Annotated in this window: 56 protein-coding genes and 1 other annotated feature (1 of these 57 running past the window's edge); of the genes, 49 read left to right on the top strand and 7 right to left on the bottom strand. The window is 37.5% G+C overall.

Features of this window, described 5'->3' with window-relative positions:
- The 4 genes from JOD82_RS08460 to JOD82_RS08445 form a co-directional block, all read left to right on the top strand.
- Window positions 1-1104 carry the 3' portion of a DNA cytosine methyltransferase gene (locus JOD82_RS08460; RefSeq protein ID WP_245248937.1) on the top strand. It extends 144 nt beyond the left edge of the window, so the window shows 1104 of its 1248 coding nt (coding positions 145-1248); its start codon lies off the left edge, out of view; its stop codon occupies window positions 1102-1104.
- A 159-nt stretch (window positions 1105-1263) separates the two neighbouring features.
- Entirely contained in the window at window positions 1264-3621 is a 2358-nt protein-coding gene (locus tag JOD82_RS08455) for a ribonucleoside-diphosphate reductase subunit alpha (protein WP_209949111.1), read from the top strand.
- Between the two features lie 74 nt (window positions 3622-3695).
- On the top strand, window positions 3696-4724 hold the full coding sequence (locus JOD82_RS08450; protein WP_209948214.1) for a ribonucleotide-diphosphate reductase subunit beta: 1029 nt from the start codon (window positions 3696-3698) through the stop codon (window positions 4722-4724).
- 402 nt (window positions 4725-5126) lie between these two features.
- Entirely contained in the window at window positions 5127-5645 is a 519-nt protein-coding gene (locus JOD82_RS08445) for a hypothetical protein (RefSeq protein WP_209948212.1), read from the top strand.
- A 113-nt stretch (window positions 5646-5758) separates the two neighbouring features.
- Here the strand turns inward: JOD82_RS08445 and JOD82_RS08440 are convergent, their stop codons facing one another.
- Entirely contained in the window at window positions 5759-6151 is a 393-nt protein-coding gene (locus JOD82_RS08440; RefSeq protein ID WP_209948210.1) for a winged helix-turn-helix domain-containing protein, read from the bottom strand.
- Between the two features lie 439 nt (window positions 6152-6590).
- On the opposite strand from JOD82_RS08440, the gene JOD82_RS08435 reads away from it, so the two are divergent.
- From JOD82_RS08435 to JOD82_RS08405, 7 genes are all read left to right on the top strand, one after another.
- On the top strand, window positions 6591-7577 hold the full coding sequence (locus JOD82_RS08435; RefSeq protein WP_209948208.1) for a DNA cytosine methyltransferase: 987 nt from the start codon (window positions 6591-6593) through the stop codon (window positions 7575-7577).
- Window positions 7578-7913: 336 nt separating this feature from the next.
- On the top strand, window positions 7914-9719 hold the full coding sequence (locus JOD82_RS08430; RefSeq protein ID WP_209948207.1) for a DUF4046 domain-containing protein: 1806 nt from the start codon (window positions 7914-7916) through the stop codon (window positions 9717-9719).
- Window positions 9720-10058: 339 nt separating this feature from the next.
- Entirely contained in the window at window positions 10059-10601 is a 543-nt protein-coding gene (locus JOD82_RS08425; RefSeq protein ID WP_209948205.1) for a helix-turn-helix domain-containing protein, read from the top strand.
- A gap of 16 nt (window positions 10602-10617) precedes the next feature.
- Complete coding sequence (locus JOD82_RS08420; protein ID WP_209948203.1) at window positions 10618-13143, top strand: metallophosphoesterase; 2526 nt, start codon at window positions 10618-10620, stop codon at window positions 13141-13143.
- Between the two features lie 20 nt (window positions 13144-13163).
- Window positions 13164-13454, top strand: a complete 291-nt coding sequence (locus JOD82_RS08415) for a hypothetical protein (RefSeq protein WP_209948201.1) — start codon at window positions 13164-13166, stop codon at window positions 13452-13454.
- Window positions 13455-13511: 57 nt separating this feature from the next.
- Window positions 13512-14159 (top strand): OLD family protein, encoded by a 648-nt coding sequence (locus JOD82_RS08410; protein ID WP_209948199.1) that lies wholly within the window; start codon window positions 13512-13514, stop codon window positions 14157-14159.
- Window positions 14160-14341: 182 nt separating this feature from the next.
- Window positions 14342-16195 carry an ATP-binding protein gene (locus JOD82_RS08405; RefSeq protein ID WP_209948197.1) on the top strand — a complete coding sequence of 618 codons (1854 nt, stop codon included), beginning with the start codon at window positions 14342-14344 and terminating at the stop codon, window positions 16193-16195.
- A gap of 170 nt (window positions 16196-16365) precedes the next feature.
- Here the strand turns inward: JOD82_RS08405 and JOD82_RS08400 are convergent, their stop codons facing one another.
- Window positions 16366-16656, bottom strand: a complete 291-nt coding sequence (locus JOD82_RS08400) for a hypothetical protein (RefSeq protein WP_209948196.1) — start codon at window positions 16654-16656, stop codon at window positions 16366-16368.
- Between the two features lie 198 nt (window positions 16657-16854).
- On the opposite strand from JOD82_RS08400, the gene JOD82_RS08395 reads away from it, so the two are divergent.
- From JOD82_RS08395 to JOD82_RS08335, 13 genes are all read left to right on the top strand, one after another.
- On the top strand, window positions 16855-17871 hold the full coding sequence (locus tag JOD82_RS08395; RefSeq protein WP_209948194.1) for a TadE/TadG family type IV pilus assembly protein: 1017 nt from the start codon (window positions 16855-16857) through the stop codon (window positions 17869-17871).
- Between the two features lie 15 nt (window positions 17872-17886).
- Window positions 17887-18468, top strand: coding sequence for a prepilin peptidase (locus tag JOD82_RS08390; RefSeq protein ID WP_209948192.1), 582 nt, complete (start codon window positions 17887-17889; stop codon window positions 18466-18468).
- 144 nt (window positions 18469-18612) lie between these two features.
- Window positions 18613-18822 carry a hypothetical protein gene (locus JOD82_RS08385; protein WP_013385882.1) on the top strand — a complete coding sequence of 70 codons (210 nt, stop codon included), beginning with the start codon at window positions 18613-18615 and terminating at the stop codon, window positions 18820-18822.
- Between the two features lie 114 nt (window positions 18823-18936).
- Entirely contained in the window at window positions 18937-19122 is a 186-nt protein-coding gene (locus JOD82_RS08380; RefSeq protein ID WP_209948190.1) for a hypothetical protein, read from the top strand.
- Between the two features lie 82 nt (window positions 19123-19204).
- Complete coding sequence (locus JOD82_RS08375) at window positions 19205-19390, top strand: hypothetical protein (RefSeq protein ID WP_209948189.1); 186 nt, start codon at window positions 19205-19207, stop codon at window positions 19388-19390.
- Window positions 19391-19576: 186 nt separating this feature from the next.
- Complete coding sequence (locus JOD82_RS08370; protein WP_209948187.1) at window positions 19577-20077, top strand: hypothetical protein; 501 nt, start codon at window positions 19577-19579, stop codon at window positions 20075-20077.
- A 104-nt stretch (window positions 20078-20181) separates the two neighbouring features.
- The gene (locus tag JOD82_RS08365) at window positions 20182-21057 is read left to right on the top strand and encodes a LysM peptidoglycan-binding domain-containing protein (protein ID WP_209948185.1); all 876 of its coding nucleotides are present in this window, start codon (window positions 20182-20184) and stop codon (window positions 21055-21057) included.
- Window positions 21058-21810 (top strand): AAA family ATPase, encoded by a 753-nt coding sequence (locus JOD82_RS08360; protein ID WP_209948183.1) that lies wholly within the window; start codon window positions 21058-21060, stop codon window positions 21808-21810. It begins immediately after the preceding gene.
- Between the two features lie 12 nt (window positions 21811-21822).
- A complete protein-coding gene (locus JOD82_RS08355; RefSeq protein ID WP_209948181.1) occupies window positions 21823-23427 on the top strand; it encodes an ATPase, T2SS/T4P/T4SS family in 1605 nt (534 codons plus the stop codon).
- Window positions 23428-23438: 11 nt separating this feature from the next.
- Entirely contained in the window at window positions 23439-24386 is a 948-nt protein-coding gene (locus JOD82_RS08350) for a pilus assembly protein TadB (RefSeq protein ID WP_209948179.1), read from the top strand.
- Between the two features lie 17 nt (window positions 24387-24403).
- Entirely contained in the window at window positions 24404-25342 is a 939-nt protein-coding gene (locus tag JOD82_RS08345; RefSeq protein ID WP_209948177.1) for a hypothetical protein, read from the top strand.
- Window positions 25343-25567: 225 nt separating this feature from the next.
- Complete coding sequence (locus JOD82_RS08340; protein WP_209948176.1) at window positions 25568-26068, top strand: hypothetical protein; 501 nt, start codon at window positions 25568-25570, stop codon at window positions 26066-26068.
- A gap of 20 nt (window positions 26069-26088) precedes the next feature.
- A complete protein-coding gene (locus JOD82_RS08335; RefSeq protein ID WP_209948174.1) occupies window positions 26089-26793 on the top strand; it encodes a hypothetical protein in 705 nt (234 codons plus the stop codon).
- A gap of 249 nt (window positions 26794-27042) precedes the next feature.
- Here JOD82_RS08335 and JOD82_RS08330 read toward each other — a convergent pair whose 3' ends face one another.
- Entirely contained in the window at window positions 27043-27489 is a 447-nt protein-coding gene (locus JOD82_RS08330; protein WP_209948173.1) for a hypothetical protein, read from the bottom strand.
- Between the two features lie 358 nt (window positions 27490-27847).
- Here JOD82_RS08330 and JOD82_RS08325 point away from each other — a divergent pair, with 358 nt between their 5' ends.
- The 11 genes from JOD82_RS08325 to JOD82_RS08275 all read left to right on the top strand — a co-directional run bounded on the left by JOD82_RS08325 (window position 27848) and on the right by JOD82_RS08275 (window position 36682).
- Complete coding sequence (locus JOD82_RS08325) at window positions 27848-28807, top strand: metal-dependent phosphohydrolase (RefSeq protein ID WP_209948171.1); 960 nt, start codon at window positions 27848-27850, stop codon at window positions 28805-28807.
- A gap of 77 nt (window positions 28808-28884) precedes the next feature.
- The gene (locus JOD82_RS08320) at window positions 28885-29988 is read left to right on the top strand and encodes a hypothetical protein (RefSeq protein WP_209948169.1); all 1104 of its coding nucleotides are present in this window, start codon (window positions 28885-28887) and stop codon (window positions 29986-29988) included.
- 485 nt (window positions 29989-30473) lie between these two features.
- Window positions 30474-31094: a hypothetical protein gene (locus tag JOD82_RS08315; RefSeq protein WP_209948167.1), complete on the top strand. Its 621-nt coding sequence runs from the start codon at window positions 30474-30476 to the stop codon at window positions 31092-31094.
- Window positions 31095-31104: 10 nt separating this feature from the next.
- Window positions 31105-31404 (top strand): hypothetical protein, encoded by a 300-nt coding sequence (locus tag JOD82_RS08310; RefSeq protein WP_209948165.1) that lies wholly within the window; start codon window positions 31105-31107, stop codon window positions 31402-31404.
- A complete protein-coding gene (locus tag JOD82_RS08305) occupies window positions 31401-32192 on the top strand; it encodes an NUDIX hydrolase (protein WP_312887670.1) in 792 nt (263 codons plus the stop codon). Before JOD82_RS08310 ends, JOD82_RS08305 begins: the two co-directional genes overlap by 4 nt.
- 329 nt (window positions 32193-32521) lie before the next feature.
- Window positions 32522-33184, top strand: a complete 663-nt coding sequence (locus JOD82_RS08300) for an SAM-dependent DNA methyltransferase (protein ID WP_209948163.1) — start codon at window positions 32522-32524, stop codon at window positions 33182-33184.
- Window positions 33185-33278: 94 nt separating this feature from the next.
- The gene (locus tag JOD82_RS08295; RefSeq protein WP_209948161.1) at window positions 33279-33911 is read left to right on the top strand and encodes a YfbR-like 5'-deoxynucleotidase; all 633 of its coding nucleotides are present in this window, start codon (window positions 33279-33281) and stop codon (window positions 33909-33911) included.
- A gap of 7 nt (window positions 33912-33918) precedes the next feature.
- Window positions 33919-34404 carry a 3'-5' exonuclease gene (locus tag JOD82_RS08290; RefSeq protein ID WP_209949107.1) on the top strand — a complete coding sequence of 162 codons (486 nt, stop codon included), beginning with the start codon at window positions 33919-33921 and terminating at the stop codon, window positions 34402-34404.
- Between the two features lie 177 nt (window positions 34405-34581).
- The gene (locus JOD82_RS08285; protein ID WP_209948159.1) at window positions 34582-35316 is read left to right on the top strand and encodes a hypothetical protein; all 735 of its coding nucleotides are present in this window, start codon (window positions 34582-34584) and stop codon (window positions 35314-35316) included.
- 18 nt (window positions 35317-35334) lie between these two features.
- Window positions 35335-35880, top strand: a complete 546-nt coding sequence (gene lepB / locus JOD82_RS08280) for a signal peptidase I (protein WP_209948157.1) — start codon at window positions 35335-35337, stop codon at window positions 35878-35880.
- Between the two features lie 106 nt (window positions 35881-35986).
- Entirely contained in the window at window positions 35987-36682 is a 696-nt protein-coding gene (locus tag JOD82_RS08275) for a hypothetical protein (protein ID WP_209948155.1), read from the top strand.
- 93 nt (window positions 36683-36775) lie between these two features.
- Here the strand turns inward: JOD82_RS08275 and ligA are convergent, their stop codons facing one another.
- Window positions 36776-38764: an NAD-dependent DNA ligase LigA gene (ligA, locus tag JOD82_RS08270; protein WP_209948153.1), complete on the bottom strand. Its 1989-nt coding sequence runs from the start codon at window positions 38762-38764 to the stop codon at window positions 36776-36778.
- Window positions 38765-38910: 146 nt separating this feature from the next.
- Here ligA and JOD82_RS08265 point away from each other — a divergent pair, with 146 nt between their 5' ends.
- From JOD82_RS08265 to JOD82_RS08245, 5 genes are all read left to right on the top strand, one after another.
- The gene (locus JOD82_RS08265) at window positions 38911-40431 is read left to right on the top strand and encodes an HD domain-containing protein (protein ID WP_209948151.1); all 1521 of its coding nucleotides are present in this window, start codon (window positions 38911-38913) and stop codon (window positions 40429-40431) included.
- Window positions 40432-40697: 266 nt separating this feature from the next.
- Window positions 40698-41690: a DUF7666 domain-containing protein gene (locus tag JOD82_RS08260; protein ID WP_209948149.1), complete on the top strand. Its 993-nt coding sequence runs from the start codon at window positions 40698-40700 to the stop codon at window positions 41688-41690.
- On the top strand, window positions 41587-42102 hold the full coding sequence (locus tag JOD82_RS08255; RefSeq protein ID WP_209948147.1) for a YdhT family protein: 516 nt from the start codon (window positions 41587-41589) through the stop codon (window positions 42100-42102). Before JOD82_RS08260 ends, JOD82_RS08255 begins: the two co-directional genes overlap by 104 nt.
- Window positions 42103-42138: 36 nt before the next feature.
- On the top strand, window positions 42139-43068 hold the full coding sequence (locus JOD82_RS08250; protein WP_209948145.1) for a 3'-5' exonuclease: 930 nt from the start codon (window positions 42139-42141) through the stop codon (window positions 43066-43068).
- Window positions 43065-43511 (top strand): hypothetical protein, encoded by a 447-nt coding sequence (locus tag JOD82_RS08245; protein ID WP_209948143.1) that lies wholly within the window; start codon window positions 43065-43067, stop codon window positions 43509-43511. Before JOD82_RS08250 ends, JOD82_RS08245 begins: the two co-directional genes overlap by 4 nt.
- A 506-nt stretch (window positions 43512-44017) precedes the next feature.
- On the opposite strand, the gene JOD82_RS08240 is transcribed toward JOD82_RS08245, so the two are convergent.
- Together JOD82_RS08240 and JOD82_RS08235 are read right to left on the bottom strand one after the other, a co-directional pair.
- A complete protein-coding gene (locus JOD82_RS08240; RefSeq protein ID WP_209948141.1) occupies window positions 44018-44353 on the bottom strand; it encodes a hypothetical protein in 336 nt (111 codons plus the stop codon).
- Between the two features lie 35 nt (window positions 44354-44388).
- Window positions 44389-45084, bottom strand: a complete 696-nt coding sequence (locus tag JOD82_RS08235) for a hypothetical protein (RefSeq protein ID WP_209948139.1) — start codon at window positions 45082-45084, stop codon at window positions 44389-44391.
- Between the two features lie 241 nt (window positions 45085-45325).
- Between JOD82_RS08235 and JOD82_RS08230 the strand changes: the two genes are divergently transcribed.
- The gene (locus JOD82_RS08230) at window positions 45326-46324 is read left to right on the top strand and encodes an endonuclease NucS domain-containing protein (RefSeq protein WP_209948137.1); all 999 of its coding nucleotides are present in this window, start codon (window positions 45326-45328) and stop codon (window positions 46322-46324) included.
- Between the two features lie 44 nt (window positions 46325-46368).
- On the opposite strand, the gene JOD82_RS08225 is transcribed toward JOD82_RS08230, so the two are convergent.
- Window positions 46369-46731 carry a type II toxin-antitoxin system PemK/MazF family toxin gene (locus tag JOD82_RS08225; protein ID WP_043886264.1) on the bottom strand — a complete coding sequence of 121 codons (363 nt, stop codon included), beginning with the start codon at window positions 46729-46731 and terminating at the stop codon, window positions 46369-46371.
- A gap of 407 nt (window positions 46732-47138) precedes the next feature.
- On the opposite strand from JOD82_RS08225, the gene JOD82_RS08220 reads away from it, so the two are divergent.
- From JOD82_RS08220 to JOD82_RS08185, 8 genes are all read left to right on the top strand, one after another.
- Entirely contained in the window at window positions 47139-47972 is an 834-nt protein-coding gene (locus tag JOD82_RS08220) for a hypothetical protein (RefSeq protein ID WP_209948135.1), read from the top strand.
- Window positions 47962-48546 carry a crossover junction endodeoxyribonuclease RuvC gene (locus tag JOD82_RS08215; RefSeq protein ID WP_209948133.1) on the top strand — a complete coding sequence of 195 codons (585 nt, stop codon included), beginning with the start codon at window positions 47962-47964 and terminating at the stop codon, window positions 48544-48546. Before JOD82_RS08220 ends, JOD82_RS08215 begins: the two co-directional genes overlap by 11 nt.
- A gap of 4 nt (window positions 48547-48550) precedes the next feature.
- Window positions 48551-49984 (top strand): hypothetical protein, encoded by a 1434-nt coding sequence (locus JOD82_RS08210; RefSeq protein WP_209948131.1) that lies wholly within the window; start codon window positions 48551-48553, stop codon window positions 49982-49984.
- 81 nt (window positions 49985-50065) lie between these two features.
- Window positions 50066-50857, top strand: coding sequence for a hypothetical protein (locus JOD82_RS08205; RefSeq protein ID WP_209948129.1), 792 nt, complete (start codon window positions 50066-50068; stop codon window positions 50855-50857).
- A gap of 352 nt (window positions 50858-51209) precedes the next feature.
- Window positions 51210-51734 carry a single-stranded DNA-binding protein gene (locus tag JOD82_RS08200; RefSeq protein ID WP_209948127.1) on the top strand — a complete coding sequence of 175 codons (525 nt, stop codon included), beginning with the start codon at window positions 51210-51212 and terminating at the stop codon, window positions 51732-51734.
- A gap of 78 nt (window positions 51735-51812) precedes the next feature.
- Window positions 51813-53273 (top strand): CHC2 zinc finger domain-containing protein, encoded by a 1461-nt coding sequence (locus tag JOD82_RS08195; RefSeq protein ID WP_209948125.1) that lies wholly within the window; start codon window positions 51813-51815, stop codon window positions 53271-53273.
- Window positions 53274-53383: 110 nt separating this feature from the next.
- Window positions 53384-55021 carry an AAA family ATPase gene (locus JOD82_RS08190; protein ID WP_209948123.1) on the top strand — a complete coding sequence of 546 codons (1638 nt, stop codon included), beginning with the start codon at window positions 53384-53386 and terminating at the stop codon, window positions 55019-55021.
- Between the two features lie 84 nt (window positions 55022-55105).
- A complete protein-coding gene (locus JOD82_RS08185) occupies window positions 55106-57193 on the top strand; it encodes a vWA domain-containing protein (RefSeq protein WP_209948121.1) in 2088 nt (695 codons plus the stop codon).
- A 101-nt stretch (window positions 57194-57294) separates the two neighbouring features.
- Window positions 57295-57541 (top strand) — a binding site (T-box leader).
- The last annotated feature ends 130 nt before the right edge of the window (window positions 57542-57671 follow it).

Genomic DNA, 57671 nt, shown 5'->3' with positions numbered 1-57671 from the left:
GTTGATATCCAGAAGTACGCCGTAGACACCTATAATCAAAATATAGGGAATCATGCTATTTGTGCAAATATTCGAAATCTAAATTCTAATGAGCTTCCAGACGCAGACGTAATATCGGGTGGCTTCCCCTGCCAGCCTTTTAGTTTTAGTGGAAATGGAGAAGGAGAAGCGGATAAAGATAAAGGAGATTTAGGGTACCATTTTTACCGCATTATCTGCGAAAAAAAACCGAAGGCTTTTATCATGGAGAATGTAAACGGAATTATTAGTAAAAAACACCTCTCCTTTTTTTTGAAGCTGATGAATTTGTTTATAGAAGCTGGATACGACGTGAGCTATCCAACCCAAAATGAAAACCCTACCGCTTTGAATTGTTGGGATTACGGTGTCCCGCAGCTACGCAAACGAGTTTTCGTCGTAGGGATCCGAAAAGACTTGGACAAACATTTTGAGTTTCCACCAACCGTGCCATTAGAAGAGAGGACTACCATTCGTGATGCTATAGGTGATTTGCCCTGTCCAGATGGAAAGAACAATCACCAAGGTTATGGAATACGTAAAGATGAAATTCCTTATGTAGACAAGGTTCCACCTGGTGGAAACTGGAGAGACTTGCCTTGCGAAGATCAAATCCAGTTTTTAGGGAAAGCCTATCATTCAGGTGGGGGGCGAACGGGGTTCCTTCGTAAAATATTGTTCGATCAACCTGCTTATACGATTACATCAACGATGAATGGAAAAAACAATGCTCAAATTATTGACAATCAAGATAAGTATTATATAGGTGGTTACTCCCCTCGATACAAAAGTCGAAATCGGCAAAAACAATGGCACGAGCCGTCTTTCACCATTGTTAGCCAAGCAAGGCAATTACCTCTTTATCCTGAGCCCCCGTATTATGATATTCGATTTATGGACAAGCTCGAAATTCCTCCTCCAAGACGTTTTACAGTTCGAGAGTGTTTACGACTTCAAACGGTACCAGATTGGTTTTCTTTTGGGGAAGATATTTCTTTAGCGCATCAATATGAAAGATGTAGCGGTATTCCATCTCTAATGGCTTATAAACTTGGGCTGACATTAGCAAAAATTTTAAATAGTTAAGTTTTTTTTACGCAACCGATCTCACATACTGAGATCGGTTTTGTCTACTTTCAAAACATGTAGTCAACGTAGTTAATTAAAATTCAACATAAATAGATTTGTAAATTATCTTTTGCTGAATAGAATATGAAACTCGAAATTTAGAAGGGGGCGATTCATATTCAGTATGTACTTAAACCAAACAACCGAAAATTAAAATTTGATCAAGAAAGACTAAAAGAATCGATTGATAGATACATGATTGACTTTCCACACTTAGATGGCAACCGGATGTATCGACTGGTACTTGCCAAGCTAAAGACGGAGGAAATAAATGCTGCGGATATTACCCGAACCATCTATATGACAGCCGTTGAGTTGATTTCCATTGAGGAACCCGATTGGACATATATAGCTTCCGCTGCTTATGTAAACAAGCTTTACAAAGAGGCAGCTCTTCATCGGGGTTATAAATCCTATCCAGCCAAACCTTACGGGTCGTTTTCTACGCTTATTAAGCAGTTAGTATGCAGAGGGATATACAAAAGAGAACTCATCGAGGAGTTTACGGAACAAGAACTATTAAAGCTTGAAGAAACAATCGATTACAAAAAAGATAAACTCTTTGATTACATCGGGATCGTGACTCTTCAGGAAAGATATTTAGCCTCTGACTATGACGGAAAAACCATGGAATTACCTCAAGAGCGTCTGATGTTGATTGCAATGGATTTAATGATTGACGCAGGAAAGATGCTTGATGAAAAAGGGAAACCAACCGACGACTTCTTACCTGGCGGACGGAAAGAACGACTTTCCTATATTCAAGAAGCTTATTGGGCGATGAGTCATTTATATATGACCACCGCTACGCCAACCCTGTCCAATGCAGGAAAAGCGAAAGGCGGACAGCTATCATCCTGTTTTATTGACACAGTCGACGATGACCTACGATCTATTTTTGACAGCAATACAGATGTTGCAAGATTGAGTAAGGTAGGTGGGGGCATTGGTGTATATGTCGGCAAGGTTCGTTCCCGTGGTGCAAAAATTAGGGGTTATGAACACAAATCGAGTGGACTGGTTCCTTGGATTCGCCAATTGAATAATACAGCAGTATCCGTAGACCAATTGGGTACTCGCAAAGGATCGATTGCTGTATATTTGGATGTTTGGCACAAAGATATACTTGCTTTTCTGGATTTGAAACTGAATAACGGAGATGAACGGATGAGGGCTCATGATATCTTTACAGGAGTTTGCATTCCAGATCTCTTTATGGAGCGGGTTGAACGTCGAGAAGAGTTTTATCTATTTGACCCACATGAAGTTCGTACTTTTATGGGTTGGTCATTAGAAGATTACTATGATGAGGAACCAGGGAATGGAACGTTTAGACAAAAATATCAAGAATGCGTAGATCATCCTTTACTCAGCCGTGTTGCATTACCTGCAATCGACATTATGAAAAGAATGATGAAAGCACAGCTTGAAACAGGAACGCCTTATATGTTCTATCGTGACACGGTAAACCGTGCCAACCCGAATAAGGCACATGGCATGATTTATTCAAGCAATCTGTGTGTTGAAATTATGCAAAACATGAGTGCAACAACGGTTGCCGAAGAAAAATTGGTTGAAATTGATGGTGAAAAAATGATTATGACCCTTAAAAGACCCGGAGATTTTGTGGTATGTAATTTGGCATCCATCAGTTTAGCCAGAGCGGTAAAAGAAGGGGTACTCGAACGTTTGATCCCTATTATGATTCGCATGCTGGACAATGTGATTGATTTGAACCAGATCGATGTATTGCAAGCAACGCACACGAATCAGAAATACCGTGCCATAGGACTTGGAACTTCAGGGTTGCATCACTTGCTCGCTTTGCTCGGGATCATGTGGGAATCCGAAGATGCGAATGAATACAACGATCATCTGTATGAATGGATTGCCTATTTAGCTATTAAAGCATCAATGCAGCTTGCGAAAGAAAAAGGGTCCTATCCGTTGTTCAAAGGGTCTGAATGGGAGACGGGCAAGTATTTTTCGGATCGTGATTATACGTCAGGAAAACGGAAAGGCAAGTTTGTGACTACCGAGCAATGGATAGAGCTTGCTGACCAGGTGAAAAAGCAGGGCATTCGAAATGGTTATCTGCTTGCCATAGCACCGACAGGATCGACATCCATCATTGCAGGTACAACGGCTTCCATTGATCCGATTTATAAATTGTTAACGTATCAAGAGAAAACGACCTATAAAATTGCAAATCCTGCCCCTGACTTGAATATGAGAACCCTTCAATATTACAGAAAAAATGCATTTTTGTTGGATCAACTTGCTTCAATTCGGATGAATGCAACGCGGCAGCGACATATTGACCAGTCCCAGTCCTTTAATTTGTATATTCGACCAGATATCAAAGCGAAAGATTTTCTTGCACTGCATCTACAAGCATGGAAGTCTGGTGTGAAAACAACTTATTATGTTCGAAGCCAAGCGTTAACCGTTGACGAATGTGATTCCTGTCAATAAGAATGTTGACTCCCCAAAAATGGAATTGGTTTGTAACATCAATTAAAAAAAACAGAAGGGAAGATAAAATAGATATGAAAAAACAAGAGATTTTTAATATTTTTGCTCAAAATAAATCCAATCGAATTATTGAAGGAGAAAGTTCAGGCATTTTAAATTGGGATGACATACGACTTCCTCAGATGTACAAGCTGTATCGTGTGCTCATCGGAAATCACTGGATTCCATCGGAGATTCCAATGAATGTAGATAAATCAGACTTTCCAATGCTCCCTACGAACACCCAAAACACGTTTAAGCGCATTATTGGGCTTCTGGCGGTCTTAGATTCCATGCAAACGATGTTTGTAGGGGATGTTAGAGAATACCTCACAGATTCGTCCCTGGAGGCTGTTGCGGCTATTATTGGTCAGCAGGAAGTCATTCACAATCAGTCGTATTCGTATGTGCTTTCTTCCCTTGTATCCTATACGGAACAATTAGAGATTTTTGAGTATTGGAAGAACGATCCGATTCTCTTGAAACGAAACTTATTCATTCGAGATGCATATCAAGCCTTTCGAGAGTCCCCCTCGCCAGAGACGTTTTTTAAAGCACTGGTAGCCGATATGGTTCTGGAGGGAATCTTCTTCTATGCTGCTTTCGCATTTTTTTACAATCTGGCACGAGATCAAAAAATGTTGGCAACCAGTCAGATGATTTCGTATATACAAAGGGATGAAAACCAACATTGTTACTTCTTTGCAGAGTTGTATAAGCAACTTCTGATTGACTTTCCTCAGTTAAACATTGAACAAAACAAAACCTTTGTATACAACTTCATGGATGAAGCAGTTCGACATGAGACAGAGTGGGCTGAGTATGTGCTTGATGGGATTGAAGGTATTGATTTAGATGAGTTTAGAGGGTATATTCGCCATATCGCAAACAATAGGCTAAGACTCATGGGCCTTCCCGCTGCGTATGAGGGCGTTTCTAATTCCATGCCGTGGATTCGTCCGTTCTCTGACGAAGCTCTTAATGACACGCTTACGGATCAATTCGAGGCGAAACCACGCACATATACTAAGGCATCACAGGATAACGACTGGGACGATCTGTAATACACTCCAATGGTACCTCAAATCGGTGATTTTTCCGTCTTTGACCCTCAAGGGGAAGCTAAATTGTTCCACGACGAATGTTCCACGGGGTTTTAATCCTCATTTAGAACAATTAATCCGAAAAAGAAGTAAGTTCAAAATCAGTATCAAAGTTTTAATCCTTGATACGAATAACTAATCCACAAAATAGATTGTGATGATCTCAGTAGATAAAAATAGGGGGAATTTCCCCCTATTTTTCTGTTGAGGAAGACAAAATGTTCCACGGAGAATGTTCCACGCGGATTTAATCCCCAAACTATATTGTTTAATCCTTATAATGAACAAGTGAATTGAGGCTTGTAATATTAATCCTTATATTATATGTTTATTTTATATTCGGATTAAGCAGGAGGTATCGATATGGATGATATCGTTAGCCAATATAAAAAAGGGCTTGAGCAACTTAAACAAACCAAGGACTTCTTAACACAGTTAGACCCTGTAGACTTTGAACTCAAGGCTTTTATTCATAACATTGATCAAAAGATTAATAAAACAGAACAAACGATTTTTAACTTTCAAAAAGTTCCGAGCCATCGCTGCGGACTCTGTGATCGTTCTTATGACGAAGAATATCCAATAGCCGTAGGAGATGTAAAAGTTTGTCCTTATTGTAGAGATATAAGCAATAAATTTAGAGCATCCAGTGAATTGGAGAAAGAATATAATCTATCTCCTGGTACGATTAAAAGGGATTGTCTATCGAAAGAAGGAAATGAGGCGAAACTACAAGCTTATTTGGATTGTGGCTTGGTTTATAAAACGGGAGCAGGGTATGTTGTACATAAAATTGTGATGACTCAGTATTATGAAGGTGAGTATAAACGAAGAAGAAAGCGAAGCGGTAAAGGAGAAAATGCGTCAACTGAAGAAATGTAGAAAAATTAGTTGACTTGTGTAACAAATGTTTGGTCTTCGATTTTCGCCGTATGAAGCAAGCTATTAAAATGTGCAATGGTGCAGAGTAGATTACCTGCACCCTACTCGCACAATTAGTTTTTGAAGCTGTTATTGATAAATCCCCATGCTTGCTGAATATCGGATAATTTCACTCCTAATGCTTCGCTTTGAGCTGTCAGATCTCGATAGCTGTCAACGTGGTTCTCTAAGAAAGCGATTAATTGAAATACTAATCCATAAGGGGTATGTTTGACATCTTCGCTTATGATCCGATATTGCCCTGGTCGTATTTTTTCAATTGCTCCATATTTAATAAGTCTTCGTAGGCGATAGGATACATTGGATTGGGAAATTCTAAGCTTTTTAGATAAGAGAGTTTGGGATATAGGGGTTATACCTAATTCATTTTTATACTCTCTTAAAATTTCAATTAATTCTAAGTCTGTTTCCATCATCTGTTTTGCTGATTTGATAAAATCGTTCATCGCAACCATCCTCTAATTTTTATATGGATTGATTATTTGAAATCTAAGTATGCTGCTAATTGTTGCAAAAATAGTGTACCATGTAATCATATTGGATTAGAATTTCGGAATAAATCTTAAACCCCCTATATACGGGAAAAATGCTCTTCAGTACCAACAGGGAAGAGTATTTCACTGTAACTTGAGAAAAATTAAAAAGTAGATTTAACCTCTCTTTTTTGGAGAGGTTTTTTATTTTTGGATTTGAAGGTGCTGAAAGGGTATTCCATTAAGAACGGGTTATGATTCAGAAAGCTGCAAACTAAAATTTACAGTATAAGTACCAGTAAACACTAATGCTTAAAAACGATCCATCTGCAACCTGATTATATAGCAAGGGTGGGGAGATTAAGCAAAAATGATGTAGCCGCAAGTTAAAAAACAAAGGGAGGTTTGGTAAATGATAAATATTCCCGTAACAGATCAAAAAAACACCCAACAAGAAAACTACAATGTAATGGTATTGTGTGGGGGCATTGGTGGAAGTACGTTGGGCTATGTTTCTGCGGGATTTACAGTTGTTAGGTCCATGGACAGCAGCTCTAAAAGTAATTTAGTTCATTGGATGAACTTCCCGAGTATAGCTACTCTAAATAAGCCCATTGAATCCATGTCTGAGTCTGATATCGTAGAGATCCAATCCAAAATCAAAGAGGACATTGATATCCTGGACGTATATCTTCCCAGAAAACAAATCAAGAACAAGTTTGATGGACAAAATACATTTTTAATGAATGTGCTACGTTTTACTTATCGACTGAAACCCAAAATTATTGTATTTCATACCGAAGGAAAATGGAATCACGGCAAGAATGTTTTATTTGCAAATGAACTGCTTGCATTAGTGAAGGGTATTGGCTATCAAGTACAAATGGAAACCTTGAAGGCTTCTAATTATCGAATTCCACAAGAGAAGCTATGGAGTTTTTGGATTGGGGTGCGAAAAGATATTGAAATTAAACCTGACTTTCCAGAAGTATGTGAAAAAACTGTATCGACCAAAGAAGCCATAGAGGATCTGCTTGAAACAACTTCTGATGTAGAGCCAAGCCGCTTTCGATTAGAAATTACAAAGAAATACTTTCCTCCTGGTTGTTCTCTGACTGATGTAAAAGAGGTTATACGACAACATGATCTTCCGCTGCATTCTGCTTATTACAAAAGAGATCGTTGGGAAGAACCTTACTATCGTTTGCCCAATTCAACAACACGCCCCTTTCATCCTCAAACAGATCGATTGTTATCAATACAAGAAGCCAAAAGGCTCCAGACATTTACCGACGATTACAAGTGCGTGGATTGGAAAGAAATTTGTTCTTCTGTACCTCCCTTACTCATTCAGCAAGTTGCTCATTGTTTGAAATCTAAAATATTAGACTACTTGTAAACTTGACAGGCAAAAGTTCTTGTCGAAAAATTGCCGTAAGAAAAATAAACCAATTGAGAATGATGATGTTCTAAATTCTCAAACGAAAGGAATCATCGACGAATAGGTTAATAACAAGCAAGTATCCTCATTTCCGAGCGATAGACCCTCCCTCTACTCAAATGTTTGTACTTCCTTCTCCTGTACGGGTTGAAAGAGATCAAGAAAGATTGTACGGATAAAATGTAACCAAGGGTGAGTATCGTTACAACCCAACCCATAAATTGTGTTAAAATAAGAAATCATAAATAAAAGTTGCTTCGATTTATGAGTTGTGTCAGGGGTGAATAAAAGCAAATGGAAACAGGGACTATTGTATCATTTAAAGAGGATCAAGATATCATCGATATGTATGATGCAGTCATTGAAGGGAAAATTGCAAGACTGCCTAAGGGTTTCTGGGGAAACCATGAAGAAGAGATCCAGCATCGTTTAAAGTTATGTCTTCGTTATGTCGTGCTGCAAAAATTGAAAATACATCCTCAAGAAATACTCTATGGAGAGACAACTTCGTTTTTAAAGAAATATAAACTTTTCAATATTGTATATCAACGCCAGACTAAAGGACTAAAAAAGCTTTTAAACGATATATTTCCCGAAATCGGCTATCAAGATGAAGATATTATAAGCATGTATAATGCAGTCATCGAGGGAGAATTACCTCAATTGCCTAATGGTTTTTGGGGAAACGATGAAGAAGAGGTACAGCACAGATTAAAGTTGTGTCTTCGTTATGTCGTATTGCAAAAATTGAAAATGAAACCTCATGACATACTCTTCAAAGTGAAGAGAATGTTTTTAGCCAAGTATAGTCTCTATCACGGTGTATATCACCGTCAGTCTAAAGGACTTACCGAACTTTTAAACGATACATTTCCTGAGATCGGCTATGTACTTCCTGGGATGGAATATCAAGATGAAGAGATTATAGACACGTATGATGCAGTGCTCGAAGGAAAATTAGCTCAATTGCCTCCATGTTTTTGGGGAAATCATGAAGAAGAGGTACAGCATCGGTTAAAGCTGTGTCTTCGCTATGTCGTGCTGCAAAAATTGAAAATACATCCTCAAGAAATACTTTTTGTAGTAAAAAAGCAGTTTTTCATGAAGTATATGCTTTTTTATGCACATAAACGGCAGTCTAAAGGAATTACAGAGCTTTTAAATGATACATTTCCTGAGATTGGATATACAGATGAAGATATTATAAACATATATGATGCAGCAACAGTAGGGAAATTAACTAAACTGCCAAGAAGTTTTTGGGGAGAAGATGAAGTTTTTCAGCATCGATTGAAATTGTGTTTTCGCTATATCGTGCTGCAAAAATTAAAAATGAAACCTCATGAAATACACTTGAGAGTGACAGATTCGTTTTTAAAGAAATATAAACTTTCTTACTGTGTATATCAACGTCAGTCCAAAGGACTGGAAGAGCTTTTAAACGATATATTTCCTGAGGTTGGATATACAGATGAACATATTATAAATAATATAATTCCTGAGGTTGAATATACCGATGAATCTATTATAAACATGTATGATGCAGCACTCAAAGGTGAATTAGTTAGATTACCTAAGGGTTTTTGGGGACACAATAAAGAAGATAACCTGCATCGATTAATGCTATGTCTTCGTTATGTCGTGTTGCAAAAATTAAAAATGAAACCTCATGAAATACTGTTAGAAGTGAAAAGACCATTTTTAATGAAATACAAACTTTATTATGCACATCAACGTCAGTCCAAAGGACTGAACGAGTTTCTCATCGAAGTATTTCCTGAGATCGGATATGAAGATGAAGTAATCATAAATATTTATGATGCAGCAGTCGAAGGGGAATTAGCTCAATTGCCTCATGGTTTTTGGGGAGATAAAGAAGTTTTGCAGCATCGGTTAAAATTGTGTCTTCGATATGTCGTGCTGCAAAAATTGAAAATAGCACCTCAAGAAATACTTTCAGAAGTAACAAAGCCTTTTTTAATAAAATATAAGCTCTATTATGGTGTATATCAACGTCAACGTCATTCTAAAAGACTTAAAGAGTTTTTGATCGGTATATTTCCTGAGATTAATAATAGTTGTAAAAAGGATAACGGGTAATTATTTCAACGATTACCGTGCTCCTCCCAATGATACTGTTATGCAAACTGGCTAAGATTACGTCCTGCAATTATTGGTATTGGATCGCCTATATGATCCACTAAAGAGTTGAGAAGTTGCCGCTTCTTGACTCTTTTTTTAGTGTACTTTAAAACATTTCAGTTTTTTAATAGCTCTTTAGCATGAAATGGCTAAACAATAAAATGAAGCACTACTATTCAAGGTAGTGCTTTTTTTATTCTAAAAATATTTTGCGTAAAAAATTGACACTATAGCGAATTAGATATAGACTATAGTCAATTAAATTATTAAAATGGACTGAAAAAAGGTGCTATAAAAATGGAGAAAAGTGTAGATAAAGTGCTAACAACGAAAGAGGCACACGAAATATACGGTGTAGCTGTCTGTACCATCCGACAATGGATGGATCAAAAACTGTTGTCAGAAGGGGACTACAGAAAGAGTGGGGGAACTTGGATCATGGATCATATGGCATTTCTCGATTTATTACGGAAGAAAAATTTACTTGAGAAAAAATTTGAAGTCGAAGGCAAAACAATTATTTTTCAGCATCGTGGCCTGAAAACGAGAGACCTCCAACTATGGTATGAAAATGACCGTGTCAAAACCACTCTTACCGAAATGCCTTATGCGAACACAGTGATCGAGGCTTTTCGTACTTACGGGAAAGATTCGAACCTGAAATACAAGCATGTGCTTATTTGTAAAGATGAAGAGCGTAGTGATAATTGGTTTTATCAACATAGTAAAACTTGGGTCGTGACACTTCGCTTCGTTTTGGACATTGTGGCAAAGGTGCTTGCTACGCAAGCTATTGACCTAACATTGTTGGAAAGTTATCTACAAGAAAATCGTTTGTAAATGAGGATGGGAATATATGCGTTTACTATACTTTGGTGATAAACATGAACGTGTTACCGCGCCTGAAAATCGAATGGATGAAGACTACGGTCTAACGCAGCGAAGAAAAACAATGGAGATTATTGAAATCGGAAAAAAGTTGGGTGTAAGTGGTTTTTTACAGCCAGGAGATTTTTTGGACGGTCCAAGTCCTCCATTCGAGTATGTAGCGGATGTTATGAGTCTATGGACTGGAGACGATGTCAACAAGGAGCTTGAAAAACTTGAAAACAAAATGCCACCACTCATCGGGATTGTAGGGAATCATGAGTTATATGGTAATAACTTAAAGACATTGCCCAAAACGATGATAGGTTTTTTAAACCGTTTAGGGCTCATGAGATTTGCAACAAAAGAAAAACCTTATTTTTTTACGACAGAAGATGGTGCTACCGTAGCGGTTACGGGTACCCATTATCATTTGGACATTGATTCCCCTGAATACATTGATGATTATATTGTTGAAGAAAAGCTGGGTGATTTCCATATCCATATGGTACATGGGTATTTGACGGATAAGAGTAAAGGGGACATGTTTCGTCACACCCTTATAGATCATATTAAACACACGAAAGCGGACGTTACGATTAGCGGTCATGACCATATTGGATTCCCTTTAACGAATATCGATGGTAAATGGTTTGTGAATCCTGGTGCCATTCCTCGCATGTCTAATGATCTTAAAGAAATGAAACGTAAACCTAAAGTATTGCTTATGGACATTACGAAGGCACATGGAATTAGATTTAAAGAGTATTTCTTAAAATCAGCACAACAGGGAGACTTAGTCCTTAATCGCGATAAAATTGTTGAACGTGTCCAACGTGAAGGTCGTATTGCGCAACTAAAAAAGACCGTGAGAGATGTGGGGCTCACAAAATCAACAGATATTATTGAGATTATACGTGACTTGGCGGATACAGATGAAGTGCCGCGTGAAATTAGAGATGATGTGATTGATCGAGTCAGTAAGAAAAAAAGCGAAATAAGTGAAAACTTTGAAGAGACACTTAAAGATGCTGTTGTTGTTCGCGCCATCTTTGAAAACTTCCAAAGTCATGAGTACACCGATCTTGAGTTTTCGCGAGGGCTTAATGTATTAGTAGGTGAGAGTAGACAAGGTAAAACAGCTATCCTTCGAGGATTTCAATGGATGTACGAAAATAAGCCATCCGGTCGGCGGGTGATTAAAAGAGGGGCTGGTTACGCGAAGATAACTTTCTTTTTGTCCAACGGGTTTATTGTTTCCCGAATTATGGAGAAAAAGAAAAACGGTAGGAATGGTTATGAAATAACCGATCCTTCAACAGGTGAAGTCGTATATTACAATACAAAAATTTTGCCAGAGGTTCAAAAGATACTTGGCTACAATCCCTTTGTGATCGATAAAGATTTGCAGTTTAACTTGAACAGTATGAAACAGGGGACGGGCTGGTTCTTAATTGGTGATCATTTTTCAGCCCCGTTAAAGGCGAAAATTATTGGAGCGATTTATGGGACACATTACGCGGATGCTGTGACGAGAGAACTCGAAGCTGAGGATCGCAAAGTGAATGATGAGTTGAAAAGAACGCAGGCAGATGTTCAAAAATTGGACGAAAAAATAAAGCAATATGAGCATTTGAATGATTTAGAGAACATCATCTCCCAGGTTGAAGTGTTGTTACAACAAATCGATCAATGGACAGATCGAAAAGATCGGATTGTTGCGACACTTGAAAAAAGAAGAGGGATGGAAGTGGTTGTGCATGAGAATGATGAGATTATTGCAAAACTTTCCTCTATCGAAGAGATCGCTCTTATGTTTGAAAGAGTAAAAATACAACATGTGAAACATAAACAACTATCGTCATCAATTGAAAAACGAACAAGTCTTCAAAATCGATATAACTTGCTTGAGGAGTCATTATACGCATTGCGAGATACGCATCAAGCAGAAAGACTTTTTGCTACGATTTTAAATACTCATAAGCAAAGTTTGGGTATCAAGCAGTTAGTAACGAAGCGTCAGCAAACCATAGCCTTGATTCAGGATGAAGACAAAATTATACATGCAACTACACATATTGAAGAGGCTTATAAGCTTTTGGAAGAAATGAAGACAGGCTTCAATCGTCGTGATGTTTTACAGGAAAAGTCAGAACGTGCCAAGCGATTAGTCTTATCTCGAAATGAGGTTGCTCGCAAACTCTCATACATTCAAGAAACGCTTGATCAAACGGCGGAAATTGAAACCGCTCGACAACTTATTGATAATTTCACAGAGAAAGTAACACGGAGTTCGAATATTAAAAAAGAAATGGTCATCCGAAGAAAAATCCAAGATCAATTATCGGCAGAAGATCGAGTTATCGAAAAGCAAAGCAAGGAGACGGCTGTATTAGTTGGTAATTATCAAACGTTGCTTGAAGAAGCAGGCTCCTGTCCTGTTTGTCATGGAACGATTGATAAAGTCACGGTGAGTCGAATTGTAGGTCAGTATGCTGCTGCATCATCTTATTAAATACGAAGGAGCGAATCAAAATGACACAACATCATCATGATGTAAATAATGACGAACTCATTGCTAAGTTACAGCGAACGGAAAAAGCACTCAAGGCTTCTGAGCAGCTTAAAATGAAAGCCATAGCCAAAAAAGGCGCTTACGAGCAACAGTTGAAAGACAATGAGAGTGAACTCAAGTTATTGGGAACTACGCCCGAAAAAGCGGAACAGGAAGTTCGTGAAATAGAAATTGAAATTCAGCGAACACTCGAAAAAATTGAAGGTATGATTCCGTTTGAATTGCTTGAGCGATATAAAATGCTCCAATAGTTAATGCCAGATATCAAGTGATTGGTAATACAGGTTTAAACGAAAGGGGGAAATCGAATGTTGGTCTCAGAAGCAAAAGGTCTCTTGGATGATTTGAAAAGCATCTTTTATAAGGATAGTGCGCTCTTACAACAGCTACAGAAAAGCAAGGAGGATAAAGAGAAGTCACAAAAAAAGTTACTTAAACAACGAGAAAACGTAGAATTAAAAAAAGTTTTGATCGTTGAAGCGGCTGAAGAGGCAAGAACTCAAGCCAGAGATGTTCTACAAGAGATGGGAACCAATGCGCTGCGCTTTATTATGGGTGATCATATGTCGCTTGAAATTGAACTGAAAGAGCAGGCAAGACAATGGGTGGCGAACTTTGTCACAAAAATAGCAGAAAGCGAAACCTATGAAATTGAAACGGATCCTGCGGAAGAAGAGGGTGGAGGCGTAGCGGACATTGTGGCGATTTCCATTCATACCTCTATGCTACAACTCATTGGAGATAAAAATTCGGCTCCAATGCTCCTGGACGAACCTTCAAAGTATGTATCAAAGGGATACTCGGAGCAAGTGGCAAAGTTTCTGTTAGAGGTGAGTTCAAGCTTTAATCGTCAGGTCATTATGGTGACACATGATGAATACTTAGCCAATATAGGCGATATTGCTTATCACTTTAAGAAACACGGAGGCCGTACAGTAACAACAAGAATACAATAAGGATGAATGCCGATTGAAATGATCAAAATCGGCATCCATTCATCAATCATACATCAATCATAAGTAAATCATTTTGAAAATATCATATATGTTTCATACATATATCATAACTTTATGCATAACAAATTTATAATGTGTCGAAATAGGAGATCAATCACTAAAATGGGAAGGGAGATACCGATATGAATCCAGAAATGTATGTCGTAGGACGGACAACCCCTAAGGAAGTAAGTGTGGCGTCAGTAAAACGGCGATTAGTACAAGACGAATATTTGTTGATTAAGGATCCAATGAATGGAGATCTCATTGCTGAAGTTATTGAGACAAAACTGTATCCGCAGGTATTTACGGGTACTTTTTCAGCAGAAAGTTGTGTTTTTCAGAGCTTACAAGAGTTAGAAATGATCCAAGAAGGTACATCCATATACATTGCCAAGGTAAAATTGTTAGATGAGATCACAATGCCTATTACAGCTCATAGTGTTGTCGCAACTCCAGGGTTTGAGGATGTTGAAGAATTGCTCATACCTACCCATCCGAATAAGGGATTTTCACTTGGGATTATACGAGGGACAGAACGAATTCAGAAACTATTACCTGATTATCTTCGCAACCTGATTCCCCTATATGAACGTGGTAAAGGCATTATCCCACAAAAAGGTGTTCCGTTTATTATCTCTCACTATGATCTTAGGGAATATCCAGGCATTGGCTATTTCGGTGGAACGGGGAGCGGTAAAACGAATGCTCTTCGTGTCTACTGTGAAGAAATTATGCGTTATTCCATCCCAGGGGTCGCTTTTGATCCGCATAATGAACTTGAATTTAAAGTGCCCACACCAGGGCTATCGGATGAGCACATCTATGATTTCTCAGCAAAACATGAGATATTTTACATCGGTGAAAATATAGGTATAAATTTTAGCGAATTAATGACAGAGGATTTGCTATATTTGTTGGAATTCGTCGGAGACTTAACCATGCCTATGCGGGGAGCCATTGAATCTATTCATCAGAAAAATGATAGTTTTACAACTTTAAGTAACCGAATAGCCGATCTCAAAAGAGCCTTTGAATTTCAAGAACTGCCTAAACACGAACGAAATCAAGAGAGTCTGCCTGCCGAGTCCGTTGCGCTATATGAACGATTTCGAGATAAGGTTTCTGGCTTGCCTACATTGCAGGCAATTGCCTGGCGGTTAGACCAGTTGAATAAAACAAACATTTTCAACCACGATATTTCGAAAATTGAAGCTTGTATGTTGAAGCGGAAATTAGCCGTTATTCGGGGTAAAGTTAGCCAACTGAAGATGCTGGCTTCTTATGTTACGCGTAAGTTGTATGGAAAACGCAGAGCGTATCAGGACTGGAGAGCTAATCATCAAGGAATTGATATGCCTGCAAAATTTCCACCGTTCTTCATCATTACCGATGAATCTCATATTTTTGCACCTGAAGGCGAGCGAAGTAACCCTACGAAAACGATCTTGAGAGAAGTGAGTCAAGAAGCTCGGAAGTACGGTGTATTTTTGGTGCTGGGTACTCAGCGACCAGCCTTGTTAGATAAAACGATAGCATCCATGCTAAATGTTAAGTTTATTTTTAGAACCGGCATTGAATCGGATATGAAGATGATACAAACGGAGACAAACTTAAATGCCGAGCAGTTTGCCCGATTGCCTGATTTGCCAACGGGAAATGCATTTGTTTCATCAGCAACCTTAAAAAAGACATTTTATATTCGAGTACGCACGACCAAAACGGCCTCTCCTCATTCGGGACATCCTTTTGATGAATTGGATGACTTTGGTGGTGTTGGCGAAAAGTTGAGAAGCGTATTGATATCTTCTCTGCCTCTTTCTGTAGATACCATTCCTAAAAAGAATGTGGAAATTAGCAAGGCAATGGGGCGAATGATGTCAGTTCATGAAATTTTGGATGCTTTGGAAGAATTGTATCATTCAAATGAAATTGCAAAAGAAGACTCTCCATTTGGAACGAGATTCAAAGCATTAACACCAATTTCCAATATATAAATATTATAAACAAAGAAGCCTTTAGCTATATATGTGCTAAAGGCTTCTTGCTATTTTATACGCCAAAATGTGAAACCTTCCTCATTAAGTCTATTGTTCAACATTGTGTTTTCTTCTGCATGCTAAACATTTATTTCTCCGTTTCCATTGGCACATTCACTTGAGGAATCTTAATTCCCAACATGGTGTAAATGGACATTTGTTGATCCGCAATGCTTACAACGCTTTTTTGCAATATTTACATTAATAAAAAAGCAGATTAGCGTGACTAAAAATCCTAAAATCCACGCAATCCAATACCCCACTAACACCCCTGACAGTACGTATCCGAGTAAATAGAGCGTGCTTACTTGACGAACAGCGAGATCAACTTGATTACAGTCATTACATTGATGAGGCATTTTTGCAATGGCTTGCTCCGATTTTTTTGCTACATACCATTTCATTAATCGCTCATTCATAAAACTCACATCCTTCCCTACCCATTATATAAAAACAGTCCTTTAACGTAGAGGAAAAACGGTCGTATTCGGTTTGAGTTGAGTCAGATCGTATCAAACCTGAAATTCGTTGACTCACAGGCGACAAAATTATTATATTGTCTGTAGATATCGGTACAAAGATTTCGTTTGAATGATGATGAGTAAGGAGGAGGTAATTTGTTCAAGCGATTAAAAAAGATCAGAGATGAGAAGGGTTTTGTGAGTGTTTTAGTCATATTTGCGGTGTCTTTTATTTTACCTTTTTTTATTTTTCATATGATCGAGATGACGTATTTATATGGTATGAAAGATAAGTTTCAAAATTTTAATGATGCGGCAGCATCAGCAGGAGCCATGCAAATAGAAAAAACGGCAGCCAGCAATGGGGATTTAAAATTTAAGGAAGACGAAGTGAAACATGTCGTGAACCGAATTCTAAGTGAAAATTATGGACTTGATGCTAATTTAAACCCTCAAGAGAATTCTTACATTACGGGTGTACCTATTGTGAAAGTCTCTATTGTGAATCAAGAAAATGATCTTCCAAAAGAATTCTCGACTCCGGAAGGTTTTAAATTTGAAATTAAACATCCAACGGTCATTGTTTACACAGAGGTCAAGCCAAAGGGAATTTTCTTTAATAAGTTTATTACCATCAAATCGATATCGGCTTTAGAAGTATCTTTTAAAACGGGTGAACAAACCGAACTTACAAACAATCCACAACCAGCAAAGGATGGATTGATATTCACACTGAACAAAGTGGTTAATCCTCTGTACTTTCCTAAGTATACGAAATTAATGCCTATGAAATGGTCTTGGACTAATATGCCGATGGCGGCAGGCGGAAATATAGAGTTTTCATTAATAAACACTAATACCCATGTACAGTTGAAGGCTGCGTCATACGAACTGAAGTTGAAAGCAGATGATTATGAGCGAGTTCTCTTAGGTTCTCTGACCCCTTCAAGCGATTCAGAATTAACGGGATACATTACACTTCCCGAAGATGCACCAATCGGCACAACCGTAACCGTGGATTTTAAAAAATCGAACATCATCTTATCGGACTTATCTGGAGAAGAAACGAATGGAAATCGTGCATTGGGTTTCTCGGAAGGTGGAGCGATTTTGGGAGAGATTGATGCAAATGTGTTTGGATTAATTTGCTTCACGAAGGTATATCCAAAATAAGAAAAGAGGAATAACATGACAATTATTTTTATGACATTATTGTCGATATTGACCCAGATTGGTCTAAACCAATATAGCAGTAAAAAAGATTTCAAGATCGATCGTAATAGCCAAATATATGCTGGGCTGCTAAATGCGATCGTTTGGATCGTATTTGTATTTAAACACCCTTATTCATTAAATCTATTGTTGGTATGTTTAGCTTTTTCGATCTTATCCTCCATCTTTTTTATTGATTTGAAATATCACATTATTCCAAATGAATATAATTTGGCGTTGTTTATATTGGCAGTCGTTTTTGTTCTTAATAATAGTCAGTATTGGGCGGTGTTCGTCAAAGGTGGGTTGTATTTTTTACTTGTATTTGGGCTCATCTTTGTGCTTACCAAACAACTCGGTTTAGGTGACGTAAAGATGTCCGTTTCATTAGGAATGTTTTTAGGAAGTGGGTTACTTCTCAATTATTTGTTGGTTACGTTTTTGACAGGAGCCTGTGTCTCAATTCTCCTTCTTTTGCTCAAAAAGAAAAAGCTCAAGGGACATATCGCATTTGGCCCATACATGGTATTGGCATTTTTCTATCTTCTACTCAATTAAAAAAATATAAAAAATAATTCTACAAGACATAAAGTGGTTTAACCCTGCTTTATGTCTATTTTTCGTGTTATAAAGTCAACGACATTACATATCATACAAGCATAAATAAAAATTAAAAAACATTTCAAAGGAGGACATTAGAATATGAATAAAATGAAGCAAGCAATTCAAAAATTGAAAAACCGTGCGGGGTATGTATCTGTAGAAACGGTAATTGTGGCGGGTCTGATCATCGCCTTGGGTGCGTACGCAATCTCACAATTCTATACAACAAGCCAAGCAACAACAGAGTGGTCCATTGATAACATTAACAAAATCTACAATGTAACCATTAAAGAAACGCCAATTCCATAAGAAAGGAATTGGATCTCATTCAGTAGACATGGAAGTGAGTAGTAAAACGAAAATCAATGTCTATAATACCTGAATAAAATGCAAATCAACTTTGAAGGGAGGGGGAAATAAAGAATGACTAAAGTAATTCAAAAACTAAAAAACCGTGCAGGTTATGTTTCGGTAGAAACGGTAATCGTGGCGGGTCTGATCATCGCCTTGGGTGCGTATGCAATCTCTCAATTCTATACGACAAGCCAAGCAACGACAGAGTGGTCTATGCAAAATATTAATAAGGTGATGGATGTCAAAATCAAATAATGGAATCTATGATTCCAGTATTGATCATCAGCGCTGACGTAAATAATGAACAGAATTCAATTTAGAAGGGATGGTGTAAGGAATGACCAAAGTAATTCAAAAACTAAAAAACCGTGCGGGTTATGTTTCCGTAGAAACGGTAATTGTGGCAGGTTTGATTATCGCTCTGGGTGCGTATGCAATCTCTCAATTTTACACAACAAGCCAAGCGACAACAGAGTGGTCCATTGACAATATCAATAAGATTTATGATGTGAAGATCAAATAGAATCCCTATTTTAGGGCTTGGTAAAAGGTTTTATGTACAGCTTAAAAAGTTGACATAAAACCTTTTTTTTATAGAACAAGATAGAACCTTTTTTACATTTGAATGCGAAGTTCCTTATGATAAAGTCAAAAAAAGTACAAAATGACTATATGTTTTTTATATGTAATGCAAAGGGTGTGTGGAGGATTGAAATTCATAAAAAAATATTTATCTCATTTGACAAAGGAATCGGGATTTATATCGATTGAAACTATTTTTGCTATGTCTTTTGTCATTATCGTTTTTTTTCTCTGTTTAGGCTTTTTTACATTTGTACAACCCTATACAAAATTAGATCGTGAAGTGCATGTACTGTCGCAACTTGCTCAGAGACAAGGTGGATTAACGCTGGATGATGTGCAACTTTTTAAAGAGAGAGTGTCCGAATATTCATTTGTAAATTTGTCAGATGGAATTATACACGTAGATGCACATACGATGCCTGGGGACAGGGATGTTATAGGGGTTACAGGTCTTGAAGAAGCTGGTGATGAATATGTGAGACGTGATGAAAAGGAATTAATTCAACTGGTGGTTACGATCCCCTCGCATAACGAAATATTAAAACCTGTAGCCACGTTTTTTGGTGTATCTGGCGTTTCAGATAAGTACACCTTCAAAGAGGTCTTCATGTCAGATCGCTATTAGTGAGTAAGACGCCATTCGCCCTCTGCTGACTATAAACCACTCAAAAATGGATATAAACTGAAAATCTAAATGAAATACGTTTGAATACAACTGGAGGTGTCTATATGCGTGGAAAGAACAAGTTGTTGTTGACAGTGCTACTGATCACATTCGTTGCAACTTCTGGCATGTTTTATTATCAAAATGTTTACGCACCGAAACAAGATGAAAGAAATAAAGTGTTCGTACTGGTTGCAAAGAAAGATATCTCCGAAGGAGCAGCGTTTACTACAGAAAACATTGGTGCCATTAAAATGGATAAGAATATGGTGCTGCCTAATTACATTACAACATTTGAAGACATGAAGGGAAAGTCGGCGAGCGCAGATATCTTTTCCAATGAAATTGTTACCAAGCGACAGACTACAGGTGTCAGTGATGGATCAAAAAAATTCAAACTTGGCCTCGAAGCCGTTAATATGCCGACCTCTATTAAAAGCGGGGATGCTGTACGCGTCTTTGTACAGACGACCATCGGGAATAAGATTTTTGAGATTTTTGATAAGAAAGAAGTCGTCAATGTTAACTTTAAAAAAAGTGCATCAGGAGCAGAAAGTCAGCTTGTTGAGTCTGTAGACTTGCTTGTATCTGATAAAGAAGCTGTTACTTATTTTGACGCCCAAAAAGCAGGGAGTATCTTTATCGTTCGTTTTAATAACCTCACTGAAAAGGATACGGTTATTACACCAAAATACGATATGAATTCAGATGAAATAAGGAAACTAAAGGTTGAAGCTGAAAAGCCTGTTTACATGCGATCGAAGGAGCAGGAAGACCGAAAGACAGATAGCTCTGTTCAATATACGGTTAGAACAGGAGACACATACGAAAGTATTTCAAAATTATTTAATGTCACAGCCAATGAGATCAAAAAGCTTAATCCTGGCGTAACGACCTTGTCACCAGGAGACAAGTTAAAAGTTAAGAGGGAGGATACTTAGATGAGTGGCAAAGTCTACGCGATCATGTCGGTTGTTCAAGGAAATGGTGCAAAATACGTAGCAACCAATTTGGCTAAATCATTGAGACGTAATGGAAAAAAAGAGATGTTCAAAAAGGTCTTACTCATTGATTTTGATTTTGAAAATCCATGTTTGGCGTATGAATTTGTAAAAGAAGATGACACTCATGGTATCGATAACCTGCTTGCGCATCTAAATTCATCTGGGCTCAATGAAAGTGTTTTTAGTGAAAATGTAATTCGAACAAGTCTTGATGTTGACGTGTTACGTGGAACTCACTTCATCGGCAAAGTGAAGCGTTTTTCAAGCCTTCAAATTGAATCCATTTTGGAAGTAGCTCGAAAGTTATACGAGGTTGTGATTGTTGTTATTTCACCTAAAGCCAACAATGCAGGCACCGTTTACACGTTGTTTGAAGCTGATCAAGTGATTCTTGTTCTTCGAAACAATCATGCAAATCTGCTGAAAGTGGACGGAGTGTTACGAGTCGTGAATCAATACCACAAAACCGAGCATCCGACACTGGTTATTTACAATATGAAAAATATGCTAAGTAAAGTAGATGTAAATGATAAATTGAAAGATTCGTTATTGGATTTGAAGGTGGTAGGCGTACTTGAATACGACGATCAATCAACAGACAATCTTGATTTACAAAAGAAAGAGTCCATATTTGCTGCAAAGCCAATAAATGCGAAAGTATTTGCAGATATTGGGCAGCAGTTAGCGTAAGGAGGGATGTAGATGAACGTTAAATTTTCTTCAAATCCAATCGTAGTTAAACATAAGGACAAGACAGTGGGCATTGTTCAACTTGATCTTGATCCTTCAGTGAAAGATTTCATTTTGGAAGTTTCAGACGATACCCATAAAACGATCTATAAAGGGATAGTTGGTGAGGATACATTTTTATCTGTAGATTCATCCTCTACGGTCGTTACACTGTTATATTTGGATCCATGTAGTCAAGAAGTGCTGTTGCGCAAGCGTATAAATCTGATTGAACAGTTTGGACTTAGTGATGTCGAAATGGATGATAAAGTGCATTCTGTAAATCACAAAAAGCTATATGAAAGTATTTTAGTTGAAGTCAAAAGACGTATGGATAACCCTAAAGGATCTTCCGCTGAAATTGATCATCACACACTAATGATGAACAAGACAACTATGGATAAGGATGCCAGAGCTTATGTTCAAAATAAAATTAGATATGTGGTTGCTCAATATGGAATGCTCTCAGATGCTCAGGTTGAAGAGACTGCGCAAAAAATATATGCGGAGCTGTATGGCATGGGGATTTTACAAGAATTAGACGACGATCCGCTTGTCGGTGAAATTATGGTGAATGGGTATGTTTATCCGTCATTTCGCTGTGAGATTTACTATATCAAATTTGGTCAAAAGCTCAAATATGATCGAACATTTAAAAATTTTGAAGATATGTATAACGTATATTCTCGTGCTATTTCTTTTTCAAAAAAAGAAATGAATAACTTGGAGAATGCCAGCATTGAAGCGACCAGGGCAAACAGAGATCGGGTTAACGTTATCATACCGGATGCATCGGAAAGCTATGTGCTAAACATCCGTAAATTCGGAAATTTCCTTCCCAACTTGGAAAATATGAAGAAATACGGCACAGTCAATGATTATTTGGATCAGCTTTTTTCCGTTTTGGTGAAAGGAAAAGCGAATATCGGGATCGGCGGAGAAATGAATACAGGAAAGACCACCTTAATCAACTATCTATTAACCTATACTAAACCCGAAGAACGTAAAGTCGTAATTGCGGCGATTAATGAAACAGATGTCGATCGGGTTCTTAAAGGTCATGATATTGTAATTCTCAATGTTGATGAAGAGAAGAACTTTACGTTTGAGCGGCAACTTCGAGCAGCGCTACGTACCACGGCAAGTCGAATCATTGTACCTGAATCAAGAGGGCAAGAGTTTAGGCAAGTGTATGGTGCAAATTTTAAGACCTCTGGTAATATGTTTACGGCTCACGCTCTTGATGAGGAAGCTTTTCTGGATGCATGTGTAGATATGTATATAGGAGATAGTAACTATTCAAATATATCGCACTTGAAAAATAAAATTGCAAAAACGATTCCGATTGTTGTAATTATGCGTATGGTTGGTACTGAAATCCGTATTAAATCGGTTAGTGAAGTGATTCTGGATGAAAATCGAAATTTTAAAAAAATGAATGTTTTATGTCATTGGAATCAAGATCCAGAAGACGTAACCAAAGGTAAATATGAGTGCACGGGAAATCGTTTATCCATGCACCTAAAGAAGCTGCTGAATGAGTATGGTGTGCCGATGTCTCAAATGGAAAAATTATAAGGGGTGTTATGATGGGAATCGTACAATCAGCAATTCAAGAGGCAGGAAATCATCTCGTCAACATCCTGTTTATTTTATTGATGGGAGGATCGCTATACCTCTTAACGAAAGGATTGATCAGTCAGAGAAAAATCACCGGATTATTCAATCTATCTAAGGTTGTAGTAAAAGAAAAAACAAAAATAAAACGATTTAATCCTATGTTATATAAGAAGCTTAGACAAAATTTAACACTTTATTACACATTTAAATCCAGTAAAAATCGAGCAGACCTGCTGTATTTCATTATCATTGCAACAGAATGGGGATTGCTTTTGGCTTTTGTGTTCAGTCAAAAATTTTTGCTGGCTATCATTTTTCCATTTTTAGTTCACTGGTTTGCGAATAAGATTTTAAACTTGATGACGATTAATATTCACTTTTACATTGAGAAGGAACTTCCCCTTGCCATTAAACACTTGATTAAAAGCATGACTAAAATGAATGATCTGAAATTGGTTATGTTGGAGACAAGTAATACGTTACAAGAACCCCTTCGTTCTTATTTCTTAGAGTTGTCGAGAAAAATGGTAACGGAGAATTACGAAAAAAGCTTGATGGAATTTGCTGATGAACTAAATGATACATGGATTTATGCCTTTACGTTTTTACTTTTAAGTTATAAGGAACAAAGCAAAAAAGCAGATGTCATTCAGAACTTATCGAATCTTGCGGAAATGATGGAAAATGAAAATCATCTAAAAGAAAAGCGAATCACAGAACGTAAAGCCACTGTTATTTTGAATTCCTGTTTGGGCGTATTTGCAATTTCAGGATTGATTCTGAATCTCATATTCAATAAGTACGCGGTTGAATTTTTCTTTAATTCCTTTGCTGGTATGTTGTTACTCATTGTTGGCGTTACTGCGATTATGGGTACGTTCATCATTAACTTGATGCTATCCAAAAAAACAATGTAAGGAGGGTGCACGGTATCATGATATACTCGATTTTTTTTATGGTGTGGGTGGGGGTAATTCTAACTCTGTTGCTCCAGACAAAATCAAATAAAAGTTTGCCGACAAATGATATTACTTTTGAGAGTACGTTTTATCATCTGGTATATCGAATGTCTTTTGCAATCCCTTTTAAGTGGTTTGTTGAGGATGATCGAAACTTAACGAACAAAGGTCGAAAAACGGAGAGACTCCTTATACAATCGGGATATAATAAAAAATTTACTGTTCAAAGTTTTATGGCATTCAAAGTCGCCATATTTTTTGCTTCGATCCTGTTGATTTTCGTAACCATTGGTCTCATCGACAAGCTTCCATCTTTATTTCACTGGCTTCTGAAAGTAGATACCACGCGTATAAGTGAAGAGGGAGTATCCATTGATATGATCCTCATCACTTCGATTTTATACCTCGCGTTTTCGTTATTTCCAGGCATCATTTTGCGCCAGAAGGCAAAAAAAGAGCTGGTGAACAGTAATAAAGATCTCCCAATCCTTCACATGTTTACGATTTTGATGCTTCGTTCTAATAAGACAGTGACAGAGATCTTGTTTGCACTGACGAAATTGAATAGCTATCACAAGAAAGTATTTGAACGGGGCTACTTGATGTATCTTCGTAATAAGCATGAGGGGATGGAATATCTTCGTTCACAGTTTGAAAATGCACGATTTATAGAAATGTTCAATTTACTGGAGGACATTGGGACGTATGCAAGAGAAGAGTGTATTTCTATTATGGATAGCAATATGAAATCTTTAATACATGAAACCAATACGCTTAAAAGACGAAATGATATTACTCGCCTGGTATACTCGGAGGCATCGATGGTTGTTCCATTTTCGGCGATCATTTTATTAGGTGCAGCTCCTATAGTCATTGCAGGTTTACGAATGTTCTCACTTTCAACTGTTATGTAAAGCCTCTATGGGGCTTTTTTCTTTTATAATAGGGTTCAATTCCATATGGTTATAAAAAAAGATAGAAGTAATTTAGTGTGTACTTTTAATTTCTGTAAAAAATAATTTACATAATTCTGAATGGGATATATAATTGAATAAAATATAATTACACTCTTGATCCCCTTATCTTTTAGAGTAGGGCAAGTTGCATACAATACCTCTATAACCTATTAGGAGGTGGGGATGAAAGTGGATGTTAACTTCTTGTCATTGGTGGTTATCGCTATTATCGCTGTTGTTGTTATTAGTTTTTTGGTTAGATCGTTTATGAAGTTTATAATTATTGGAGTTGTTATTTACTTCTTGTTTATGATGGGTTTTGTTTGGGGAGTGGATGATTTAAACCACAAACTCCACCTAAACCAAATATTCAATGCGAGTGCAAATGAAAAGGTGCAATCTGCTTATGGTAGTTTTGTAAAAAAACGTGATGAACATAGTGTATTAAATACAAAGGACTTGAAAAATACAATTGATGAAACGATTCAGAAGGCAATTGCAGACGCAGGGAATCGAATCAAGGCTGTAGACAAGGATGCACTTTTGAAAGAGTTACAAATGAAATTAGATGGGTATGATGAGGAAGATATTCAGAAAGCGCTCAAACAGTCTGAATCAAACCTAAATCAAGTAATGACTCCTGAACAGGTGAAAACATTACGAAAAAATCAAAGGAGTAAATAAAAAGAAAGAGTGTGGTTAGTATGTCGAATGTAAAGATAGGGAATGCACCATATTTGCGACATCCTGAATTAAAACTATTATTCCGTACGGAGTACATCCGTTTTTTTCTTTTCATGCATGTTCCATTTTTGATTATGGTCCTGTTTAATAGAGAATTTCCGGACTTCCTTGGAACCATGGATGCTGTTATTGTTGGGATGGCATTTATACATGCTTGCTTTGTAAAGCCGTTGATGAAAAGAGGGAAGATCAGAGCCTACTATAGGAAGCACTATCGTACGGAAACGAAAGGGTCATTCTTGAGTGTAATGTACACGGCTCTATGGTTTGGTGCTATGTTTAGAGCTGTTTTACTGATTATTAATTTTTCATTGCAATATGTTAGCTTTGAAAAAAGTGAGATTCCACCGCTTATGCAAAGTATGAGATTGAATTATATGAGTATGAATGGAGCTATATTGGGTTTCCTGCTCTTTACACTTTTTATGTACTTCATTTATTACAAAGATCGTTATATCAGCATTGAAGAATTCTCGAATCGCTCAGTCCAATATGTAATGGAATATGGATGGTCGGTCGAGGAGGCGATGCGAATCGTGCTAAGCGAACCTAAAAAAAATCACTCGTTAGAAACGGTAAACCATGTGCATATAAAACCTGATATTGAGAAAGATGGAGTTCGGCAAGCTGCGATTATCCCTATACGAAGACAGGCTCGTAGATAAGGCGGGGTTAATGTTTCCCTAATAGAATAGAATGAATGATAAAAAACTTTCTGCCCTAAAGAGACAGAAAGTTTTTTTATGTATGTATGTGAAGGGCTTAAACCTTTTATTTTTCCGTGTCTCGGTTTTCAGCCCTTCGTCCTTGACATGTCCTTGTATTGTACGTTAGTAGTTTCGTTTTATGCTTTGGAAGATGTCTAAGTCACTCTAAAAAGCAGTACCAACAAAAAAAGACGAGAGATGCTCGTCTTATTGGGATGCGTTAGCTGTTAATGCTTTAAGTTCTTTCTCTTTTAAGAAGATGATGATTTGTCCAGCCTTCAAGTCCCCCATTTGAACGCCAGGGTTTAAGGTCTGTGCTAAATACAAAGGGTGACGAATGTCTCGCTCATTTGGCGTGAGTTTACTTTGAATGTTCCAAGCTGTATCGCCTGATTGAATAATGACTTTAACCTGCTGATAGTTCCTAAGATCTTGACCGATGGAATATTGTTCTTGAGTGTTGATCCATTTAGGAACGTGATAGATTAAATCAGATACCATGCTACATGTCCCATAAATTAAAAGAGTAATCAATACAAGAGCTAAAACAATACGATTCCAAAGAATGCGAACACGTTTTTTCTCTGGTTCCTTTTTTTCTCCGAACTCTAAGCGTCTTCCACTTTCGAAACTGTAAATTATCGCCTTTTCCATTTCAGATTCCTCCCTATTTATACATAAGATCAAAATCCAATCTGTTTAACTTAAACTCTTATATTCTATTGAGTAAGATGAAGTTATATAATTCATTCATATAAAATGCATATATATTTCATACATAATACATCAACTATATGAGAAATGATGAATATAATAGTTGAAATATAGAAACCTGGTTTAAGCATGCAAACTGAATAAATACGCTCGGAGACAATAAAATATAGGAGCTTAACAAATTGAGGAGGAACGATTGTTCTTTATTTGAATCATACATTGGTTTTTGTGAAGAAAATATCCAAAAGAATATTTAAAAACATCAAATTAAACCGCAAAAAAAGGAAGGAGTTTTTAAATGAAGACCAAAATTAAAGATCTGCAAAAAGGACAAGAAGCTATCATTGAAGGAACGATTATTAAAGATAAAAAATATAAAAAAACGAATAATGAGGAACCATGGATCCATCTGAAAGTGACAGATCAAAGTCGAAGTTCAGCATATGCGAAAATCTGGAACGAGTTAGAGCTATATCCAGTGATTGATGAAATGGAAGATGGAATGTACATTGAAGCAAATGTAAAATGTACCCAATCTGATGAATTTATTCATATTGAAGTTCATTCCATTCAGGTTGTAGAAAGGAAGACCCACGAAATGGTTGACAGTGAAGGTTTAAAAGAGGAACTTCGAGGTGCTATTTCAGAGATTAAAGATCTCAAATTAAAAAAGTTACTTCATTTAGTATTCGCCCGACCTGAAATCAATGAGGCATATTTTAAAGCCCCAGCAGCGATGATGAGCGGGTACAGCTTTGAGGGTGGAGCCTTAGCCTACGTTGTTCGCTCCATCCGTTTAGTGAAAGCCGTTGCCTCGGTTTTTAATGAATGGAATCACCATACAGATGGTATTGTGGCAAAATTGAGTGAAGATTTACTAACAACGGCTTGTATTCTGGAGGCTGTTGGGAGAACGAAATCATTTCGAATGAACGGTGTTCGAGTGGAGAAAACAACCGAAGGTGAAATGTTTGAAGATGCCTATCTAACCCTAAAAGTGATTTGGGAGGAAATCGGTAAGTTGAATTTTTCGGATGAGCAGCGACTCATGTTGGAACATGTCATCGGATCATCCAAAGGTAGATCTGAATGGGGCGCTTTGCATGTTCCACGCTCAAGAGAAGCGGTTGCCTTCGGCATTATCTTAAACCTCAACTTCCAAATGGGTAATTTTGAATACTTAGAAAGACACGCGGGTGCAGAGGATCAATTTGCTAAATTATTTAAAAAGCAAATGTATTTAGGTACTTATGTTTAAAAGGTTGATTTGTTATCCATGAGGTAGGAGTTTGCATCTCATCTTCATACACAATTATTGAGGAGTGAAACTTAATTATGGTAAAAATTGATAATGTAAAGAGTGTTAACTCTGTTGGCTTTAATATTGAGAAAACGAATGAGTTAATTGACGATCTGAAGAGTCAGGGTATGATTGTGGGTATTGAGGATTTAGGCAGCTACTTACGTACTCAAGGTTTGATTGTTAAGGAGCATATTGGACGTAAACGAAACTATATAGTTGTTGGTCCCAAACTTTATGGGGTAGATGTAACTCAAAAGGGAGATCAGGTTAAAGAGTTTATGAAGGAACATATCAAAATGGGGAGACTTTGTTTCCTCCCGGAAAGTTATGAGAAAAAACTGACAAGTGTAGATAGCTCTGTTCGAGTAAAAAGAAGAGGATACTGCATTGGGTATGATGAAACTTTTATGCCTATTGAGGCATATAAAGAATATCAAAAAGAATTTGAAGAAAAGAAGAAAGAATATTTCGAAATTCGAGATGAAATTGTTTCGAATTGGGAGGGATTGCTTCACAGATTTAAAGAAATCTTAAAAATCTCCTTGGACGAACTGAATTCCATTGATAAGGAGGTTGTTTTTGAATCGATCATTTCGAAATTGCCTTCTAAAGAGGAATATAAGGAAAGTTTTTATATGACATTGTCTGCCAAGGCATTTCCAGTCACGGAAAACATCAATATGTTTGATGAGTCGATCCAAGAGCAAATTCGTGATGGACTCAAACAAGAGACAGTCACTACACTCTATGAAATCATTGGAAATACATTGAATGATGCTTTTTTCTATGTTTCAAGAACGTTGAGAGCTTTGCAGAATAAAGACAAGGTGTCATCGAAAACACTGGGCGCACTTAGGAAGTCAGCTAAACGGATTGCTCAAAAGAACATTTTTAATAATAAAAAAATCGATGAGATTCGTTTAGGAATTCTGAATGTTGGTGAAAGTAGCCATGACACTGAAGTGATGTGGGAGAATGCAGAAAATGTACTGGCTATCATATATGGGTATGCCTGTGAACTTGGAATCGAAGATACGATTAGATTTGACGACAGCCCTGTAACAGGTGATGAATTGCTGGAGATTTACAACATGCTTACACCGCAAACACTTGAGCCCGAAGCTTGTTTGTTATAGACTTGTAAAAACCTACTTCTTAAAAGTAGGTTTTTTTGTACTCAATGCCCTTGGCGGTCAGGTTCCCCATCTCTAACTGCTGTCAAGCCGCCAGAACTATTACGGCTTGATCGATTGTTGTCAGTTCACCAATCTGTCTTACTGGTTGTCTTGCATTTTCAGTATTTTTGTCTTACATACATGTTTTCTTTCAGATCTCATCAATAGCATTCCATACGGTTATATAACGTTCCACATTGACCTATAATGTTCTACGAGCTAAAATATTGATGGACTCCTTACCAATTTTCGTAATGAGTGTTTATATGATTTTTCCGAAAAAAAAAGGGACCCTAACCGCCAAATTAAGGGTCTCTTTTTGTGTTTATCTCTAAGAGCAATGAGCATATTGAATTAAAACAAAGTGAGACGCACCTTTTTTTATGAAGCTTGGAACGATTGCGTAAGATAGAGAGCAAAGTTCATTACTGAAAGGAGAGAAGGAAATGGTAACTCAACAATTGAAACGCGATTTTAAAATCTTGTTAGAGGCAATGACTCGTGCTGGACTAATAAAAGAAGGTATCATTGCAATGGGTAATTTAGCATACTTTTTAGATCGTTGTTCGACAAAACCCGTAAACCACAGATTAAAGCAGGCTGTTGCTATGCAAATTACTTCCTCCGATGCACAAAGCAAACAAGAACTCTTTCTCCTGCTTGCGAACAATATTTATGAACAGGCCAAAAAAGAGAAGCGAGGTGAAAACCTGGATTATCGAATGGAGAGAATTATTGAAAAGCATGCTAAACGAACGCTTACCCACTTTGAGATACTGCTTGATGATTACGACTTTCCAGATTGGTTCAAGGTATATATTCCTTTCTTAGAGGCACATGAACCTCAGGTGGCATGCGATCTTCTTATGGAGGTAATACAAGAAAAATCGTCATTTAGTCGATTGTTAAAACCATATGGTTATGCTGAAAAAATAAGTTTGTATGTTCATCAAGCTTATCGAAACTCGCTCAGGTGGAAATGTATGCTTCCGCTGATTGACGCAATTATTGATGAGGATTTCGAGGAGACCCTAAGTATACTTCATATTAGTCTTGAAACTGTATAGGAATGTGTAGATGAAGTCTGAAGCTTGTGTATATCTTTGCTCCATCATCGTTCTTAATGAGTATCAGCAACTACTATTTGATGAAACTTTTTTAGTAAAAGTTGAAAATGTGTCAGAATCGGTTGCTATTGCATGGATCATGCAGAAGTTGAATGAGATCGAAACAGCCATCAATGCTGAGATGAACTATCCCATACTGCTAAGTTGTCACTGCCAGTTTCCAATGCCTGGAGAAGTTTGTTATGATGCTTTGTCCGTAGATGAATTAAGAGCGATGTTTCCCCAAATAAATGAATGGAAGAAAGAGTGATCGGTTATTTTTTACAAAACGAAGTAGAACGTGTTAGACTAACAAAACATGATAAGGAGCTGAATAAATTGATCATCGAAAATCGCAAGTTTTGGATTACAAATGAAACACTTGAAAATATATTGAATAAACGTGATGAGTATGAAATCGATACACACCCATGGACAAGCTGGAATGAATTGAAAGCTGAATGGTTGGAGTATCGAAAACCAAGCAACAAAGAGTCCATTATTTATTTTAAAGAAAAGGATTTGCTCGATATTCCTGTTGGATTCTCGGAAGTAGCAACTTTACCCCTTCTGGCTTTCCAAGTAGGAAAGAGAAGTTTGCTTGAATATGATCCTGTGCATCGCCATCCAATCCCTTATGTGATTGTTAAACATGGTTGTAAATACTTTTTTATTCTTAGAGAAACGGGAAGTGGAGAACTTCGTTTAATTGGCAAAAAGGGAATGCTGGGTGGTCATGTTGGTGCAGAGGATATCGATTCGACAAGTCTCAACCAAACGATCCTTAATGGTCTGATGAGAGAGTTATACGAAGAAGCTGCGATTGATGATTCGATGATTAACTCTATTCATCTTAAAGGACTTATTAAGGGAGATGAAGGTGTAGATTGTGATCATTTGGGTATCGTGTACCAGATTGATTTGAACACCAATGAAATTGAGACACAGGAAGACGGAGTTCAAAAAGGGGTGTGGATTCACGAAGATGAGTTGGAGACGCACTTCGATTCGTTTGAATCATGGTCTAAAATTGCTTTTACTTATTTGCTGAGAAAGTGACGTTCATAGACCTACAAAAATATGTCGATGATACATTTAAATATATCAAGCATAGTAAGTTAATTTGTAACGACGTAAACTAAACAAATGACTGAGATTTGGGCGCCCTATATAGGGCGTTTTTTTTGAAAATTTTTGCTTTACCGAAAGAATAAAATTTCACAAATATATTTGACTAAATAATATATTATTTGATATATTGACTATAGATAATATAAATTTAGTTGTTTAGACATCTTGCGAGAGAGAAACAATACATAAGAAAAAAAGTTTCGAAGCGGTACTACAAACTCTTGTGGATGGTGTCTAACCATTGTGGAGGAAGAGAAATGAACATAAATAAACTGCTGGGTATTCATGATTCTAACCAAGCCCCAGCTCAAATTATGGAAATACTATATGACCGAAAGAAACGAGAAGAGGTCTTTGTGAAATTCCTTGAAGCATTCAATTTCAATTTGTCATACGATTGGTTTCATGATTACTTTCAAGAAGAACACGCGGATCGGAAATGGTTGAAACAAGACTTTACCCCGATGTGCGTGGCTGAATTGCTTGCAAAGATAACGGGTGGAGACAAAAGGACTACGTATGAGGGCGGGACAGGCACAGGAGGTATTATGATCCGCAAATGGCAAGAAGAACGTGCGCGAAGTTCCATCTTTAAATACAAGCCCTCCGATTATTTATATGTATGTGAAGAACTAAGCGATAAAGCCATACCTTTCTTATTGTTTAATACCTTAATCAGAGGAATGAATGCGATCATTATCCATGGTGATGTACTTTCTCAAAATTGCTACGGTGTGTTCTTTGTGCAAAATGATAAAGACGATTATATGGAATTTTCGAGCCTCAATGTCATGCCTTACTCCCAGGAGGTAGCTGATTTCTTTGACGTAAATTTTGTAGAAGAATGTTATCCGAAATGGATTGAATCGAAAATGTTCCCATCCCATTTAGGTGTTTATAAAACCCGACGAGCAGTATAGTTTCAGATCGCGAGCTAAATTCCGCTTAGTAAAAGACTCTTGTGATGATTGGATTGAAGGAGAAAACAATGTTTATAATGAGGGGGAAGGAAAAATGTTTTTAGGAACGTATTTGTCAAAGATTAGAGGATTAATGAATCTAAAACGATATCAAAATTTATATGTATTCAAACAAAGATCAGTAGCCGAGCATTCTTGGTCCGTAGCTAAAATTGCTCAGTCTCTTGCATATCTGGAAATGGACAAATTCGGTCATGATGTAGATATGGGTGTACTTTTACAAAAAGCAATTACGCACGATGAATTGGAGCTAATTACTGGAGATATTTTAAGTCACACCAAGCGCAGAACACCTGCCATGCGCCAAGCCGTTGATGAGTTGGAAGAAATCATATATGAAGAAGAATATGGAGTGAAGATCTTACCTGAAAATTGGATGGGACAATTTCGAAAATTCACGCTGGAAGCCAAAGACGATACGATCGAAGGCAAAATACTTGGAGCAGCCGATGTCATTGATACGATTCTTGAATCGACAGAGGAAATAAAGCTTGGTAATTTGGAGTATTTTACGGATGTTCTTCAAAGCTCTGCGGAGAAATTGATAATGATTGATTTGGATAGTGTTCGTTACTTCCTAAAATACTCACTGCCGGACTTTGGTCTTGATATTCATCAATATTACGGAGAAAATGTATTTCAAGCGATAACAAAGATAAGGTTGTAGGCAATTAATATCCGTCAAATTTAAAAGTGAATTTCAAGCCTTTGTCAAACCCAAGCTTTATTCACAACTATCAGACTTTTGTAAGCATTTAACGTCTATTGAACAGCAGGACGTGGATCTTGCAGAATCGTTTGAAAAAGTATTGGAAAAATTTCAATCATGGATAGGCTCAGACTATTGGCTTTGTTCTTGGGGATTTTACGACAAAAAACAACTGAAATCAGATTGTGAATTGCATAAACTGCCAACGAGTTGGTTGCGTAATCACATTAGTATCAAGCATCAACACGGCGGTATGTTAAAAGAAAAACTTGAGAAAGCTGGTAAACCCCAGTCAGAAATCAAACGTGTTGAACGTGGAGTGGGGATGGAAAAGGCGCTCAAAATGCTGGATATTCCACTCGAAGGGACACATCATCGGGGAATCGACGATGCACGAAATATAGCTAAAGTATTCGTTGCCATATTTGATGATTTAAAATTCAAGTTGTAGTTGAATCAACATGAGTGTAGAGCTGGCTTTTACTAAGCCAGTTTTTTTGTGCTTAGACGGTATTGGGAATAGTCATGGTGATAAATGTTGATTATTTCAAAGTGTATCTTTCTACAATACATCAGGTGTGTCAAATGGAACATTCCTATAGAAAATATTCTAAAGGAGGATGGAGGATTGAGATTTAGTGATATCAAATTAAACAATCGGATACAATTTGAAGTTGAGTGTGATAACTCGGCTCTTCGCAATGTAAGAGGTATTGTTCTTGCTGTAGGAGAAGCTTCCATTATCTTGGTTACTGACTTTGGTGAGTTGATTGAGGTTTTTGAAGATCATATCTTGAGTATTACAAGTATCAGCATGCCAAAACTTGTGAGCGATGCGATGACTGAGTTAAAAAATCATTTTGCTGAAATTTATGAATTGGAATTAAAACTGAAAGAATTAAGAGATGAGGAACCCATGCTGAAACAAAATTTGTTTGATGCTAATTTCTTATCTAAATTTAATATTCATGGAGCAAAAAATCGATTAGATAAGTCGATTGAACAATCTCTGACCACATTCCGCAAAGATACAGTCCTTTATCAGATCTCTTTTGGTTCCAATCCGAATAGTCAAATCGAAATTTATATCATTGTTTCGAATCAAATTGAGTATCCGAACCTGGATGAAGATCGTGACGTAGACAAAATAATACGTGTACATGCTCCAAATGAAAAAGAGATTTTTGAAAAATGTTTTGCTTTTGCATCAAAGCCCAAAGAATTGGAGAAGAAAGTTGTCCATCAAGGGGAGAGTATTTACAATATTCAGACTCACTATCAGATGAATGTAGATGTGACAAAGGAAAATTTTTTAGGTGTTCGACAACAAATCGTGAAAGCTCTTATGCAGCTACAAAAGTAAAGAGAAAGGAAGTGTATTATGAAACACGAACACAAGGAATATACGGGTGAGCAAGGAGTTTCAGCTAAAAAGGAATTATTCAGTTGGTTTAAAGTTATACTTTTCGCTTTTTTTGTTACCTTGGTAATTAGTTATTTTATTAAGCCTACCCTGGTATCAGGGCGTTCGATGTATCCTACTTTAGAAAACAATGATTATCTGATCTTAAATAAAGTTGCTTATCAAACGGGCGATCCGTCCCATGGTGACATTGTTGTATTTAATAGCCATCTGGTTGGAGAAAAAATACTGATTAAGAGAGTCATTGCCACAGGTGGAGAGAAGATCACAGTCAAAGATGGAAAAGTGTATATAAATGATAAACTCATCGATGAACCTTACTTAAAAGGAGTAGAAACATTTGGAGATATAGACGCGATCGTTCCTAAAAATGAAGTTTTCGTTATGGGGGATAATCGCGGAAATAGTATGGATAGCCGTCGTTCAGAAGTTGGCTTTGTTGATAAGAGTGAAATTCTCGGAAAAGTTTGGTTTAGAGTATTCCCAATGAAAGGTATCAATTAAGGAAATGGATAATCTTTTAAATATATTAATATCTGATACCTTCAAAGAATGAAATCAAGCTGCTTACCTTATGATATACGAAAATTGAAAAAAGAGGAGGGTGTGCATGAATAGAATAAATCAACGAGGAATGGATTTGATTCAATACAAATGCGAGTTGATGAAGGAGTATCCCAAAATCGTAAAAGACTCGTTATACTTAGCATTAGAACAAATGGTTGAAAATAAAGTGTTAGATATGGACACATATATGTTTATTCGTGAAGATTCCACAACGGCAACTTCGTTTGAAGAATATCTTTATTCAAAAACAAACTTCTTGAAAACAGAGGAAGAAATATTTGCTGAGTTTGAAATCATTCGTTCAAAACTTAATGATAAATTAGCCTCCCATGGATTGGATATGCTACATTCAGAAAGTGTTGTGGATAAAGAAGTGATTTTAGTAACGAAAAAGTTCTGCGTGAATGAAGAGTTTACGATGAACTATTTTGGAGTTGAAGAGAAGGATTTACTCAAACTGATGAAGCGTCGGGGGTTTGTGGAGAAATTCGCCATTCTACGACTGACAGCGATCTTTAAGCCATTTATGGAAACCCTTGATTTCCCAAAAGATCTTTTTATCTATGATATGTCGTTAGTTTACTACGATAAAGATGAAAATGGTTACTCGATTGATTTGTATTTTGAACTCCCTGTAGAAGAGGTAGAACGGGAGGAAAAGCTTGATGAAATCTGTGAAGGAATGAGTGTGGTCGTTGAAAAAACGCAGGCTCATTTTGATGCAAAGACGATAGCTTAAAAACAAGAACGCTTTCTCAATAGAGTTAGCGTTTTTTATTGTGTGTAAAAAAAGAACCCTCAATAATAGAGAGTTCTTTTTTATTTGTCATGTTTAAGAAATCATTTGCAAGAATTCACTTTCAAAAATAACCTTAACTCCAAGCTCGATAGCTTTGTCATGTTTCGATTTTCCTGTGCCCACGACAACGAAAGTTGTCTTTTTACTAATCGATCCAGAAACTTTTGCTCCTAAGGCTTCCAGTTTCTCTTTGGCTTCCTCTCGTCCCAAGCTTTCCAGGGTTCCTGTCACAACAACAGTTTGTCCAGAAAGAGGGAGGTTTTCATTTTTTATATTGGTGTCGAATTCACTTTTCATTGTAAATCCAATCGCTTGCATCTTCCGAATCAGGCTTCGCCCTTCTTCACTTGTGAAAAATGCAACGATGCTTTCAGTGATTGCAGAACCGAAATCAGGTAAAGCAAGGAGTGATGCTCTGAAAGTTTCTGCATCCTCTGAAGCGTTCATAATTGCATCCATATCCTTGTATACCTTTGACAAATCCTTTGACTTCGTTTCGCCAAGATGTTTTACGGAAAGGGCAATTAAAACCTTGTGAAGGGGTTCCTTTTTAACCCGCTCAAGTTCCTTCTGAAGTTTCGCAAACGATTTTTTTCCAAACCCTTCTAAAGAACAAATTTGCTCTTCTTTATCTTGGAGATTGTAGAGATCCAAAAAGTGGCGAATGATCCCTTTTTTAAAAAAGAGCTCAACCGTGCTTGTCCCTAAACTATTAATGTTTAATGCTTTTCGGGAAGCAAAGTGCTCGATTTTACCTTGCAACTGTGGTGAACATTGTTCGCCTCGGCAGTAAAGATATGCGCCGACGAATTCAGTTGGCGATCCACATTTAGGGCAGCAAGTAGGAGTCTGAATTAGTAGCTCATTACCTGTACGCATCTCTTTGATGGATGCTGTCACTTGCGGAATCACATCATTTGCTCGGATAACAAAAACGCGATCACCGATTCGAATATCTTTTTTCTCAATCGTGCCATAGTTTGCAAGAGAGGCTCTTGATACGTCAACGCTGTCAATGTTCACGGTGTTAAGTAAAGCAACAGGGGTAATCTGTCCTGTTCGTCCAACCGAATGCTCCACGCCCAAAATAGTTGTTGTTGCCTCCAGGGAAGCAAATTTATAAGCCGCACTCCACCGAGGATGTTTTGAGGTGTTCCCGAGTTTTTCTTTTGCAGAAAGCTGATCAAATTTAATAACGAGACCATCAATCATAAATGGAAGGCTTTTTCGAGTATTTGCCTCCATATCCTGAAGATAAGCATTCATTTGAGAAAGTCCTTCGATTGTTTGTTCAAAAGTAACAGATTCTACGGTTGTAAATCCTTGATTTTTCAAAAATCTTAACTGTTCGCTAATGGTATTAAAGGTCATGCCTTCAATATCAACGATGTCAAATACGATACCTTGTACGTTTCTTTCATTAGCGATGCTGGCATTAAGCTGACTTAATGTACCGCTCACCAGGTTGCGGGGGTTGGAATACGTTCCATCGACATTAATACGTTCAAATTCAGCGTATGGTATGATGCCTTCCATACGAATTTCCAAACGACCTTTAAATGGAATAACGGCAGGTACATTTTTTATCGTACGAACGGTGTGAATAATGTTCTGACCGATTTCACCATTCCCTCTCGTGACTGCCTTTTGAAGTAGCCCATCCATGTAAGTCAATACAATAGTTACTCCGTCGAGCTTGTGTTGAACCAAGACCTTCCCCTCATAGCGATTCATAAAAGAAACCACTTCATCCCAGGTTTTCATTTTCTCCTGAGAGCCCATAAAAGAGCTATGTCTTACTTTCTCCAAACCATCTACCAGAACAGTGTATATTTTGTGAGTAGGAGAATCAGGGATTATAAATTCAGGATATTGTTTCTCCAAGTCCAGTAATTCATAATAAAGATTGTTATATTCTTGGTCGCTAATTACAGGCTTGAATTGATCATAAAGCTCATCATGTTTTCGGATTTCACTTGTAAGCTGCTTTATACGTTGCTGGGCATTAAAATTTGTTGTCATGTAGAAATATCCCCCTTGTTTATAAACGTCAAAGTATTTTACGCAAAACCACAAAATATATCACTTGAGCTTTAATTCGTTAATTATAATTTACACTTTTTGTGTATTGTGATAATGTTTAAAAAGACAGGATGGGAGTGGTAATGATGAAAAATTTGATTAAATCTTTGCGAGAACCCTTTACCAAACAACAGATGATTCCTTTGCTTAATATGTCGAATGATGTACGACAGCGTCTCGATAACCAAATCTCTCATTTTCCAACAGAAGAAGATATTCAGGAAATTTCGAATACATACAGCATTAATCCAGCTCATTTGTACGTTATTGATAAAACGATGCCGTGTTATTGCTATTATGATTTTCCCGTGTACATTAACCTTGATGTATTATCAAAAGAATATTTCGAGATGTTTGATGTAAAGAAAAAAATAGACGTGATCAAGGAGGAGTCAGCCAGAGCCTGGAAAGACAAGAATTATTCACGCATTTTTGTATTTACAGACGAACAGGCGAAAATTTTATTGCTTAATGAGATGTATTGGAAAGTACAAAACGAGGATAAATTTGATTTATTTCAAGATGTTTATACATCTCTTGATTATGGGCATACCTTGGTTGACCCCGAAATAGTACGCAATGTGTGGCAACACCAGCCTAAGGAATACAAGAAAGAACTGCGAGATCATCTGGATGAACTATGTAGTGAGGATTTGATGACCATATATCGGGGCGAGGGAGGCGATTCAACGCCTTATTCAGAGTCGATGAGTTGGACAACTTCTTTGAATGTTGCTTGTTTTTTTGCAACACGAATTCGTTCAGACCTAAATGCGAAGGTATATCAAGCTAAAGTGCTAAAATCAGACGTGTTGGCTTATTTTAGTCATCGAAACGAGAATGAGGTTATTGTTTTCCCAGAGAAGTTGATGGATATCCAAGAAGTACCCATGACTTTACTGGGGGATGAGTGGGAAGTATTGCAGAGAGAGGGTTATATGGATGAGTATTTTTTGTACAAGAATACATTTATAAAGCCCGAACATTATAAAAATCCAGAAGGGATCCATGGAATTCCACATGTAAAACGGGTGCTGTTTCATGCGATAACGATTTCCAGAGCATTAGGTTTATCAAGCAGAGATCGTGCGATTTTGGCAAATGCAAGCATCTATCATGATATTGGGAGAAGGCATGATGCTCATTGTACCATGCATGGTGAATGGAGCTGGCAACAGTATACGAGAGAGATTGCATATGAATATCCGATGTTGGAAATCAATAGCGTGGATAAACGCAAAAGAGATGAAGAATCGGGTTATGAGATCCATAAACTAAGCTCTCAAGAGGTTGGCATTGTTAGGCTTCTAATCGAATATCACTGTAAATCCGATGAGGAATGTCGTGAAGCTCTAATGAGGATGCATCATTTCGAATATCACTGTAAATCCGATGAGGAGTGTCGTGAAGCTCTAATGAGAATGCATCATTTAAGGCAAGAGAGAGAACGTGCATGGATGCTCTATCGGATATTTAAGGATTGTGATGGACTCGATCGTGTTCGACTACCACAAAATGAACTGGATGTGAAATATTTCAGAACGGATGAAGCGGTGCGGCGATTAGTGTTTGCGTATCAAGTTCAAAATAACTCTTCTGTACTCTAAGCATATGCTTAGAGTTTTTTTATACCAGTTAACATGTAGTCAATATTAGTTTATAAATTGACTTTAGTCAATGAGTGATTTAGGATAAGGATGTAATTGTATTTTTAAAGCATTCAATTGTAAAAAACGATGATCAGAATAAAATATTAAGAATTATTCATGACAATAGATTTCTGGTAACCAATAGGTTACGTATCTAACTTTTTTAGTGATGGCATTTGTTTTGATGACAAGTCCTTACATCAGATTTAAAGGGGGAAGCGGTAATGAAAGGCTATAAAGCTTTTGGAAAAGGTATGGTATGTCTCGGTTTTCAATATGCAGAAGGTAAAACATTCGAACATAAAGGCGAGATTGTGCTATGTTCCGCAGGATTTCATTTTTGCAAAAATCCGCTGGATGTACTGAACCACTATCCACTTATTGATTCCAGAGGAGATCTGAGCGAATTTGCTGAGGTGAAAGCGCTTGGCGAAACAAAAACAACAGGTGATAAATCGGTTACAAACCAACTACGGATTGGTGCAAAGCTTGGTTTGCCAGAATTTATTAAGGCAGGCTATGAAGCTATTTGGGTGAAGGACACCGAAATAGCAGAGGTCAACAACGAGGATAAATGTCAACTGGATTTTTTTGAAGATTGCAGCCAATCGGTAACATCGAGAGAATATGCCCAATTAGCAAACTCGGAAAACAACGTCCAAGTTGCTGCTTCAGGGTACGGCAGTCAACTGGCATCTTCGGGAGATGACAGCAGACTGGCAACCAAAGGATCCAACTGTTATCTGGCATCTTCGGGAGGGTACACCCAACTGGCAACTTCAGGAGATTACAGTCGATTGGCAGCTTCTGGGGAAGATAGCCGACTTACTGCATTAGGAGACAACAGCAGACTTGCCGCCTCAGGAGACAATAGCAAGTTAATGACCACGGGAAACAACGTCCAACTTGCTGCTTCTGGGTACAGAAGCTATTTAGCATCTTCGGGGAATGATAGCCGATTGGCAACCTCAGGAGAAGATAGCCAACTGGCAACTTCAGGAGAAGATAGCCAACTGGCAACTTCAGGGGATTATAGCCGACTTACTGCCTCAGGAGACATCAGCCGACTTGCCGCCTCAGGTAATAATAGCCAATTTGCCACCTCGGGAAACAATGTCAGCCTCTGGGCACAGCAATCAACTGGTAACCACGGGAGACGACAGTCATCTGGCAGTATCGGGAGACGACAGCCAACTGTCAGCATCGGGAGACGATAGCCAACTGTCAGCATCGGGAGATTATAGCAGACTTGCTGCCTCAGGAGACAATAGCCGACTGGCAGCTTCAGGATACAGTAGTCAGTTCGCCGCCTGTGGAACCAACGCACAACTTGCTGCTTCGGGAGATAATAGCCGACTTGTTGGATTAGGAAATCACAGTAGACTTGTAGCCACAGGAGACGATAACTTTCTTACGTTAGATGGTAAAGACAGTGTCGGTGCAGTCCTGGGAATCGAAAGCCGAATTAGGGGGAAAGTAGGAAATTGGATTACATTGGCAGAATGGGAACATGACGGTGAACATTTCGTGCCAATTTGCGTTAAATCAGCCAAAATTGATGGAAAAAAAATTAAGGAAGACACATGGTACGAACTTAAAAATGGAAGATTTACAGAAGTGAGTAACTAAGAGGATAAACTCATAGTGGATGAGGGGAGATCATAGATGGCAGTAGCAAAAAAGAAAAACGGTAACGAAAAAGCCTTAGAGATGAATGAAATACTTCTTCGCTCCAATTGTTATGTCGTTGCAGACATTGAGACGACAGGGTTTTCACCAGTTAAGGGTGGGCGTATCATTGAGGTTGCAGGTGTTAAGATTAAGGATGGTAAAATTGTAGGTGAATTTAGTCAACTTATTAATCCTGAGCAAAAGATCTATCCCAAAATAACGGAACTTACAGGTATAAACAATGAAATGGTTTCAGGAAAGCCTGTCTTTGGACAAGTGTTACCCGAGTTTTATCGATTCATTGGTGATGCGGTGTTTGTCGCTCATAATAAAAGTTTTGATTGGGATCGTTACCTACTACATTATTTTAAAAAGGTAGGGATTATTGCCGACAATGCTTCGATTTGCACAAAAATATTAGCTAAAATGTATCGACCGAATTTGCCTGCCTATGGGTTGGAGGATATCTGCAAGGATGCGGGTGTAGAAATAACAAATCATCATAGAGCATTAGATGATTCAATGGCACTTGCTCACGTGTTCTTGAAGTATTTAAATACGTATGCACCTTTATATCAACCATTGCCCGTGCTAAATGCTCCTATCCAACCTGATTTGTTTTCGCTTCCCATGGACAAAACGCAGATGAAGAAAGAGGTACCTTCTGCTTCGGCGAGCTCATATAAAATAAAAAGAGTGAGTTATTGGGAAAAAGATCTTACAAAGCAAAGAAAAATGCAACGCATTTACGTTCTTACTACGATGGGAAGTGTGTATTTCGACATTCCAACGAAATCTTGGTACAACAAAGACGTAAAGAGCTCTTTAAATTTTGAAGAAATTGAACAAAAGGTATTGAGTTATTTGAAGCTTCACTCCAATGATGAATTGTGTCAGTACCGAAATGGTCGAGTAGCGGTATGAAGGTTCGTGACTTGGTTTCATCTGTTTCTTTTGCGGATGTTATGAAAGAACTAATCATTACAAATGCCAGATCCAAAAATCGATTAAAAGAGTATTTGATATATTTTCAAGAACTGAAAAAAGAAATTAATTTGAAGGATAAAACGAGAAACAGTTATCCTGGCATCTTAACCATTGATCGATGCTCATTTGCTCGTTGTTATGTATCAACGGAGAGGAATAAAGTCTATATTCCTGTAAGAGAATATCTGCATGCAAATGTAGGAAATTGGGAAATCGAAAATGTTTCACCAAGTATTCTGGTGGCAGCGTTATTGGTTACACTAACAGAGGAAGGGGATTGTTTTACGGAGCGTGAACGATTAGAGTTTGCAAGAAAACTGTATTGGCATTCCTACGCTTTAAACATAAAGACGATGAAGTTGAAAAATGAGTTGTTTTAGAGGTATTGAACAAAAAGAAGAGTCATAACGACTCTTCTTTTTTGTGTTGGTGCAGATGATTCAACCGAGCGTCCCCCTCAAAACGCAGTAAGTTGAATCAGTGCTACAACGGTGCAAAGTGAAATTCTTTGAATCGTGTGATTGATGGTGAATGAAAAACCAGCTTGATTCACAATCACACATGAAGTCTTAAAAATAAGATAAAAAGCTAAGCATGTCAAAATAGTCGCCACAGATAGCCTTCCCCTCTTACAAGTAAAGTCGTAGGACTTTGCCTGCTTAATGTAACTCACTTGTATTCTATGCATCTCTATAAATATACATAAACATAATTAAGGATTTCGGAAGATAAATTCCTATACATGAAGTTGACTATATTCATCGATTATGATATATTTACTGCATAGTCGTTTTAAGATAATTTCCCTTTTCAAAAATAAAGCAGAAGCCTGACGATACCCCTTAGTCGTCAGGCTTCTTTTTGCTATAAGACTTGGCGCTTTCATTTAATCGTAATAGTTAAGCTCTGCATTCGAAAGTGGATAGTCCAAGTAGACAATACTCTCCGATTCATTTTCTTTGGATATTCTCCAAGGTCTGGAGATATCGACTTCTTTTAAGGCAAGGTATTGATTTTTTTCCTTGCCTAAAAAGGCAACATTAAGGGTGCTCTTGTTGCGCGTGAACTGTTTTTTTATAAACTCAATTATTCGCTCGTTTGTTCTTGCCTCAATACAATCCCACGAAGAAAAACCTTCCTTTTTTAAAAGTCTCTCATACGCTCGATTTGGTTCAAATATTCCGTAACTTGGGCTGACAATAACAATACGTTGATTATTCACTATAAAAAAACCCGTAGATAAAAGAAAAACCACTTTTACAGTGGTTTATCTTCACTTTCTTCCTGTGAAATTAATTGAGGTTCTTCCTTTTTATGTTTGAATTCGTTGTTTACATATTTGGAAGCAAGGAAAGCTTCGATATGTTTTGTTACGATCAAGATTAAGCGTTTAAAATCTTCGTTTGAAATAGGTACGCGAATTTGTTTTTCAGGACGATTATTTACAAATCTCGGCATAATTAAACCCGTTTCACTTTCTTCGCCTGGACCAAGTTCAGCAGAAATCATCCATGGCATTTTTTCACCTGGGGTAATTTTCATTAGTCTGGCTTCGGACTTGCCATCAGGACGTGATTTTCCTTTCTGTTCCAAACGAGCAGAGGAAGTCCCGCCTTGATCCAAGTAGATTTCCTTCGCATATACCTTTCGATCCACACCTTTCTTTTTGTTTTCTGTTTGTAGTTTAAATGCTTCTTCTTTAGCTTTCGTAGCTAAAGCGGAAAGTCTTCCCGATAGCAGATCGTTTCCCAGAACAAGGAACTTGTCCATGTCAAAATAAATGGAGATGTTTTGTTTCACACGGTTGCCTTTTTCCTTCGTCGCGTCGTATTCCTGGAAGTTGATTAGAACCTTGCTAATCTCAAATGCAGAATTCATAACCTCCAAAAATACATTTTTACCGTCAAGACGAATGATTTGTTCAGGGCTTTTTCGTTCATAATTTTTGCTCATCCATATTCTCCTCCTGATTTGTAGAATCAATGTGTTATATACTCTTATATTAAAAATGAGTCGTCTTCATTCGAGATTCCACCCGTAATACATCACTGATTTGATCGAATTTTTGTCTTGTTGTGATACATATCAAGTGAGAGATTGAAGCTCAGACGTTATTAGGCGCGTTGTCTATAGTCAATATAATGGATATTTAGGATGATGAAAGGAGAATAACTGCTAAAAAGGATTGGTAAATATGAATTATGAGAGCGAATTTCAGGAGAAGTTAATTGATGCATTGAAACTACAATATGGAATTGACGATGAAACGGTTTTGTATCACTATTTCGCATTGCGATACTTCATTTATAGAGAGGGAAAGGATATTAAAAGAAAGCAATTAACAAGGGGAATGATGTGCTTTTTATGTGAGGAATTAAATCTTCCTGCGGGGGATTCGATTTTTTATAAAGATGTAGAGATCAGGAAAGAGGTTGCCATGGAAAATTCCTTGGTCAATATCATGGATAGTTGGATTTTCGAAAACTCGATTCGTAATGTAGTTGATGACAAGGGCATTGAATATGCCATGCATGATTATATCAAAATCCAACAAAAACCGATTAAGCGTCAAGCTGCAAATAAGGCGAAAGCATATAAACAAACTAATCATTTTGCATGGCACTGGAAGTACCATGCCTTAACAGTTTTAAATGCAGCTTATGGAGTTCAGCCTAAAACGCCTAAACGAATGGAAGGCGTACATTATTCAGAGGAGCATGAACTATGGAAGAGAACGATGGAAGAAGTGATAGAAGCTTATGTTCATAGTAGTGATTATATACGAAAAGATGTAAAAACGATTACGGAGCAAGATGTAGAGAATTTTCTATATACACAGCTTCATCTTATCGAAGAAGGGCTTGTTTATGTAGCTCGCCAGGTACGTGTGATCGATGGGCGAATTGATATTTTAGCCAAAGATCGTCAGGGAACCTACTGTATTATCGAACTTAAAGTGTCAGATGATAAAGAGGTGGTATGGCAATGTATATACTATCCCCTTCAAATCAAACAGAAATATGGCGTAGCTCATGTACGAATGATGACCTTGGCTCCATCGTATTCTCCATCTATAAAGGTGTCCCTTGAATCACTTGGTTATGTTGAAATGTTTAAATTTATACCCAGTGTACAGTTAGGAAAGATTCAAAATATTCAGATAGATCCGATGTTTACAAAAACGGCGGCTTAACTATAAGAAAGGACGATCTCCAATAGAAGATCGTCCTTTTTGATTCATGTAAAATCGGGATGCATTCCCAAGCTAATGGATAGTCCTTCATTAACTTTTTGCATATAGTGTTGATCCAGTTTAGAAACTCTGTCCTCTAAACGATTTTTGTCAATCGTTTTAAGTTGTTCAAGTAAGACAACAGAATGGTAAGGAAGAAGAGAGATTTGATTTGGTAATTCGATATGAGTCGGTAAATCTAATTTTTTAGTGACGGATGTTATTAAAGCTACGATCGTTGTAGGACTAAAGCGATTTCCGACATCGTTTTGTATGATAAGCACAGGTCTGGTTCCATTTTGCTCGCAACCTTCGCCTTTTTCAAAATTGGCAAAATAAATTTCCCCGCGTTGAACTTGTTTTACCACGATTTTAACTTTCGCTTTTGTACTTGGGTCAGTATATCTCTTATTTTTATTTTTCTCTTTTCGTGTGAAATATGATTCTTTCTTTTCTCTAATCAAAGAATGTTTGACCATTTGGTTCACCTCCATTGGTATAAGCCAGAATGTAAAAGTTCTAAACAAAGATATGTAATTACACCTTCATTAATCTGCTTTATATATAAGCAATTTTATCATAAAAATTGACTATAGGCAACGAATAAATCAAGATTTGATTGACATGCCACTCTCGGTTTCATCTTACGTCACAAGATGAAAGAAGTGTTTGCACAGGTAGGGTATTTAACAAACGAAGCAAAACATATAATACATTGACTATAGTCAATATTGAGATATAGTATTGAAGTGCAGTAAATAAGGAGGGAGAAATCATGACATACTTCATAAAAAGTAGATTGCATCTGGATGAAATCTATAAAGTGCTTCAAATCAAAAAAATGAAACCTCTAAAAATAAGTGAAAATGAACTATCCGTAAGCTGTAAACAAAGAAACGCTTTGGAGTTGGCATTAGCCTCTTTCCTTTCACATTACTTGTTTGTAAAAACGATAAAAGAGACATTGCAAACACTAATGTTTGAAGAGTCTTACAAGACTACATTCTTGGAGGAAAGTCTTGAGTATTTTGAGACCTCTTCTTATTGGAAAAACATCTCGCTTATATTAGTAGCGGAATATTTTCAGAATTCAAAAACATTTAACATGGATAGTTTTATGCTCTTTAATATGAAAGGCTTTAAACAAGAAGTTCAGGAATACGTCAGAAATGCGACGGCGGAATGGGATGAGGAAGAAGATGAATCTTATATTTATGATGACAAGATCCGAAATCTTTTCACAGAACTGCGAAGTCTTATCTCACACTTGGATACAAGTGTCTATGAAACGATTCACTTAATTGGAAAGGGAAAGGGAGATTCGGTAAAGTTTCAAACCGCTGCTGGGATGATCGTCGATGAGAAACATTTAAATCACATTCTTGGTGATGAAGATATTATTCAAGTACAAGGATCGATGGAAGCGTGGGAAAAAGAAGTTCTGCTCTTTCCAGCGCTCGTCATGATCCTTTCCGTTAAAAAATTGATTGTACATGAGAATGTAATGGATGAGGTAAGGTCAGCTTTAGAAAGGTCTAAACAGATGTTCCCTCCAGATATTGTCGTGATGATTGAAGATTGTAATGGTTGTAGTCGCTGTGATCAGTAAAGAAAAAGAATCTATTATAGGAATAGGAATCGACCAGGGGATTGCAAACTGCGGGTTTTCAGTCATTCAATTGACGGGAGAGGAACTCCTTGTGCTTAAATCTGGGACGATTGAGACGGATAGTAAGCTCTCGCTTCCACAACGTATTTCCCTTATCTATAGCCTTCTAACGGAATTGACGAACACCTATAACCCGAAAATTATAGGTTGTGAGAAGCTATTCTTTAACCCTCGTCAAAAGGTACCTGCCGATGGAAAAAAAGGACGAAACAAGTCAGCTTCCATCGTGATGACCAATATGGCAACAGGTGTTATCCATCTTATTGCGGGGCAAAAGCAAATTATGCTTCGTGATTTTGTTCCTGGCACCGTTAAGAAATATGTTGCTGGGAATGGAAGAGCGACGAAAGAGAACGTGATTGCTGCCGTAAAATATTTGTTACAACGTGAAGATGTGAAAGAGCATGAAGCGGATGCTACGGCAATAGGGATAACAGCGGTTAAATTTTTTCGTGATACAAATGGTAAGCTGCCGGAGAAAAAAACGAGAAATAAACAAAAGAAAGGAGCGTGAAGCATTGAGTAAAAAGAAAAAGACCGTTATGGCTGTCGGTGTAGGCATGGTTGCAACAGTCTTGCTTTCAGCGGGCATTTATTTTTGGAGTAGTACGGAAGGCTCGACACAGGTGAAAGAGTCTGTGGAAGGATCGGGAGTTGCATCACACGTATTATCGTACACCCAAGACGGCGTGGTTTCTTTATATGCACTGAAACAAAAAAAGATAGTAGAAGAATTTGATCTAAAGACATTGAGTAAGAAAACAGCGGATAAAGAGATAAACGATCAGCAACCAAAGATGCCCCCAGCTTCACAAACGATCCAAAAACAAGTGAAGCCCCTTATTCAATCAGGGGAAACTTTCAAAGATTTTGTGAAGGTACCTATATCTGTAGAAAAAGGGGGGAATGCTTGGGAAATTCAATCCAAATTGACACCCCATCGAAATATTGCGGCTATGTTGCGACTGGTAATGGAAGTAAACCATCGTATGAATCTTCATCCTATTTACCCTGGCGAAAAAATCATTTTTCTGAAGGAGCATAAAGGGGAAGAGATCGTCAAATCAAAGCCTGTGGAAAAACTTGAGTCTGAGGTTGATCAACGTAGTCAGCAGGCTGTAAAGAAAACAACAATAGCTAAAAACGAAAAATCGAAATTCCTTTACTATGGGAGCGTCGAAGATAAAACGTTATATGCGTATAGCAATTCCGACAAAGCAATCTATCGAATGAAGGAATCGGCTGGCAAACTGCAAGTCATTAACATATCAAAAAGTGAGCATTATGTAACTGCTGATGGCTTATTAGTAACAAACAAGCAAGTATTACTTTTCGAAAAGGGAACCCATAAGCTGCAAATGATCGATCACAACGATTTGAATAAGATGGAAACGTTGGAGCTTGAAGGACAACCTTCACATTATGTTGTTTATGGTGATTCTCTTTATTACACCTTTGGCGATAAGCTTGGAAAGCTTAATCTTGTGAACAAGGAAAAGAAAAGTGTATTGCTTGGTGATGATAGCAAGGGGCTCGTCGTTGTTGATTATAAGCTTTATATTTTAAATGCCTTTGGCACACGAATGACAAATTCAGTATTGATGAAAGTTGATCCGTCTGACTTACATGTAGATCAATTGTTGGAACTAAAAACGGATGAATCTGCAATTCTATCCAAAGGCGAAACAGACGAATTATATGTAGGTCGTATAACAAAAGAAAAAGATCTTAGAGGGAATGTGCTGAAAAAAAATGAGATTACAGCCATTAATGTAAAAACCTTGACGATGGGGAAATCCACATGGTTCATTCCATTTGGAAAAGAGTCCGCTGGTTACGACTCCCATCTGTATATGCTTCAAAACGGCAAACTTAATGTTTACGCTGTGAATGATGTAAAGCCACAGACAACCTTTAACATCAAGGGTGAGCATTTTACCATTTTACCGTAACTGTAGTTGTTATTTGAGGTTCTTGCTGTAGATTGCAAGGACCTTTTTTTAACCGTCATGATAGAAAAAGGAGGTTTTTAGATGACAAAACAATATGAACAAAAATATATCTTGGGTATGGCTCCAAAACATATACAAAAAGAAGATGTATTGCAATATTTTTTATATGCGTTTGAACTTTCATGGAGTATGCCTATGTTTATTGATCAGAAAGATAAGATGATGAGCTTCTTTGTACAAGAGGTTGAAAAAGAATTTCTTTCTTTCGAGGATCTATCGATTGAACAAACCTGGTGGCTCTGTGTATTTATTGCGATGCGTGAAATTAACAAATATTATTCTTCTGAATTTGCGGTGCAAACGTTGAGCCAATTAATCCGTAGAATTCAGCGTATTGAAGAAGGGTCATTATGTCGTTATGCAAACATATTTCAAGCGATTATGTTGGAAGAACACCCGGACGTGTTAGCTATTCGACCATTGGAATTGCATGCTTTGAGTAATGTTTTTGCAGAGTCAGATAAACTGCTCCAATTTTTCATTGAAAACAAAACGCACATCGTCTGTGTGATTAAAAAGCATCTAATTCAGCAGGATCTCAACGATGTTTATTTGAACTCCGTGCTTATGAAGGATCGTCGTGTGTTGCGTAAATTTTCGAATATTTGGAACTCATTTTATGAGTTATTCATTCATTTTTTTATTGCTGTTTACGATTATAAGCTATCTCCTTTGCATATGGGTGAAGAAGAACTGAAGAATGCCATTGGGGACTTGGTTTTGATTTTTTTGGTTAATGGCGTTTCCAATAAGCGGAAAATTGATGAATTACACGACGAGCTATCCCTAATTGTCCAAAACATAGCGATGTGAGTGATTCCAATGTTATATTCCGCCTCATAACCTACACGTACTTCGTACTTCAAACAGAACCCACTTGGATACTACCAAGTAGGGTTCTTCTTGTTGCATAAAATAATTGAATTTATCAGTTCTTCTCACCTTCCATGTAAATTCGATGCAGTTACCTTGAGTGAACAAAAGAGTTTACAATGCAAATACATTGACTAATCAGGCAATTAAATATATCATATTGACTATAGGCAAAATGAATTTACGATGATTTTTGAGGGTTATACGATTTTTTGTTTTTAACTATGATAGAGCATGTTTAAAAAGAAACAGGAATTTCACATGAAAATATTTGATATAGGGGAGATACAAAATGTTAATTATTCAAACCATTCGACGTGAAGTTAAAGGTGAAATGAAAGATGTAAAGGTTCTTTTTGGTTCAGGACGTTTATCGAATGATCCGCCTGAAATAACTGAAGTTGGAGAAAATAAAACCAAAGTGATGCGCGGAGGTAAAAATCATCGATTTGCTATTGCAATTCCCGATCCAAGTATGGGGAAATTTGATAATGGCAGGTTTAAGCCTAAATATTTTAATTGTGAGCTATGGGGTAAAAATGCGGAAAACCTTGCAAAACTCGGCTACAAGGGTCAAAAGATTGAAGTGTTTGGACGACTTGAAGCGCATACGTACCAGGGGAAAGAGTATGAAAATCTGACTATAGAACGTTTTGAACTGAAGGAAATGCGTTCTAAAAAAGATGATGAATCTTCTACTACTGCTGGAAACAGTGGCGATCGTGAGGCGAGTGCGAGTGTTGCGAGCCCTGAAAATAATCCATTTTTATATGACGGAAAACCCATCGATATCAGTGATGATGATCTCCCGTTCTGATTAATAAGAGACGAGATTGGAGCAGGGGAGAAATTCCTTGCTCTTTTCTTCTTCAATGGTTAGAAGGAGGCGTTACTTTTGGAAAAAACACAATTTATAGAACAATTAATTCATCAAGCGAGAAGTATTCCGATGACTACAGTGGTAGGATCTCGCATGTCGCTCATTCGTAAAGGCACATCATATAAAGGTCTGTGTCCCTTTCACAATGGCAAAAAAATTGGAAGCTTTGATGTGTCAGATCGAAAGCAGATATGGAAATGCTTTTCTTGTGGAGTAGGTGGTGACACCATCAAGTTCGTTAGTCTTTATGATGGCATTGACTATTTGGCAGCAGCATTTCGTGTTGCTCTTGAATGTGGCATCATTTCATCATGGGAATATGACGAATATTATGCAAATAGACGGTATCGCAAACATGATATTGAGAAAATCCAACGCAGATACGAAGCAGTTGATAAAGAAAAGTTCCAAAACAACATTGCTGATAATGAAACGTTGGATCAGGTATTTAGAATATTCATTAAAGCATGCGACCTTTCAGAAACACACAAGAATCACTTGCTGAATGAGCGCGGTTTAACAGAAGAAGAAATCTCGAAGGGTTTATACTTTACATTTCCAACTCGAAAAGTGCTAAGTAAGTTCTGTAAAAACATCAGATCAACATTTGACGGAAGTGAAGAGGTGCTTTCAACGATTCCAGGGTTCTTTCGTCAGGAGTCCAAAAAGTTCCCAGGTCAAAAGATGTATAGCTTTGCTAAACATGTAGGCATTGGGATTGGGATCAAGAATGCGAAGGGGCAAATTGTAGGTATCCAAATACGGCATGATACCAAAGGAGATAAGGATGCGCGCTACGTTTGGTTTTCATCAGCATTTGCCATGAATGATGACAAATACGATAGTGGAACATCTTCGGGATCACCTGTCGATGTTGTGTATCCTGAAATTATTAAAAACCGAACCGTTCTTATTACGGAAGGAAGATTCAAGGCGCAACATCTTTCAAAGGCAACGGGGTCTATTACCATCTCTGTTCAAGGTGTCACTTCATGGCGTGGAATTGTGAACGAATTGGATGAAATTCCGAACTCATTCGCCGTAAAAAAACGATACAACGGAGATTATAAAGTGCATTGTCTTTGCATTGCTTTTGATGCAGACATGAACTATAAATGGCAAGTAGCCGAACAGCTCAAGAAGATGGCGGATCAATTAGAGGCTCATGGCTACTACACTTATTATCTTAATTGGTCTGAAGAAGATGGGAAAGGCGTAGATGATATCATCCTTGCTGGCAAGCAGGGAACAATCAAGCGTTATGATAAAGAATTATGGGATAAGAGTTATGAAAAGATGTGTGAAAGCATCCTAAAAAACGAGCCGTATACAAAAATGGCAGATGTCCCAAAACATATTGTGAAAAAGTATTTCGAAATCTATGTTAGAGCTCAAACTCTTCCTTTAAAAAAAGGTGAACTAAGTGGAGTTCACCAGAGAGGAATAAAATCGAAAAAGACGAGGATTGCAATCTAATTGTACCTCGTTATTTTTTTTGACTGGATTCAGTAAAATACATTAGCTTTCAATACATTAGGTTTTTCTACGGAGAAATTTTATACATCAAGGAGAGGACTTTTTACACAGTGAAAAATACAACAATGGTGACTGTAGTGGGTTTATCCTCCAGAGATCCTGGTAAACACAAGGTAGTCGTAGGGGATGTGCTATTTTTCGAAAAAGAATTAGATAATAAAGATCCTTATGCAATCAAGGCATTCACAGACAAGGAAAGAGAATCTGTAGGTTATGTCGCAAACGGTAGAAGCACAGTGATGATGAATACAGAATCTGCTGAACATGTATATGATTCTTTCGAAAAATATGTATGGGGTCAGGTCGTTGAAATTACAGAATCGCTATTTAAAAATGGACATAAGTCGAAAGCATTTATAGTTTGTTTAGATATTGATGACTTTGTTGAAGGAGATGTTTCTATGGAGCAGCATGTAATGAAGTTTAAATTGGTTGGTGCAAAGACTCAATATCCGAAGAAATTTGATGTGATTGATGATCTGAAAAAAGGAAAAGTTCCATTTATTAAAATTTTTCCCCAAGACGATAAGCTGGTTGCAGAATACGAAGGCGGATTGGCTGGATACATTGACACTAAAAAACAAGAAGGATATTCGGTTTATGAGGATATTGTTGCAGCGATTCCGAAAGAACAAATTGCAAAGATTACGGGATTCTTAACCACGAATTTGATCGGTGAATTTGTTTTGAACGCAGGGGAGTTACAAACCGTAAAAACTGCGCAGGACTTTAAAACGGTTTGTCAAAAGGTTGTGGAGGATGGACTCGCAACGGACGAAGAAATTCAGAAGAGAATTCACTATATGGAGAAGTGTAGAGTACCTGAAAAGGCAATGATTCGCGTATTTGAATCATATCAGCATTATCGAGAAGAAGTGGCAACTTTGATTCCTGAGATGAAATCTCCAAAGGTTTTATATCAAGATGGGGATCAAGGAATTGTTCTCGATTGTATCTCCTACATAAATGGAGACCGAAATTTATTATTTGAGGGAGATCGTGGCGTTGGTAAAAATGTTTTGATTGAGACGTTGGCATGGTTGTATAGACGTCCATTGTATGAATTTGCAATCAATTCCCAGCATGATAACTCATCTTTACTTGGTGGAAAGACGATTGAAGCAGACGAGGACGGACATACAAAAATGGGGTTTGATGTTGAAGCAACAATTCAAGCAGCCGTTGAAGGTGGTGTACTGAACTTGGATGAAATCAATACGGGGCTGGCACATGCTTTGATCATCTTCAACTCTTTGTTGGACGATAGACGACGGATGTATGTTCCTGGGTATGGAAACATTCAGGCTCACCCCAATTTTATTGTCATTGGTTCAATGAATCGTGAGTACCAAGGAACATTTGATTTAAATGAAGCTACCGCTGATCGGTTCGTTCCGATCGTGTTCCCAAAAATGGTATCTCTGAAAGAAGTGCTGTTGGCAAAAGTACCCAACGTAGGACTCTCAATTATCAATAAATGTGACCAATTATATTCTGGCATCAAGAAAATTGTGGAGGATGGAGAAGTCAGCGACAAAGCCCTTACGATTCGCGGGTTTGTAGACGCCTGTATTGGTGTAGAACAAGGTCTCACTCTTCAAAGGGCATTGATTACAAATGTTGCTCATCGTTGCAGTGATACCGATGATCGTAATGCAATCTTAAACGTCATACGAGCATCCATTTAGTTAATCAAAGGTGAAGAGGTAGGAGGATTTATCGGTCTCCTGCCTCTTTTTAAAAAGGTGATATGAATACAGGGGGAATTAAGCATGGAACATAAGAATCCAATTACTAAAGAGGATATGGACAGAGTTAAAAACTTTTTCAATCGAGAAAATATCCTTAAACAATTGAAGGCTATGGTCAGTTTTCTCATACCCAGTCGCTCAAATGTAAAATTGAATCTAAATATTGGAGGCGGATCTTTTACAGATGGAGAATCCATCACTGTCGGTCTGCCAGAAATGTTTATTCAATCACCACTTGAAGAGATATTCATTGTTCTTCAAGCTTTAACAGGTCATGAATCGCAGCATATAAATTCTTCTGACTTTAAAGCTTACGCACTTTACGGAGAAGAAATTGAAGATTCATTCGTGAAAAAAAACAAGCATTTAAACGAAGACATTCTTCGTGTCTACGTCAATAAAATTGCTGTTGCTTTTGGGAACGGGGTGGAAGATGGACGGATTGAGAAGATTTTAGGGAACAAATATCCTGGCTATGTAGGCTATCTAAAGTTTCTGAACTTGAGTGTTTGGAAGAAAATTGAATTGAAAGGTGACTCTGAACTGGAAGATTTGTTAACCAGCATTATAACATTCGCGGTTACAGGATTGAACCCCAGGGGATATGATGAAAAGTATAAGGGGAGGGAATTGGAAAAGAATTTTACCCAAATTAAGCCTATGATTATCGAAGGGATTAATGCTGTAAATGCGCAGCTATGTCTCTCCCTTTGTAAAAAGATGATTACAAGTATTGAACCCTATCTTATGAAACTTTTGGAAGAGCGGACAAAGGCAGATGAGAAGTTTCTCGAAAGCTTACCAACTCAACCTGAATATACAACGAGTTCCGAAAAGGAGTTTAATACGGGGGGATCGATATCTATTCATTTAAAACCGGAGGCGAAGCATAAAGAAGAGTGCGACTGCAATCCGCCAAAAGAATCAGATGGAAAATCGGGCAAAGAGGCTGCTGAAGGGGGAACAAATACACCGAGTAAAAAGAAGAAATCATCCTCCGTTGATCAGGAAAGAGAAACCAGTCTTCAATCGGGATCAAGTAAAGAGCAATCTAAAATGGATTCTACACCGGGACAGGCTTCAGAGGATGATGAGCTTCTCGAAGGTGAACCGAAACAGAATGATGAAGAACTTGTTTCTCAAGCCATAGATAATATATTTAAGGAATTAGAAGAGGATATCAAAACGAAGCTGGTAGATGATGCCCAAAAATCACTAAAATCTAAAAAGGGGAAAGTAAATAAAGACAGTCAACTGGATAAAGATGAAATTTCGCAAATTGAGTCCCGTTATAGAAAGGATTTTGCAAATAAGTTTCATGAAAAAAGAGGATTTCCACTTGGTATAGGTTTGCATGAGAACATACGGCGTGGCGGACGAAAATTCCGCAAGGAGGTTGAGGCAATATTTCGAAATAAGGAGAGCTATACGCTTCGCGGACAAAAACGAGGGGTTTTAGATCCGAGCAATCTTTATAAGGTAGGAACGAAGGAGTACAATGTATTTGTAAAACGGGGCATTCCCATTACATCAGATTATGTTGCATACCTGTTGTGGGATGGCTCAGGTTCCATGAATTCGGACGATAAGCAAATGCATTCGGGCTATGCCATGTCGGTCGCTGAAGAGGGGCTGAAGGGTATTATTCCTTTTAAAGCGGCTCAGTTTTCTGTAGATGCTAAAAGCTATGTCACCCATTACGTTGTAAAGGACTTCAATGAATGTAAGATGTCTTGCAATTACACATACAATTTCTTGCATCATCGTAAAGCTGGTGGTGGTAATAAGGATGGTTTTTCGATCCGTATTGCTACAGCAGAACTCATGAAACGTCCTGAAAAAGATCGAATCCTTTTTATTTTCTCAGATGGATTGCCTACTGATTATAATGGTGGATATAAACAAGGCATGTTAGACGTGAGAGAAGCTGTAAAGGAAGCAAGAGATAAAGGTATCTTTGTTATTTCTTTGCTTTTTGGAACACAATCCTTTCGTAATGACAATATTGAAAATTATAAAACTATGTACAGTAAAAACATCATTTCTTGTGACCCAAGCCAAATTACGAATCAATTGATTCGTAGTTTAAAAAAAGTGATTTCGCATTGATAGACTTAAACAAGTGCAAGGTTAGAAGAAATTTTTTTGATTATGTTTACGGGATGTTGACATGTACTCAAAAAAACACTATTCTAATACGCATATGATGTTTAAAAGCTTCGAAAGGAAGTAGTAAACAGAAAACCCATTAGAGAGTAGAACCATTTTGACGCTGAGAGGTTCTGTTGGAATGTATCTGTTGAAGTCGTCCTGGAGCTGCCAAGTTGAAATAAAATTAGATTTGGTCGGTCACAACCGTTATCTGTTAAAGAGTTGTATATAAGGCAAATCATAATTTGCTTGTCCTATATGCGAAACTAAGGTGGTACCGCGAGAGAACAGTCTTTCGTCCTTTGAGGATGAAAGGCTTTTTTTGTTTGCCAATGAAAATGATGGAGGTATCCTGATATGTCAGAACAAGACAACAAGACAACCTTGGAAATGCCAACAACGTACGATCCAAAATCAGCAGAACAAAAATGGTACA

It is taken from the genome of Paenibacillus sp. 1182 (genome assembly GCF_017833915.1).
Taxonomy (GTDB): domain Bacteria; phylum Bacillota; class Bacilli; order Paenibacillales; family Paenibacillaceae; genus Paenibacillus; species Paenibacillus polymyxa_D.
The sequence above is the reverse complement of the archived record's forward strand: the minus strand, read 5'-3'. Positions and strand labels throughout refer to the sequence as shown.

Coding starts and splice junctions, on each gene's coding strand:
- JOD82_RS08295 (WP_209948161.1), top strand. CDS start 33,279: ATGTTTTTAGGAACGTATTTGTCAAAGATTAGAGGATTAATGAATCTA.
- JOD82_RS08300 (WP_209948163.1), top strand. CDS start 32,522: ATGAACATAAATAAACTGCTGGGTATTCATGATTCTAACCAAGCCCCA.
- JOD82_RS08415 (WP_209948201.1), top strand. CDS start 13,164: ATGACACAACATCATCATGATGTAAATAATGACGAACTCATTGCTAAG.
- JOD82_RS08445 (WP_209948212.1), top strand. CDS start 5,127: ATGGATGATATCGTTAGCCAATATAAAAAAGGGCTTGAGCAACTTAAA.
- JOD82_RS08345 (WP_209948177.1), top strand. CDS start 24,404: ATGATATACTCGATTTTTTTTATGGTGTGGGTGGGGGTAATTCTAACT.
- JOD82_RS08400 (WP_209948196.1), bottom strand. CDS start 16,656: ATGAATGAGCGATTAATGAAATGGTATGTAGCAAAAAAATCGGAGCAA.
- JOD82_RS08435 (WP_209948208.1), top strand. CDS start 6,591: ATGATAAATATTCCCGTAACAGATCAAAAAAACACCCAACAAGAAAAC.
- JOD82_RS08340 (WP_209948176.1), top strand. CDS start 25,568: ATGAAAGTGGATGTTAACTTCTTGTCATTGGTGGTTATCGCTATTATC.
- JOD82_RS08185 (WP_209948121.1), top strand. CDS start 55,106: ATGGAACATAAGAATCCAATTACTAAAGAGGATATGGACAGAGTTAAA.
- JOD82_RS08350 (WP_209948179.1), top strand. CDS start 23,439: ATGGGAATCGTACAATCAGCAATTCAAGAGGCAGGAAATCATCTCGTC.
- JOD82_RS08245 (WP_209948143.1), top strand. CDS start 43,065: ATGAAGGTTCGTGACTTGGTTTCATCTGTTTCTTTTGCGGATGTTATG.
- JOD82_RS08450 (WP_209948214.1), top strand. CDS start 3,696: ATGAAAAAACAAGAGATTTTTAATATTTTTGCTCAAAATAAATCCAAT.
- JOD82_RS08440 (WP_209948210.1), bottom strand. CDS start 6,151: ATGAACGATTTTATCAAATCAGCAAAACAGATGATGGAAACAGACTTA.
- JOD82_RS08410 (WP_209948199.1), top strand. CDS start 13,512: ATGTTGGTCTCAGAAGCAAAAGGTCTCTTGGATGATTTGAAAAGCATC.
- JOD82_RS08230 (WP_209948137.1), top strand. CDS start 45,326: ATGAATTATGAGAGCGAATTTCAGGAGAAGTTAATTGATGCATTGAAA.
- JOD82_RS08380 (WP_209948190.1), top strand. CDS start 18,937: ATGACTAAAGTAATTCAAAAACTAAAAAACCGTGCAGGTTATGTTTCG.
- JOD82_RS08200 (WP_209948127.1), top strand. CDS start 51,210: ATGTTAATTATTCAAACCATTCGACGTGAAGTTAAAGGTGAAATGAAA.
- ligA (WP_209948153.1), bottom strand. CDS start 38,764: ATGACAACAAATTTTAATGCCCAGCAACGTATAAAGCAGCTTACAAGT.
- JOD82_RS08315 (WP_209948167.1), top strand. CDS start 30,474: ATGGTAACTCAACAATTGAAACGCGATTTTAAAATCTTGTTAGAGGCA.
- JOD82_RS08420 (WP_209948203.1), top strand. CDS start 10,618: ATGCGTTTACTATACTTTGGTGATAAACATGAACGTGTTACCGCGCCT.
- JOD82_RS08265 (WP_209948151.1), top strand. CDS start 38,911: ATGAAAAATTTGATTAAATCTTTGCGAGAACCCTTTACCAAACAACAG.
- JOD82_RS08430 (WP_209948207.1), top strand. CDS start 7,914: ATGGAAACAGGGACTATTGTATCATTTAAAGAGGATCAAGATATCATC.
- JOD82_RS08325 (WP_209948171.1), top strand. CDS start 27,848: ATGAAGACCAAAATTAAAGATCTGCAAAAAGGACAAGAAGCTATCATT.
- JOD82_RS08250 (WP_209948145.1), top strand. CDS start 42,139: ATGGCAGTAGCAAAAAAGAAAAACGGTAACGAAAAAGCCTTAGAGATG.
- JOD82_RS08360 (WP_209948183.1), top strand. CDS start 21,058: ATGAGTGGCAAAGTCTACGCGATCATGTCGGTTGTTCAAGGAAATGGT.
- JOD82_RS08385 (WP_013385882.1), top strand. CDS start 18,613: ATGAATAAAATGAAGCAAGCAATTCAAAAATTGAAAAACCGTGCGGGG.
- JOD82_RS08335 (WP_209948174.1), top strand. CDS start 26,089: ATGTCGAATGTAAAGATAGGGAATGCACCATATTTGCGACATCCTGAA.
- JOD82_RS08260 (WP_209948149.1), top strand. CDS start 40,698: ATGAAAGGCTATAAAGCTTTTGGAAAAGGTATGGTATGTCTCGGTTTT.
- JOD82_RS08220 (WP_209948135.1), top strand. CDS start 47,139: ATGACATACTTCATAAAAAGTAGATTGCATCTGGATGAAATCTATAAA.
- JOD82_RS08355 (WP_209948181.1), top strand. CDS start 21,823: ATGAACGTTAAATTTTCTTCAAATCCAATCGTAGTTAAACATAAGGAC.
- JOD82_RS08425 (WP_209948205.1), top strand. CDS start 10,059: ATGGAGAAAAGTGTAGATAAAGTGCTAACAACGAAAGAGGCACACGAA.
- JOD82_RS08330 (WP_209948173.1), bottom strand. CDS start 27,489: ATGGAAAAGGCGATAATTTACAGTTTCGAAAGTGGAAGACGCTTAGAG.
- lepB (WP_209948157.1), top strand. CDS start 35,335: ATGAAACACGAACACAAGGAATATACGGGTGAGCAAGGAGTTTCAGCT.
- JOD82_RS08205 (WP_209948129.1), top strand. CDS start 50,066: ATGACAAAACAATATGAACAAAAATATATCTTGGGTATGGCTCCAAAA.
- JOD82_RS08405 (WP_209948197.1), top strand. CDS start 14,342: ATGAATCCAGAAATGTATGTCGTAGGACGGACAACCCCTAAGGAAGTA.
- JOD82_RS08235 (WP_209948139.1), bottom strand. CDS start 45,084: ATGAGCAAAAATTATGAACGAAAAAGCCCTGAACAAATCATTCGTCTT.
- JOD82_RS08365 (WP_209948185.1), top strand. CDS start 20,182: ATGCGTGGAAAGAACAAGTTGTTGTTGACAGTGCTACTGATCACATTC.
- JOD82_RS08390 (WP_209948192.1), top strand. CDS start 17,887: ATGACAATTATTTTTATGACATTATTGTCGATATTGACCCAGATTGGT.
- JOD82_RS08375 (WP_209948189.1), top strand. CDS start 19,205: ATGACCAAAGTAATTCAAAAACTAAAAAACCGTGCGGGTTATGTTTCC.
- JOD82_RS08320 (WP_209948169.1), top strand. CDS start 28,885: ATGGTAAAAATTGATAATGTAAAGAGTGTTAACTCTGTTGGCTTTAAT.
- JOD82_RS08255 (WP_209948147.1), top strand. CDS start 41,587: ATGTCAGCCTCTGGGCACAGCAATCAACTGGTAACCACGGGAGACGAC.
- JOD82_RS08310 (WP_209948165.1), top strand. CDS start 31,105: ATGAAGTCTGAAGCTTGTGTATATCTTTGCTCCATCATCGTTCTTAAT.
- JOD82_RS08275 (WP_209948155.1), top strand. CDS start 35,987: ATGAATAGAATAAATCAACGAGGAATGGATTTGATTCAATACAAATGC.